Source organism: Acidimicrobiales bacterium (genome assembly GCA_035512495.1).
Taxonomy (GTDB): Bacteria; Actinomycetota; Acidimicrobiia; order Acidimicrobiales; family CADCSY01; genus DATKDW01.
The window spans coordinates 1-55,742 of the sequence record DATKDW010000025.1; the positions used below are offsets into that span (position 1 = coordinate 1).

57 protein-coding genes and 1 tRNA gene (1 of these 58 running past the window's edge) are annotated in these 55,742 nt (G+C 72.1%); 26 read left to right on the forward strand and 32 right to left on the reverse strand.

The window, feature by feature from the left end; translation table 11 throughout:
* Positions 1-194 precede the first annotated feature (194 nt).
* Positions 195-620, reverse strand: a complete 426-nt coding sequence (locus VMN58_02585; protein HUF32081.1) for a lasso peptide biosynthesis B2 protein — start codon at positions 618-620, stop codon at positions 195-197.
* Positions 617-913 carry a PqqD family protein gene (locus VMN58_02590; GenBank protein ID HUF32082.1) on the reverse strand — a complete coding sequence of 99 codons (297 nt, stop codon included), beginning with the start codon at positions 911-913 and terminating at the stop codon, positions 617-619. Before VMN58_02590 ends, VMN58_02585 begins: the two co-directional genes overlap by 4 nt.
* 42 nt (positions 914-955) lie before the next feature.
* Between VMN58_02590 and VMN58_02595 the strand changes: the two genes are divergently transcribed.
* Positions 956-2,104, forward strand: a complete 1,149-nt coding sequence (locus VMN58_02595; GenBank protein HUF32083.1) for a nucleotidyltransferase family protein — start codon at positions 956-958, stop codon at positions 2,102-2,104.
* On the opposite strand, the gene VMN58_02600 is transcribed toward VMN58_02595, so the two are convergent.
* Complete coding sequence (locus tag VMN58_02600) at positions 2,068-3,888, reverse strand: ABC transporter ATP-binding protein (GenBank protein ID HUF32084.1); 1,821 nt, start codon at positions 3,886-3,888, stop codon at positions 2,068-2,070. The genes VMN58_02595 and VMN58_02600 overlap by 37 nt on opposite strands.
* A gap of 36 nt (positions 3,889-3,924) precedes the next feature.
* Complete coding sequence (locus VMN58_02605; protein HUF32085.1) at positions 3,925-4,869, reverse strand: NAD-dependent epimerase/dehydratase family protein; 945 nt, start codon at positions 4,867-4,869, stop codon at positions 3,925-3,927.
* 41 nt (positions 4,870-4,910) lie between these two features.
* On the opposite strand from VMN58_02605, the gene VMN58_02610 reads away from it, so the two are divergent.
* Positions 4,911-6,179, forward strand: a complete 1,269-nt coding sequence (locus tag VMN58_02610; protein ID HUF32086.1) for a nucleotide sugar dehydrogenase — start codon at positions 4,911-4,913, stop codon at positions 6,177-6,179.
* Between the two features lie 18 nt (positions 6,180-6,197).
* On the opposite strand, the gene VMN58_02615 is transcribed toward VMN58_02610, so the two are convergent.
* Positions 6,198-7,085: a hypothetical protein gene (locus VMN58_02615; protein ID HUF32087.1), complete on the reverse strand. Its 888-nt coding sequence runs from the start codon at positions 7,083-7,085 to the stop codon at positions 6,198-6,200.
* A 258-nt stretch (positions 7,086-7,343) separates the two neighbouring features.
* On the opposite strand from VMN58_02615, the gene VMN58_02620 reads away from it, so the two are divergent.
* The gene (locus VMN58_02620; protein HUF32088.1) at positions 7,344-7,898 is read left to right on the forward strand and encodes a cupredoxin domain-containing protein; all 555 of its coding nucleotides are present in this window, start codon (positions 7,344-7,346) and stop codon (positions 7,896-7,898) included.
* 370 nt (positions 7,899-8,268) lie between these two features.
* On the opposite strand, the gene VMN58_02625 is transcribed toward VMN58_02620, so the two are convergent.
* From VMN58_02625 to glnII, 4 genes are all read right to left on the reverse strand, one after another.
* Complete coding sequence (locus VMN58_02625; protein ID HUF32089.1) at positions 8,269-8,787, reverse strand: type II toxin-antitoxin system VapC family toxin; 519 nt, start codon at positions 8,785-8,787, stop codon at positions 8,269-8,271.
* A complete protein-coding gene (locus VMN58_02630) occupies positions 8,784-8,960 on the reverse strand; it encodes a hypothetical protein (GenBank protein ID HUF32090.1) in 177 nt (58 codons plus the stop codon). Before VMN58_02630 ends, VMN58_02625 begins: the two co-directional genes overlap by 4 nt.
* A 139-nt stretch (positions 8,961-9,099) precedes the next feature.
* Positions 9,100-10,524, reverse strand: coding sequence for a type I glutamate--ammonia ligase (glnA, locus tag VMN58_02635; protein HUF32091.1), 1,425 nt, complete (start codon positions 10,522-10,524; stop codon positions 9,100-9,102).
* A gap of 99 nt (positions 10,525-10,623) precedes the next feature.
* Positions 10,624-11,622 (reverse strand): glutamine synthetase, encoded by a 999-nt coding sequence (gene glnII, locus VMN58_02640; GenBank protein ID HUF32092.1) that lies wholly within the window; start codon positions 11,620-11,622, stop codon positions 10,624-10,626.
* Between the two features lie 168 nt (positions 11,623-11,790).
* Between glnII and VMN58_02645 the strand changes: the two genes are divergently transcribed.
* The gene (locus VMN58_02645; protein ID HUF32093.1) at positions 11,791-13,116 is read left to right on the forward strand and encodes a glutamine synthetase family protein; all 1,326 of its coding nucleotides are present in this window, start codon (positions 11,791-11,793) and stop codon (positions 13,114-13,116) included.
* A gap of 12 nt (positions 13,117-13,128) precedes the next feature.
* A complete protein-coding gene (locus VMN58_02650; protein ID HUF32094.1) occupies positions 13,129-13,809 on the forward strand; it encodes a response regulator transcription factor in 681 nt (226 codons plus the stop codon).
* Positions 13,810-13,957: 148 nt separating this feature from the next.
* Here VMN58_02650 and VMN58_02655 read toward each other — a convergent pair whose 3' ends face one another.
* Genes VMN58_02655 through VMN58_02665 form a run of 3 tightly spaced genes read right to left on the reverse strand, consistent with a single transcriptional unit; the run spans position 13,958 to position 16,064 of the window.
* Positions 13,958-14,116 carry a hypothetical protein gene (locus VMN58_02655; GenBank protein HUF32095.1) on the reverse strand — a complete coding sequence of 53 codons (159 nt, stop codon included), beginning with the start codon at positions 14,114-14,116 and terminating at the stop codon, positions 13,958-13,960.
* A 4-nt stretch (positions 14,117-14,120) separates the two neighbouring features.
* Positions 14,121-14,492 (reverse strand): RidA family protein, encoded by a 372-nt coding sequence (locus VMN58_02660; protein ID HUF32096.1) that lies wholly within the window; start codon positions 14,490-14,492, stop codon positions 14,121-14,123.
* Positions 14,493-14,501: 9 nt separating this feature from the next.
* Entirely contained in the window at positions 14,502-16,064 is a 1,563-nt protein-coding gene (locus VMN58_02665) for a 2Fe-2S iron-sulfur cluster-binding protein (GenBank protein HUF32097.1), read from the reverse strand.
* A gap of 23 nt (positions 16,065-16,087) precedes the next feature.
* Here VMN58_02665 and VMN58_02670 point away from each other — a divergent pair, with 23 nt between their 5' ends.
* The 3 genes from VMN58_02670 to VMN58_02680 are packed head-to-tail and all read left to right on the forward strand — an operon-like array spanning position 16,088 to position 19,611.
* The gene (locus VMN58_02670) at positions 16,088-17,062 is read left to right on the forward strand and encodes a hypothetical protein (GenBank protein ID HUF32098.1); all 975 of its coding nucleotides are present in this window, start codon (positions 16,088-16,090) and stop codon (positions 17,060-17,062) included.
* A 42-nt stretch (positions 17,063-17,104) separates the two neighbouring features.
* Positions 17,105-17,782 (forward strand): TetR/AcrR family transcriptional regulator, encoded by a 678-nt coding sequence (locus tag VMN58_02675; GenBank protein ID HUF32099.1) that lies wholly within the window; start codon positions 17,105-17,107, stop codon positions 17,780-17,782.
* Positions 17,779-19,611: a hypothetical protein gene (locus VMN58_02680; GenBank protein ID HUF32100.1), complete on the forward strand. Its 1,833-nt coding sequence runs from the start codon at positions 17,779-17,781 to the stop codon at positions 19,609-19,611. The genes VMN58_02675 and VMN58_02680 overlap by 4 nt, the downstream gene beginning before the upstream one ends.
* A 20-nt stretch (positions 19,612-19,631) precedes the next feature.
* Here VMN58_02680 and erpA read toward each other — a convergent pair whose 3' ends face one another.
* Together erpA and VMN58_02690 are read right to left on the reverse strand one after the other, a co-directional pair.
* On the reverse strand, positions 19,632-19,955 hold the full coding sequence (gene erpA / locus VMN58_02685; protein HUF32101.1) for an iron-sulfur cluster insertion protein ErpA: 324 nt from the start codon (positions 19,953-19,955) through the stop codon (positions 19,632-19,634).
* A gap of 104 nt (positions 19,956-20,059) precedes the next feature.
* On the reverse strand, positions 20,060-20,758 hold the full coding sequence (locus VMN58_02690; GenBank protein HUF32102.1) for a helix-turn-helix domain-containing protein: 699 nt from the start codon (positions 20,756-20,758) through the stop codon (positions 20,060-20,062).
* A gap of 40 nt (positions 20,759-20,798) precedes the next feature.
* Between VMN58_02690 and VMN58_02695 the strand changes: the two genes are divergently transcribed.
* Entirely contained in the window at positions 20,799-21,977 is a 1,179-nt protein-coding gene (locus tag VMN58_02695) for an Mrp/NBP35 family ATP-binding protein (protein HUF32103.1), read from the forward strand.
* Between the two features lie 16 nt (positions 21,978-21,993).
* Here the strand turns inward: VMN58_02695 and VMN58_02700 are convergent, their stop codons facing one another.
* The 5 genes from VMN58_02700 to VMN58_02720 all read right to left on the reverse strand — a co-directional run bounded on the left by VMN58_02700 (position 21,994) and on the right by VMN58_02720 (position 27,925).
* Positions 21,994-24,888 (reverse strand): FtsX-like permease family protein, encoded by a 2,895-nt coding sequence (locus VMN58_02700; GenBank protein HUF32104.1) that lies wholly within the window; start codon positions 24,886-24,888, stop codon positions 21,994-21,996.
* The gene (locus VMN58_02705) at positions 24,885-25,625 is read right to left on the reverse strand and encodes an ABC transporter ATP-binding protein (protein ID HUF32105.1); all 741 of its coding nucleotides are present in this window, start codon (positions 25,623-25,625) and stop codon (positions 24,885-24,887) included. The genes VMN58_02700 and VMN58_02705 overlap by 4 nt, the downstream gene beginning before the upstream one ends.
* A gap of 130 nt (positions 25,626-25,755) precedes the next feature.
* On the reverse strand, positions 25,756-26,619 hold the full coding sequence (locus VMN58_02710) for an MBL fold metallo-hydrolase (GenBank protein ID HUF32106.1): 864 nt from the start codon (positions 26,617-26,619) through the stop codon (positions 25,756-25,758).
* Positions 26,616-27,512, reverse strand: a complete 897-nt coding sequence (locus tag VMN58_02715) for a hypothetical protein (GenBank protein ID HUF32107.1) — start codon at positions 27,510-27,512, stop codon at positions 26,616-26,618. Before VMN58_02715 ends, VMN58_02710 begins: the two co-directional genes overlap by 4 nt.
* Entirely contained in the window at positions 27,509-27,925 is a 417-nt protein-coding gene (locus tag VMN58_02720) for an FxsA family protein (protein HUF32108.1), read from the reverse strand. Before VMN58_02720 ends, VMN58_02715 begins: the two co-directional genes overlap by 4 nt.
* Positions 27,926-28,009: 84 nt before the next feature.
* Between VMN58_02720 and VMN58_02725 the strand changes: the two genes are divergently transcribed.
* Positions 28,010-28,942, forward strand: a complete 933-nt coding sequence (locus tag VMN58_02725) for a S1C family serine protease (GenBank protein ID HUF32109.1) — start codon at positions 28,010-28,012, stop codon at positions 28,940-28,942.
* A gap of 4 nt (positions 28,943-28,946) precedes the next feature.
* Here VMN58_02725 and VMN58_02730 read toward each other — a convergent pair whose 3' ends face one another.
* Positions 28,947-31,088: a transglycosylase domain-containing protein gene (locus VMN58_02730; GenBank protein ID HUF32110.1), complete on the reverse strand. Its 2,142-nt coding sequence runs from the start codon at positions 31,086-31,088 to the stop codon at positions 28,947-28,949.
* A gap of 95 nt (positions 31,089-31,183) precedes the next feature.
* Here VMN58_02730 and selA point away from each other — a divergent pair, with 95 nt between their 5' ends.
* Together selA and selB are read left to right on the forward strand one after the other, a co-directional pair.
* A complete protein-coding gene (selA, locus tag VMN58_02735) occupies positions 31,184-32,461 on the forward strand; it encodes an L-seryl-tRNA(Sec) selenium transferase (GenBank protein ID HUF32111.1) in 1,278 nt (425 codons plus the stop codon).
* Positions 32,461-34,179 (forward strand): selenocysteine-specific translation elongation factor, encoded by a 1,719-nt coding sequence (selB, locus tag VMN58_02740; GenBank protein HUF32112.1) that lies wholly within the window; start codon positions 32,461-32,463, stop codon positions 34,177-34,179. Before selA ends, selB begins: the two co-directional genes overlap by 1 nt.
* 10 nt (positions 34,180-34,189) lie before the next feature.
* Here the strand turns inward: selB and VMN58_02745 are convergent, their stop codons facing one another.
* Positions 34,190-34,444: a WhiB family transcriptional regulator gene (locus VMN58_02745; GenBank protein HUF32113.1), complete on the reverse strand. Its 255-nt coding sequence runs from the start codon at positions 34,442-34,444 to the stop codon at positions 34,190-34,192.
* Between the two features lie 95 nt (positions 34,445-34,539).
* Positions 34,540-35,736 carry an NfeD family protein gene (locus VMN58_02750; GenBank protein HUF32114.1) on the reverse strand — a complete coding sequence of 399 codons (1,197 nt, stop codon included), beginning with the start codon at positions 35,734-35,736 and terminating at the stop codon, positions 34,540-34,542.
* A gap of 146 nt (positions 35,737-35,882) precedes the next feature.
* Between VMN58_02750 and VMN58_02755 the strand changes: the two genes are divergently transcribed.
* Together VMN58_02755 and VMN58_02760 are read left to right on the forward strand one after the other, a co-directional pair.
* Positions 35,883-36,848 (forward strand): ArsA-related P-loop ATPase, encoded by a 966-nt coding sequence (locus tag VMN58_02755; GenBank protein ID HUF32115.1) that lies wholly within the window; start codon positions 35,883-35,885, stop codon positions 36,846-36,848.
* Positions 36,845-37,939, forward strand: coding sequence for an ArsA family ATPase (locus VMN58_02760; protein ID HUF32116.1), 1,095 nt, complete (start codon positions 36,845-36,847; stop codon positions 37,937-37,939). The genes VMN58_02755 and VMN58_02760 overlap by 4 nt, the downstream gene beginning before the upstream one ends.
* A 215-nt stretch (positions 37,940-38,154) precedes the next feature.
* On the opposite strand, the gene VMN58_02765 is transcribed toward VMN58_02760, so the two are convergent.
* Complete coding sequence (locus VMN58_02765) at positions 38,155-38,493, reverse strand: STAS domain-containing protein (protein HUF32117.1); 339 nt, start codon at positions 38,491-38,493, stop codon at positions 38,155-38,157.
* Positions 38,494-38,579: 86 nt separating this feature from the next.
* Here VMN58_02765 and VMN58_02770 point away from each other — a divergent pair, with 86 nt between their 5' ends.
* The 3 genes from VMN58_02770 to VMN58_02780 all read left to right on the forward strand — a co-directional run bounded on the left by VMN58_02770 (position 38,580) and on the right by VMN58_02780 (position 39,456).
* Complete coding sequence (locus VMN58_02770; protein ID HUF32118.1) at positions 38,580-39,035, forward strand: response regulator; 456 nt, start codon at positions 38,580-38,582, stop codon at positions 39,033-39,035.
* 34 nt (positions 39,036-39,069) lie between these two features.
* Positions 39,070-39,146, forward strand: a tRNA-Pro gene (locus VMN58_02775).
* Positions 39,147-39,177: 31 nt separating this feature from the next.
* Positions 39,178-39,456, forward strand: a complete 279-nt coding sequence (locus VMN58_02780) for a MazG nucleotide pyrophosphohydrolase domain-containing protein (protein HUF32119.1) — start codon at positions 39,178-39,180, stop codon at positions 39,454-39,456.
* 89 nt (positions 39,457-39,545) lie between these two features.
* Here VMN58_02780 and VMN58_02785 read toward each other — a convergent pair whose 3' ends face one another.
* Genes VMN58_02785 through VMN58_02795 form a run of 3 tightly spaced genes read right to left on the reverse strand, consistent with a single transcriptional unit; the run spans position 39,546 to position 42,413 of the window.
* Complete coding sequence (locus tag VMN58_02785) at positions 39,546-40,574, reverse strand: aspartate-semialdehyde dehydrogenase (GenBank protein ID HUF32120.1); 1,029 nt, start codon at positions 40,572-40,574, stop codon at positions 39,546-39,548.
* Between the two features lie 48 nt (positions 40,575-40,622).
* Positions 40,623-41,855, reverse strand: coding sequence for an aspartate kinase (locus tag VMN58_02790; GenBank protein ID HUF32121.1), 1,233 nt, complete (start codon positions 41,853-41,855; stop codon positions 40,623-40,625).
* 12 nt (positions 41,856-41,867) lie between these two features.
* Positions 41,868-42,413, reverse strand: coding sequence for a helix-turn-helix domain-containing protein (locus VMN58_02795; protein HUF32122.1), 546 nt, complete (start codon positions 42,411-42,413; stop codon positions 41,868-41,870).
* 114 nt (positions 42,414-42,527) lie between these two features.
* Between VMN58_02795 and VMN58_02800 the strand changes: the two genes are divergently transcribed.
* Both VMN58_02800 and VMN58_02805 read left to right on the forward strand, forming a co-directional pair.
* Entirely contained in the window at positions 42,528-43,139 is a 612-nt protein-coding gene (locus VMN58_02800; GenBank protein ID HUF32123.1) for an FKBP-type peptidyl-prolyl cis-trans isomerase, read from the forward strand.
* Between the two features lies 1 nt (position 43,140).
* Positions 43,141-43,992: a peptidylprolyl isomerase gene (locus VMN58_02805; protein ID HUF32124.1), complete on the forward strand. Its 852-nt coding sequence runs from the start codon at positions 43,141-43,143 to the stop codon at positions 43,990-43,992.
* A gap of 10 nt (positions 43,993-44,002) precedes the next feature.
* Here the strand turns inward: VMN58_02805 and VMN58_02810 are convergent, their stop codons facing one another.
* Positions 44,003-44,677, reverse strand: a complete 675-nt coding sequence (locus tag VMN58_02810) for a Type 1 glutamine amidotransferase-like domain-containing protein (GenBank protein ID HUF32125.1) — start codon at positions 44,675-44,677, stop codon at positions 44,003-44,005.
* A 174-nt stretch (positions 44,678-44,851) separates the two neighbouring features.
* Here VMN58_02810 and VMN58_02815 point away from each other — a divergent pair, with 174 nt between their 5' ends.
* The 5 genes from VMN58_02815 to VMN58_02835 all read left to right on the forward strand — a co-directional run bounded on the left by VMN58_02815 (position 44,852) and on the right by VMN58_02835 (position 50,115).
* Positions 44,852-45,703, forward strand: coding sequence for a 3-hydroxybutyryl-CoA dehydrogenase (locus VMN58_02815; GenBank protein ID HUF32126.1), 852 nt, complete (start codon positions 44,852-44,854; stop codon positions 45,701-45,703).
* 99 nt (positions 45,704-45,802) lie between these two features.
* Complete coding sequence (gene aat / locus VMN58_02820) at positions 45,803-46,444, forward strand: leucyl/phenylalanyl-tRNA--protein transferase (protein ID HUF32127.1); 642 nt, start codon at positions 45,803-45,805, stop codon at positions 46,442-46,444.
* Between the two features lie 63 nt (positions 46,445-46,507).
* The gene (locus VMN58_02825; protein ID HUF32128.1) at positions 46,508-48,454 is read left to right on the forward strand and encodes a protein meaA; all 1,947 of its coding nucleotides are present in this window, start codon (positions 46,508-46,510) and stop codon (positions 48,452-48,454) included.
* 4 nt (positions 48,455-48,458) lie between these two features.
* Positions 48,459-48,926: a hypothetical protein gene (locus tag VMN58_02830; protein ID HUF32129.1), complete on the forward strand. Its 468-nt coding sequence runs from the start codon at positions 48,459-48,461 to the stop codon at positions 48,924-48,926.
* 49 nt (positions 48,927-48,975) lie between these two features.
* A complete protein-coding gene (locus VMN58_02835; protein HUF32130.1) occupies positions 48,976-50,115 on the forward strand; it encodes a serine hydrolase domain-containing protein in 1,140 nt (379 codons plus the stop codon).
* A 56-nt stretch (positions 50,116-50,171) separates the two neighbouring features.
* On the opposite strand, the gene VMN58_02840 is transcribed toward VMN58_02835, so the two are convergent.
* The 5 genes from VMN58_02840 to VMN58_02860 all read right to left on the reverse strand — a co-directional run bounded on the left by VMN58_02840 (position 50,172) and on the right by VMN58_02860 (position 55,140).
* Positions 50,172-51,356, reverse strand: a complete 1,185-nt coding sequence (locus VMN58_02840; protein ID HUF32131.1) for a CoA transferase — start codon at positions 51,354-51,356, stop codon at positions 50,172-50,174.
* Positions 51,353-52,360, reverse strand: a complete 1,008-nt coding sequence (locus VMN58_02845; GenBank protein HUF32132.1) for a metallophosphoesterase — start codon at positions 52,358-52,360, stop codon at positions 51,353-51,355. Before VMN58_02845 ends, VMN58_02840 begins: the two co-directional genes overlap by 4 nt.
* A 110-nt stretch (positions 52,361-52,470) precedes the next feature.
* Positions 52,471-52,659 carry a hypothetical protein gene (locus tag VMN58_02850; GenBank protein HUF32133.1) on the reverse strand — a complete coding sequence of 63 codons (189 nt, stop codon included), beginning with the start codon at positions 52,657-52,659 and terminating at the stop codon, positions 52,471-52,473.
* On the reverse strand, positions 52,659-54,218 hold the full coding sequence (locus VMN58_02855) for an acyl-CoA carboxylase subunit beta (GenBank protein ID HUF32134.1): 1,560 nt from the start codon (positions 54,216-54,218) through the stop codon (positions 52,659-52,661). Before VMN58_02855 ends, VMN58_02850 begins: the two co-directional genes overlap by 1 nt.
* A gap of 49 nt (positions 54,219-54,267) precedes the next feature.
* Positions 54,268-55,140: a 5'-3' exonuclease H3TH domain-containing protein gene (locus tag VMN58_02860; GenBank protein ID HUF32135.1), complete on the reverse strand. Its 873-nt coding sequence runs from the start codon at positions 55,138-55,140 to the stop codon at positions 54,268-54,270.
* Between VMN58_02860 and VMN58_02865 the strand changes: the two genes are divergently transcribed.
* Together VMN58_02865 and VMN58_02870 are read left to right on the forward strand one after the other, a co-directional pair.
* Positions 55,139-55,642, forward strand: coding sequence for a RelA/SpoT domain-containing protein (locus tag VMN58_02865; protein HUF32136.1), 504 nt, complete (start codon positions 55,139-55,141; stop codon positions 55,640-55,642). The genes VMN58_02860 and VMN58_02865 overlap by 2 nt on opposite strands.
* Positions 55,639-55,742 carry the beginning of a hypothetical protein gene (locus VMN58_02870; GenBank protein HUF32137.1) on the forward strand. Its footprint extends 154 nt past the window's final position, so 104 of the gene's 258 nt are visible here — the first part of the coding sequence; it begins with the start codon at positions 55,639-55,641; the stop codon falls past the right edge of the window. The genes VMN58_02865 and VMN58_02870 overlap by 4 nt, the downstream gene beginning before the upstream one ends.

The following is a 55,742-nucleotide window of genomic DNA, read 5'->3' on the forward strand; positions in this document are numbered from 1 at the left end:
GGCGCAGGCCAACGACGGAGATGGTGGTGACGATCAAGCCGTACGAGCAGGACAGCAGCGGTGCAGCCGAGCGGCGGACGTGGTCGCCGCCTGAGCGGCGAACCCTGGGCGAGCTGGCTGATGCCGCAGCGAATATAGGAACTGGGACGGACGGCGGGTTATTGAACTCTCATAGTTAGCCCCCTCACCAACCCTCATCGCAACCCGCCCGCTCGTAGCTCGACCGTCCGCGCGTAGGCGACGTCGTGCTGGTGGCCGAGGACCGCTGCTCCCTCGTGCTCGAGCCAGGCGTGGTTGAGCAGGGCGCCGTCCTGGCGGGCCAGCCCGAACACCACGGTGCCGGCGAGGCCGCGGCGGCGCAGCATGAGCTGGCCGGCGATCGCCCGCGGCAGGCACGCGGTGGCGAAGGGCAGCCGCCGCGCCGCGGCCTCGACGGCCCTGCCGCACCGCCAGGCCGCCGGCGGGAGCGGGCCGAACGTCTCGTCGCCCGCCGGCGAGTGCTGGCCCAGCACCCGGCGCAGCAGGCGGAACGGCACCACTGCCACCGCCACCTTGGCCACGGTGAGCAGCACGGCCGCCTCCACCACGGCGGCCCGGTGCGCGAGCCGCCGACGGCTCACCGACGAGCCCCGGGAGCGACCTCGATCAGGTCGTTGGCGGCGAGGTCGTCGAGGAAGGTGGTCACGTCGCGCAGGCACGCCTCGGTCGTCACGTCGAACTCGCCGACCAGCTGCTCGCAGATCTGTTCCACGGTGCGCTCGCCGTCGAGCAGCTGCCACACTCGGGCTCCGACCGGGTCGAGCCCGTGGTAGGCGCCGTCGGCCTCGCCGAGGATCACCACCTCGTCGTCGACGACGGCGTCGAGCACCGCTGGGCGGCGGACCGGCCGGCTCGACGAGGCGATGGCTCCCACGGCCCCCAGGCTACGTGACGACACCCCCGCTACGTTGAGGCGATGACCGGCCCGGCGGCGCAGGACCCCACCGGTGGCGCCGCGCTCGCTCGAGTCCTCCGGGCCTGCCTGGCCTGGGAGAGAGACGAGCCAGCCGCGGGCGCGTCGTGGCCAGCCGGCATCTCCCTGCAAGACGCGGTCGAGGCGCACCGCGTCGGCCCCGTGCTGGCACCGTGGCGCGACCGGCTCGGCCTCACGGCGAGCGACGAGGCCTGGCTCGAGGCCAAGCAGCGACGCAACACGACCGTGGCCCTCGCCGCGAGCCGCCAGCTCGTCGAGCTGGTCGCGGCACTCGATGCTGCCGGCATCCGGGTCCTGACCCTCAAGGGCATCCCGCTCGCCCTGCGCACCACCGGTAACCTCGCCGGCCGCCATTGCGGTGACATCGACCTCCTGGTCGATACCGCCGACCTGGCAGCCGCCGACGGCGTCATGCGAGACCTCGGGTACCACACGAGCGTCGGACCGGCCGCCTCTCCGCTCGCCGACCCCTGTCGGCGATTGGTCCTGACCATGAACAACCAGCTGGTCTTCAGCGCACCGGGTCGGCAGCCGGTGGAGATCCACTGGCGACTCACCAAGCACGAGCTGCTGCCCCTGCCGTTCGACGAGGCATGGGCCGCGCGCACCAGCATGGCGGTGGCCGGTGCCGACGTGGCGATCCTCGGTGACGAGCACGAGCGCTTGTTCGTCACCGTCCACGCCGCCAAGCACCACTTCATGCGGATGAAGTGGCTGGTCGACGTGACGCGCCTGCTCACTGACGTGGACGCGGCGTCGTGGGTGGCGACGTGTGCCCTCGCGCACCGCCTCGGCCTGGCGGTCACCGTCGAGGGATCACGGGCCATGGCCGCCCGGCTGGCTCCACGACGGGTTCAGAGGGTCGTGGGCCTGAGCTCCAGCGAGCGCCGGAGGGCTGCCCGGCTCACCACGTTGATGTGGTCGACGTGCCTCCGGGGGGAGGAGGGTCGGCTCGACCGCCGATTCCATGCGCTACGGATGCGGCGGGGACTCCGCTACCGGGCCGGTGTCGTCGGCAGCGCTTTTCCTTTGCGTCTGCTCGACACCGGAGCGAGCTCGCTCCTGCTCCCGTTCCGGAGGGTTCCCGGGTGGGCTCAGCGGATGGTGGAGAGGGCCACCACCTCCCGGTAGTAGGCGCTCGTCTGGGCCAGCTCGGCGGCCGGGCCCGAAGCCACGAGCGCCCCTTCGTCGAGGACGACCACCCGGTCGCAGGCGTCGAGGGTGGAGAGCCGGTGGGCGATCACCACCACCGTGGTGGTCGCTCGCAGCGCTGCGAGCGCCTGGCGCACGGCAGCTTCGGTGTGGGCGTCGAGGGCGCTGGTCGGCTCGTCGAGCACCAGGAGGCGAGGGCTGCCGGCCAGGGCCCGGGCCAGCGCCACCCGCTGGCGCTGCCCCCCCGACAACGACGAGCCCCCAGGGCCGGCGTGGTGGCCGATGCCGTCGGGCCACGCCGCCAGCTCGGGCGTCAGGCCGGCGTGCTCGGCGGCGTCGAGCACAGCAGCGTCGTCCAGCTCGTGGCGGAGGAAGCGGATGTTCTCGGCGATGGTGCCGGTGAGCAGCTGGGGGTCCTGGGGCACCCACGCCGTGAGGCGCCGCCACGACACTGGGTTGAGGTCGCCGAGGGGCACCCCGTCGACCTCGAGGCGGCCGGTGCCGGCTTCGAGGACGCCGAGGAGCAGGCCGGCGAGGGTGGTCTTGCCCGCCCCGGTGCGGCCGATGATCCCGACCTGCTCGTGGCGGCCGATGCGAAGGTCGACCTCCCGCAGCGCCGGCCGGCTGGCTCCCGGGTAGGTGTAGCCGACGCCTTCGAGCACCACCTCGCCGACATCGTCGACCGGCAGCGACCCCCGCACCGCGGGCCGCAGCGTGCGCCAGGCCGCGAGCTGGCGCCGGATCCGCTCCAGGTTGGAGGTGCGCTCCGCGAGGCGGTGGCTCACCCCGGCGATGGTCTGGGCATGGGAGAGCGCCCGCAGCAGCAGGACCACGGTGGCGCCGAGCACGGTGAGGGGGACGTCGACGGTGCCCACCACCACGACCAGCCCGACGACCAGGACGGCCACGGTCACGTCGCGGGTGAGGGCGGGGACGGCCGTTGCCGACGTGCGCACCGCTTCGATCTGGTGGGCGGCGACGGCGACGAGGTCGGCCACGCGGGCGCGGGCGGCGTCGCGCCCACCGAACACGGCGACCTCCCTCGCCAGCTGCGCGGTCTCGGCCACCTCGGCGGCCAGCATGGCGGTGGTCGACGCCGCCCGGTGGGCGACCCGCTGGGTGCGGGACCGGAAGGGGCGGGCCACGCCGACGGCGAGGGCGGCGATGACGACCACGCCGGCGGTCGACCACACGCTGATGGCGGCCGCGGCGACCACGACCACCACGAGGTTGACCCCGGCGGCCACCGCGGTGGCGGCCTGCTGCGCCCCGTGGCCCACCAGGCTGGCGTTGCGCAGCACCAGGTCCTGGAGCTGGCCGAGCCGATCGGCCGACTGGGCGGCCCACGGCGCGGCCAGGTAGGTGTCGAGCAGCTCGAGGCGCACGTGGTGCTCGGCCTCGGCTCCCACCCGCGCCGTCAGCACCGCCGAGGCCAGGTGAGCGGCGGCCAGCACGGCCAGCACCCCGAGGGCCAGGCCACCGAGCACCACCGTCCCGCTCGGCAGGGCGTCGGCGCCCGGCAGGCTGTCGAGGCCGGTCCCCCCGGCGGCCAGGCGGACGACGAGGACGACCACCGCCGATTCGCCCAGTCCGGCGACCACGCCGAGCCCCGCCAGCGCCGCCACGCGCCGCCCCGGGTGGCGGGCGCCGTAGGTCAGGTCGTGCCAGGAGCGGGAGATGCGGTGTCCGATCCCGCCACTCTGCTCGATCACGAGCGCATCTCCCAGGTCTTCCTGGAGCGCCGGCCCGAGGTGGTGTTCCACGCGGCGGCCCGATCGAGGAGCAAACGTGAGCTCAGCTCAGCTCAGGGAGCTGAACCAGTCGACGGTGTGGCGGAGCCCCTCCTCGAAGGGCACCGGCTCCACGTCGGGCACCAGGGAACGTAGGCGGGTCTGGTCGGCCTGCGAGTCGCGCACGTCGCCGGAGCGGGGCGCTTCGTGCCGGCGCTCGAGGGGATGGCCGAGGATGCCCTCCAGCACCTCGATGGCCTCCAACAGCGTGAACCGGCCGCCAAAGGCCAGGTTCACCGGTGTGGAGCTGGCGACACGGCGCAGGAGGGCGTCGGTCATCACGTCCACCAGCGATCCGATGTAGGTGAAGTCGCGCGTCTGGCGGCCGTCGCCGTGCACCGGCAGCGCCTCGCCCGCCAACGCGGCGGCCACGAACGCCGGGACCACTGCGGCGTAGGCGTGGCCGGCGGGCTGCAGCGGACCGAACACGTTGAAGAACCGGAAGGCCAGCACGTCGAGCCCGAACGAATGGCCGTGGGCCAGGGCGTAGGCCTCGGTGGCCAGCTTGGAGGCGGCGTAAGGGGAGAGCGGGGCGGTGAGGAGGTCTTCGGTCTTGGGCAGCGTGGGGTTGGCCCCGTAGACCGACGACGACGACGCCACGATCAGGTGCGGCCCGCCGGCCCGGCGCACCGCCTCCAGCACCTGCATGGTGCCCGTAGCGTTGGCTTCGTGGCTCGCCATGGGGTCGGCGATCGAGCGAGACACACTGGGCCGGGCCGCAAGGTGCACCACCGCGCTCGCCCCGCCCACCGCGTCGTCGAGCGCGGCGGCGTCGAGGATATCGGCCTCCACCAGCTGCACCTCGAACCCGTCGAGGTTGGCGGGGTTGCCGGTCGAGAGGTTGTCGTAGGCGACCACCTCCCCGAAGCGGTCGTCGGTGGCGAACGCACGGCACAGGTTGGCGCCGATGAAGCCCGCACCACCCGTCACGACGACCTTGCTCAGCTCAGGCACGGCGGCGACCATAACCGGAACGACCCGAGGAGCCCGCTGACATGACCAAGCCAGACAAGGTGATCGTCGTCGCCCAGGGCTACGTGGGTTTGCCCGTCGCCATGCGGGCCGTCGACGCTGGCTTCGACGTGGTCGGCTTCGATGTCGATGCCAACAAGATCAAGCAGCTCGCCGCCGGTGAGTCGTTCGTCGAAGACATCCCCAACGAGCGCCTTGCCGCCGCGCTGGCCACCGGCCGCTACACCCCCACCGACACCATCGAGACCTGCGCCGGGTTCGACTACGCCGTCATCTCCGTCCCAACGCCCCTGGCCGAGGGCACCCCCGACCTCAGCTACATCGAGGAAGCCAGCCGGGTAGTTGGACGGCTCCTCACCGCCGGCGCCACCGTCATCCTCGAGTCGACGACGTATCCGGGCACCACCGAGGACTTGGTGGCGCCCCTCCTCGAGAAGGCATCGGGCCTCATCGCCGGTCGGGACTTCCACCTCGGCTACAGCCCCGAACGCATCGACCCCGGCAACCCCACCTGGACCTTCGAGAACACCCCCAAGGTGGTCTCCGGCATCGACGCCGCGTCGCTAGCCAAGGTGCAGGGCTTCTTTGACCAGCTGGTGGAGACGACGGTGGCGGTCTCCTCCCCCAAGGAGGCCGAGCTCACCAAGCTGCTGGAGAACACCTTCCGCCACGTCAACATCGCCCTGGTCAACGAACTCGCCATGTTCGCCGGCGACCTCGGCATCGACGTGTGGGCCGCCATCGACGCCGCCAGCACCAAGCCCTTCGGCTACATGCGCTTCACCCCCGGCCCCGGCGTCGGCGGCCACTGCCTGCCCATCGACCCCTCCTACCTCTCCTGGCAGGTCAAGCGCACCCTCGGTCAGTCGTTCCGCTTCGTCGAGCTGGCCAACGACATCAACGACCACATGCCCGACTACGTGGTGCGGCGCCTCACCGTCGCCCTCAACCGCCAGCAGAAGGCCGTCAACGGCAGCCGCATCCTCCTCCTCGGCCTGTCGTACAAGAAGAACACCGGCGACGCCCGTGAATCCCCCTCCCACGACATCGCCCGACAGCTCCACGCCCTCGGCGCCGACCTGCGAGCAGCCGACCCCCACGTGCTCGAGGTCCACGCTCCCCCAGGCGTTCGACGGGTCGAGGCCACCGCCGAGGAAGTCGGTGCCGCCGACGCCGTGGTGCTCCTCGTCGACCACGACGACTTCGACTATCAGACGGTCATCACCAATGCCACCTACGTGCTCGACTGCCGACGGCGGCTTCCCGCCAGCGACAACGTCGAGCACCTCTGACCGCCCAACCCCGACCCCCTATCCCCCCGCCACCAGGGTCTCGATGGTGTTGACCACCTCGGTCACCGACCAGCCCTCCTCGGGGCGGCGGACCACGTGAACAGCCACCACGGTGGGCAGCCAGGTGGTCCAGCGGAACAGCTCGGCCGGCCACAGCCGGCTGATCACCTCAACCCGGTAGGCGTTGGCACCCACCATGGTCACCGCCTCGGCACCGGTGACCCGGATGGACCCCACCTCGGCCACGCCGGCGGCGGGGTCGAGGACGACCACGTGGGTCAGCTCTGCGCCCTCTTCGGTGGTGACCGGCACCGACAGCTTGGCGCTGGCCGCCGCCACCGGCGGCGCGTCGCCGACATCGACGCCGAGGCGCTCGGCGGTCTCGGGCCACACGTGCAGGGCCCGCCCGAAGGGGACCACCATTGGCCGCCCCCCGGCCACGGGGTCGACGGGGCTCACGTCGTCGGTCACCAGCCGGTGGCCCCGGCGTCGGAGCTCGAGGGCGGTGGTCGACTTCCCTGCGTCCCGACGCCCGGCGATGGCAACAGCCCCCTCTCCGACGGCCACGGTGCTGGCGTGGAGAGCGGTGCGCCCCTGCTGGCCGAGCACGAGGGCGGCCACCGTCCCGTGCAGCCACATGGCGACCTCGGCATCGTCGGTCCCGGGGGCGGCGGCGACCACCACTCTCGAGCCGTCGTCCACCTGGAAGCCGAGCCGGCCGGCCACGTCGAGCTGGGCGGTACGCCGGTCGGCCACCAGGCGCACGAGCCGCTCCGAGTCCCGCTCGTCGACGAGCGGGTCTCCTGGTGGCTCCCCGAGGGCGCCGGCCCGGACGTCCGCACCGAGCAGCCCGTACCCGCCGAGGGGTCCAGCAGCCTCTGGTGCCGCATCGCGGGGCAGTGACACGGCCGCGAAACGTAGCCGCACCCGAGGCATGCAACCCCGTTCTCAGATGTCGTAGGTCAGAACCGGCGGTTTCGTGACCAGGGCCGATGAGCCCGAGCCGTCGACCTGCGCGTCCGTTCTCGCGATGTGCCGCGCGCGAAGGGGAGCGTTCTCCGGCGACTGTTGAATCCAGTACGCCGTGAGTTGGGACCTATGGCCCTCCGATGTGTGACACATGCCCGTTCCCGATCCGCGTGTTGAGCACCGATCATGTGGAATATGCGCTCGCTTCTCCGCCGTTTCATCCTCGTCGGAGTCCTTGTCCTCGTGCTGGGGGCCTGTGGCTCCGACAGCACCGACGTCGCCCAGACCGGGACCGCCACCTCCGAGGACACCCCGACCACGACGACCGCCACGACCGTCGACGATGGCTCCGGCTCGGACACCACCACGAATACCTCCTCCCCCGACACCGCCAGCGAGGGCGCTGACGAGATGACCGTCGTCGAAGTCGAGATGCAGGACTTCGGCTACGAACCTTCCGAGCTCATGGTCCGGGCCGGCGAGCCGGTGCGCTTCGTCTTCACGAACACCGGCAAGGTCGAGCACGAAGCGATGATCGCCACTGCCCGCCAACAAGAGGAGCTGGCCAGCGGCGGCCACGGCGACCATCACCACGGCGAAGGAGACGGTGAGATACCCAGCATCACCCTGGCACCGGGCGAGTCGGGCACGCTCGAAGTCACCTTCGACGAGCCGGGCGAGCTGCTGCTTGGCTGCCATCTCCCGGGTCACTGGGAGGCCGGCATGAGGTCTTCGCTCACCGTCACCTGACGACCAGTCGGCGAGAGACGACGGCAGCCGGGAAAGGTGTTGGGGATGACGACTGGCCACCAGCTGCTGCCAAACGGCACCGAGATGCGCTGGTTGCGGCACGCTGATCATCGTGATGGCCGAGCTGTGGGCGGAGGAGTCGGTGCTGTATGCCGGCGCGATGACGGCAAGATCCCTCATGGCAGTGGAACGTGGGCCGTCGGCGGTTGTTGCGGAGTTCCCTGGCGGCGGTCGAGGGCACGACGAGGCACCGGCCGACGCAGTTCGGCGTGAGTTGGCAGAAGAGGTCGGCGCGACTGTCCGGGCTAACACCCTGCGATCTCTGGTTTGGGCGCGTCGCTGCACCGCTCCCCGGGGGAATGCCCCTTCCTTATGGGCAGCATCCGGCCGGTGAGAACGGGCCTACGAGGGTGCCTCCATCGGAGCCGTCACCGTCTCTCACCCACCAGTTCGGAACGGAGAGCGACGTGGAGATCTCGCCTTCGAGGAACTCGACGCCCTCTCTCGTCGCCACCGGCAGCCCGGGTGCGTTCGCCAGCCTCAGGTCGGTGGTGACGAGCTCTGCGCCGAGATGTTGTGCGACGACCACGTACAGGGCGTCCGCGATCGTCAGGTTGTGCCTCAGCCGCCAGGCCTCAGGCATGAGCGGCTTGACCGCGAACCTGTGCGCAGGGACGGCGAGCAGCCGGTCGAGCGCCGCCTGAACACGTCTCGGCGCGAGTCGACCGCTGAGCTCTTCGCGGCGAAGCACCGCCGTGGCTTCGGCGTAGTAGTGCTCCGGCACCCATGTTGTGGCGCCTGTCGGTAACCGGCGGCGGAGCTGACGGCCCACTGGCGTGCGGAGCGCGAGCTCGACGCCAGCCGAAGCATCGAGGACGATGTCGGTCAACGCTCGCCGTGTTCGCGGATGTCCCTGAGGATCTCCGCGGCGTTGGCGTCGACGTCGGTGGGCTCGTCCCCGTCGAGGAGCGCGAGCCAATCGTCGAACGTCCCTACCGGCTCGTGCTCGTCGATGACGACGAGCACCGGGTCGTCAGACAGATCCTCGAGGCGGCGCGCCATAGGCAAATCCTACGACGCCCATCACGCGGATCGCCCGTCATTGCCCACTCGGCACCGTCCCCGACCACCGCTCCCACGGAACACAGACGGAACGAGCGGCCTCAAGACCCGCGAAACCCCTGGTCAGCGTCCTTCCGGCTCAGATGTCGTAGTAGAGGGTGAACTCGTAGGGGTGAGGGCGGAGTCGCAGGGCGTCGACCTCGTTGATCCGCTTGTACTGGACCCAGGTGTCGATGATGTCGTCGGTGAAGACGCCGCCGGCCTTCAGGAAGTCGTTGTCGGCCTCGAGGGCGTCGAGCGCCTCCTCGAGCGAGCCGGGGACCTGCGGGACCTCGGCGAGCTCCTCGGGCGGCAGGTCGTAGAGGTCCTTGTCGACCGGGTCGGGCGGCTCGATGCGGTTCTGGATCCCGTCGATGCCGGCCATGAGCATGGCCGAGAACGCCAGGTACGGGTTGGCAGTGGAGTCGGGGCAGCGGAACTCGACACGCTTGGCCTTGGGGCTCTTCTGGCCGAGGGGGATCCGGCACGACGCCGAGCGGTTGCGCTGGCTGTAGACGAGGTTGACCGGCGCCTCGTAGCCCGGCACCAGCCGCTTGAAGCTGTTGGTGGTCGGGTTGGTGAAGGCGATCAGGGCGTGGGCGTGCGACAGCAGGCCCCCGATGTACCAGCGGGCGATGTCGGAGAGCCCGGCGTAGCCGGTCTCGGCGAAGAAGAGCGGCTCGCCGCCCTTCCAGAGCGACTGGTGGGTGTGCATGCCCGAACCGTTGTCCTGGAAGATCGGCTTGGGCATGAAGGTGAGTGACTTGCCGGCCGCCCACGCCACGTTCTTGCACACGTACTTGAAGGTCATGAGCTTGTCGCCCATGTTGAGCAGGGTGTCGAAGCGGATGCCGATCTCGCCCTGGCCGCCGCTGGCCACCTCGTGGTGGTGCAGCTCGGTGGGGATGCCCACCTGGTGGAGGGTGGCTGCCATCTCCGAGCGCAGGTCCTGGTAGTGGTCCATCGGCGGCGCCGGGAAGTAGCCCTGCTTGGTGCGGGGCTTGTAGGAGAGGTTCGGGCCCTCGTCCTTGCCGGTGTTCCACTGGCCCTCGATGGAGTCGACCATGTAGAACGCCGAGTTGCCCTTGGTCTCGAAGCGCACGTCGTCGAAGACGAAGAACTCGGGCTCGGGGCCGAAGTAGGCGGTGTCGGCGACGCCGGTGGAGTACAGGTACGACTCCGCCTTGGATGCCACGTAGCGCGGGTCGCGCGTGTAGCTCTCGCCCGTGACCGGGTCGGCAACGAAGCAGTGCAGGATCAGCGTCTTGCGGGCCCGGAACGGGTCGAGGTAGGCGGTGTTCGGGTCCGCCACCAGGACCATGTCGGACTCCTGGATCTCCTGGAAGCCCCGCACGGACGAGCCGTCGAAGCCGTGCCCGTCCTCGAACTGGGTCTCACTCAGCTGGGAGGCGGGGATCGAGACGTGCTGCATGACACCGGGAAGGTCGCAGAACCGGAGGTCGACGAACTCGACCTCCTCGTCGCGCACCAGGGCCAGGACCTCGTCCGGCGTACGTTGCTCCACAGCGCTCTCCTCCGGGGGATGTTCGGGGCGCGCACACCTTAGGGGCCTCCGGCGCCCGACCCGAGGGGCAGGCACCGAGAGGACCCGTGTGGGGCATCGCTACGCCAGAGCGCTGCAGCAGGTGTCGGTGATGAGGCGGGTCACCACGTAGGGGTCGACGTTGGCGTTGGGGCGACGGTCCTCGATGTAGCCCTTGCCGTCCTTCTCGACCTGCCACGGGATGCGCACCGATGCGCCCCGATCGGACACGCCGTAGCTGAACTCGGTCCAGGGGGCGGTCTCGTGGAGGCCGGTCAGGCGCTTGTCGACGCCCTCGCCGTACTGCTCGATGTGCTCGCGCGCCTTCTTCCCGAGCGCCTCGGCGGCGGTGATGATCGGCTCGTACGACTCCCGCATGGCCTTGGTGGAGAAGTTGGTGTGGGCACCGGCGCCGTTCCAGTCGCCGGGGATCGGCTTGGGGTCGAGGGTGGCGGCGATGTCGTGGTCCTCGCCGAGGCGGTAGAGCAGCCAGCGGGCGACCCACATCTGGTCGGCGACCTCAAGGGGGCCGACGGGGCCGATCTGGAACTCCCACTGGCCCATCATCACCTCGGCGTTGGTGCCCGAGAGGGCGAGCCCGGCGGCCAGGCAGGCGTCGGTGTGCTCCTCGACCAGCTCTCGACCCCAGATCTCGTCGGAGCCGACGCCGCAGTAGTACGGGCCCTGGGGGCCGGGGTAGCCGTTGCTCGGCCAGCCGAGCGGGCGCCCGTCCTTCAGGAGGGTGTACTCCTGCTCGATGCCGAAGAGCGGCTCCTGGTCGGCGTAGCGCTCGGCCACCTCCACCAGGGCGGCCCGCGTGTTGGTCGCGTGGGGGGTCATGTCGGTGAGGAGCACCTCGCACATCACCAGAACGTTGTCGCCGCCACGGATGGGGTCGGGGCAGGTGAAGACGGGCCGGAGGACGCAGTCGGAGGCCTTGCCCGGCGCCTGGTTGGTGCTCGAGCCGTCGAAGCCCCAGATCGGCAGGTCGGTCACGTCGTCGACGATCTTGGTCTTGGACCGGAGCTTGGCCGTGGGCTCGGTGCCGTCGATCCAGATGTACTCAGCCTTGTGGGGCACGGGGTTCCTTTGCGAGAGGCGTCGAGGGACGGCTGAGAGCCTTCTAGGCCTGGGTTTCTCGGCCGTTGCACGTTTGTGAACGGCTCGTGAACAGCGCCTGGCGACAGGGGCGCCAGGGCGGCGCGGCGCGATGATGGGGCCCCTGTCCCGATGCAGCCCGGAGGACCCGTGGAACGCCAGCAGGACTACGTCATGCGGACCGTCGAGGAGCGAGGGGTGCGCTACGTCCAGCTCTGGTTCACCGACGTGCTCGGCACGCCCAAAGCGTTCTCCATCACCCCGGCCGAGCTCGAGAACGCCCTGGACGAGGGCATGACCTTCGACGGCTCCGCCATCGACGGCTTCAGCCGGGTGCAGGAGAGCGACGTCCTCGCCAAGCCCGACCCCAAGACGTTCCAGATCCTGCCCTACGGGACCGACGAGGACCCGGTGGCGCGGGTGGTGTGCGACATCATCAACCTCGACGGCTCACCGTTCCAGGGCGACCCCCGCAACGTGTTGCGCCGCACCCTCGAGAAGGCGCGCGAGCAGGGGTTCTCCTTCTACGCCGCCCCGGAGATCGAGTACTTCTACTTCGCGGCCGACGACGACCCCGAGCCGCTCGACCGGGGCTCGTACTTCGAGCTCACCGCCTCGGACATCACCAGCCGCCTCCGCAAGGAGACGGTGCTGACCATCGAGGAGATGGGCATCCCGGTCGAGTACGCCCAGCACGAGGACAGCCCCAGCCAGCACGAGATCGACCTCCGCCACACCGACGGCCTCACGATGGCCGACACGGTGATGAGCGTGCGCCTGGTCGTCAAGGAGCTGGCCCAGAAGGCCGGTGTGTACGCCACGTTCATGCCCAAGCCCATCGCCGGGATGCAGGGGTCCGGGATGCACACGCACTTCTCGCTCTTCGAGGGCGACTCCAACGCCTTCCACGACCCCGGCGACGAGCACGGCCTCTCCAAGGTGGCAAAGGGGTTCATCGCCGGGCTGTTGCACCACGCCCCGGAGATCACCGCGGTCACCAACCAGTGGGTGAACTCCTACAAGCGCCTGGTGGTCGGCTTCGAGGCGCCGGTCTACGTCTCGTGGGCTCGCAACAACCGCTCGGTGATCGTCAACGTGCCCCACTCCAAGCGCGGCAAGGCGGAGTCGACCCGCATCGAGTTCCGGTCGCCCGACCCCGCCTGCAACCCCTACCTCGCCTTCTCCCTGGTGCTCGCCGCCGGGCTCAAGGGCATCGAGGAGCGCTACGAGCTGCCGCCCGAGGCCGGGACCAACCTCTACGCCCTCACCCCCGAGGAGCTCCTCGCCGAGGGCATCGAACCGCTGCCCGGCAACCTCCACGAGGCCATCGAGGCCATGGAGCGCTCGGAGCTCGTCGCCGAGACCCTCGGCGAGCACGTCTTCGAGTTCTTCATCCGCAACAAGCGGGCGGAGTGGCTCGACTACAAGACCCAGGTCAGCCAGTTCGAGATCGACCGCTACCTGCCTCGCCTCTGATCGGGAGACTCGATGGAACCGATCCTGCTCTTCCCCGACCCGGCGCCCCCCGAGGTGGCTCAGGCCCTCGACCTCGGTGGCCACCCGTGGAAGGCCGTCGCCGACGCCGGCGCGGCCGTCGAGCTCGAGCCGGAGAGCGGGTGGGCCGGGGCGCTGGTCTGTGCCGACGTCGACCCCGAGGGCGCCTTCGCCCTGTGCCGCAACCTGCGCAAGCGCGATGAGCCGTTCGAGCCGCTGCTGCTGCTCGTGACCGGCGCCCAGCTCGGCGAGCTCGAGCTGCGCGACGACCTCTTCGACGACTTCTGCCTCGCCCCCGTACGCCAGGCCGAGCTCGAGGCTCGCCTCAAGCACCTCTTCTGGCGCGCCGGCCGCCAGACCCGTCCCGACCTCATCGAATACGGCGCCCTCGCCCTCAACCTCGAGACCTACCAGGCCGCCATCTCCGGCCGGCCCCTCGACCTGACCTACATGGAGTACGAGCTGCTCAAGTTCCTCGCCCAGCACCCGGGCCGGGTGTTCACCCGCGAGACCCTGCTCAGCCGGGTGTGGGGCTACGACTACTACGGCGGCGCCCGCACCGTGGACGTCCACGTGCGGCGACTGCGCGCCAAGCTCGGCGAGGAGGAGGCCCACCTGATCTCCACCGTCCGCTCGGTCGGCTACCGCTTCGGTGAAGCCCGCTGGGGGATGTAACGGGGCCCGTCGTCGACGGAACCCTCCCACCCTCCGCAAGCTCCGGGCGGGGCCCTTCCGTCGACGCCACCCGTTCCATGGCCGTTCTGCGGTCTCGGCCTTCGCCCGAGGCGCTTTCTCGGGGCCCGTTGGCCTTCGGCCGAGGCTCCTACTTGTTTAGGTCGATGAGCTCGCTTCCCTTGTGGCGGCGCTCGGCGTCGTCGACGAGGAAGAACCCGAGGAGGGCGGCCCCCGCGGCACCGCTCATGACGACGGCCATGGGGATGGCGACGATCAGGACGACGGCGATGATGATCCCGGCGAGCACGGGATCAGTCTGCCCCAGACGTAGACCCGTCGCCCACCCAGGCCCAGGCCTCGATCTCGACGAGAGCGCCGACGGGCAGCTCGGCCACTCCGATGGCCGAGCGGGCCGGCCGGTGGTCGCCGAAGGCCTCGGTGTAGGTCTCGTTCATGAGCGAGTAGTCGTTCATGTGGCGCAGGAAGACCGTGGTCTTGACCACGTCGGCGAGCGACGCCCCCTCTGAGACGAGCAGGCCCTCGAGGTTGGCGATCGCCTGGCGCAGCTGGCCGGCGGTGCCACCGCCGGTGAGCTTGCCGTCGGCCAGGCCGACCTGGCCGGACACGATGAGCCAGTCACCGGCACGGACGATGGGGGTGTAGGGACCGACGGGCGGGGCCATGGCCACAACCTACGCGCCCCGGACGCCGCCGGTCCCGACGTGGGGCCACGCACCGGGACAGCCCTGGCGGACCCACTCGGCGCCCGCCACCGCGGCGAAGACGGCGTCGGACCCGTTCACCGGGGGCCCGTCGCCGGCGACGACCTCGACGTGGATGGGCGGTGTCTCGGACGCCCGCAGCACGCCGAACGATCGGATCGTCAGGTCGTGGACCACCCCGTCGACGTCGACGGCGATGCCCTCCGACCGGGCCCACCCGAGCGCCATGTGGGCGGCGCCGACGCAGTAGGAGCGCAGCACCACCTCGTCGAGCACGGCGCCGGCGTCCACCTGCACGTGGACGTCGCCGTCGTCGGCCACCCGCGCCGTCGCCCGGGCCCCGCTCGGGGCGACGACGGTCACGTCGCGCTCCCCCGCCAGCCCGGCACGCAGGACCGCCACCTCGGCCCACCCCACTGCCCGCAGGGCCGTGGAGGTTGGCGGGCCGGCGACGTCGACCTCCTCGACCGTCCAGCCCGGGGCCGCCTCGGCCAGGGCGGCGGCGACACCAGGGGTGCGCACGACCCGCACCGCGCCCGATCCGTCCGCCCGGACGCCCAGCGCCATCGGTGGTCGCTTGTCCCCGAGGCGGACGGTGTCCTCGCGCGACAGCACGACCCGCACCGCCCGCCCGTGCTCCGCGGCGAGGCGGGCGGCGGCCTCCGGCGCCACCGACGCCGCCTTCCCCCCGAAGGCGCCACCGTTGGCCAGCGGGCTCGCCGGCGCCCCGCCCGGCTCGCACCACGATGCATCGACCTCGAGGTAGGCCGGCTCCACCCAGGTGGTCCGAAGCGTGGCAGCCCAGTCGCCCGCAGGCACCTCCAGCGGATGGACGAGGTCGATGGGGGAACGGCGCCCCTGCACCTTGCCCGCCGCCAGGCGCGCCTCGGCGAGCGACTCGCCGACGGCCCAACCGCCCCCGACGCCGGGCACAGCCACCAGGCACCCGTCAGGCGCGGTGTCGTCGGCGAAGCCGCCACCGCCCAGCGCCACCTCGGGCCCGACGTCCTGGGGGGCGCCACCCTCGATCCCCGCCCGGACGGCAGCAGCCACGAGATCGCGGCCCCCGGTTCCCGCGACCCCGGCAGCGCGGGCGTCCCAGGCCTCCAGGATCGTCCGCCACCCGGTGCACCGGCACAGGTGGGCGGCGAGTGCCCGCTCCACCGCGGGGGCGTCGGCGCCGGCACCGGTTCGGGCGGCCAGCGCCGCCAGGCGGACGATGATCCCGGGGGTGCAGAACCCGCACTGGCTGGCGCCGGTGGCCACGAAGGCCTCGGCCCACGAGCGCCGCTCGACCTCGGGCAACCCGTCGAGGGTGGTGATGCGACGACCGGCCACGCGCCGAACCGGCGTCACGCACGCCACCCTCGGCGACCCGTCGACCAGCACGGTGCAGCAGCCGCACTGCCCCTGCGGGCTGCACCCGTCCTTCACCGAGCGCTCGCCGAGGCGATCCCGAAGGACGTCGAGCAACGAGGCACCGTCGTCGGCGACCTCCACGGCCCGGCCGTTCACCTCGATGCCGATGGCCACGGGCCCACGATAGGTTTGTCGCCGTGGCCTTCGACCGCGGTGACGTCCCCGACCGAGTCGGGCCGGACGGGGACGGGCCCACGCTGACCCGCCGACACCTCCTACTGGCCGGCGCCGGCACCCTCGCCCTCGCCGCGTGCGGCGGCGGGACGACCGACGAGGACACCACCGAGGCTGACGCCGTCACCACCACCAGCGAAGGTGAGCCGGTCGACGCGGAGGCACCAGAGGAGACGGGCGCCGAGGGCGGCCTGATCCTGGCGCGCGTCTTCCTTGCGCAGCAGCCCGTCGGACACGAGATCCGGCTCCCACTCGCCCTCGCCGACGCCGAAGGGGCGTTGCTGAGCGACCCGCCGCGGTCGATCTCGGTGCGGGTGGGGCCCGCCGACGGCGAGCTCGGCGAGGCCGTCACCATCGAGCGACACGACCGGGGCATCCCCCGCCCGTACTTCCCGCTGCGGACCACCCTGACCGCCACCGGCGCATGGCGGATCGTGGCCGACGCCGAGGGCACGCTGGCCGAGACCGTGGTCAACGCCATGCCGCCCGGCGAGCTCCCTGCCGTGCCCCGCCCCGGCGACCCCCTGGTCGCCATAGAGACCCCCACGCGGTCCAACCCCCGGGGCGTCGATCCCATCTGCACCGCCGACCCGCCCTGCCCGCTCCATGCCGAGAGCCTCCGCGACGTCATCGGCGGTGACCGGTCCATCGTGCTGCTCGTCTCCACGCCGGCGTTCTGCCAGACGGCGATCTGCGGCCCGGTGCTCGACCTCGTCGTGAGCCGGCACGAGGCGTACGCCGACCGGGTGGCGATGATCCACGCCGAGGTGTTCACCGACACCACCGCCACCACCTACACCGACGTGGTGCGCGCCTACGGACTCCCCTTCGAGCCGGTGCTGTTCCTGGCCCGACCCGACGGCACCGTCGTCGACCGCCTCGACTACACCTTCGACTCCACCGAGCTCGAGCAGAGCCTGCGCGCGCTCACCTCCTGACGGGGTTGACGTGTTACCGCCCGTAACAGTACCGTCCGGTCCATGGGAGAGCGCCGCCGGGACCGCAAGGACGACGATGGGACAGCCGACAAGGAGGCCCGACGCGCCCTGCGCCGCGAGGAGCTGCTCGACGCCGCCAGCGAGGCCATCCGCCGGGACGGGCCGGCCATCTCGATGGAGGCGATGGCCGCCGCCGCCGGGGTGACCAAGCCGATCCTGTACCGCCACTTCGGTGACCGCGACGGCTTGGTCCTCGCGCTCGCAGGCCGCTTCTCCACCAACCTCATGGCCGAGCTCCAGCGCTCACTGGCCACCGCCGCCGAGCCGCGCGACCTGCTGGCCTCCACGATCGACACCTTCGTCGCCTTCATCGAGGCCGACCCCGAGCTGTACCGGTTCCTCGTGCACCGGGCCGCCCGGGAAGAGCCAGGCGCCGCCGACGAGCTCCAGGGGTTCATCCGCCAGGTCAGCCAGCAGGTGACGCTCGTGCTGGGTGAGCAGATGCGCCTCGCCGGGCACGACTCGGGGGGAGCCGAGCCCATCGCCCACGGCATCGTCGGCATGGTCCACGCCGCCGGCGACTGGTGGGTCGACCGGCGGACCATGCCCCGCTCCCGACTCGTCGAGTACCTCACCACCGTCCTCTGGGACGGCATGGTGTCACTGAGGCTGCCGGCCATGCCCGCCGAGCCCGTCACCGCTGAGGAGACCAGCCGATGACCCACCTCGTCACCTTCGCCCTCGCCGCCGACCTCGGGCCCGGCGGCGACGCCAGCGGCAGCGCCCTGGCCAGCTGGCAACCTCTCACCGTCCTCCTCGTGATCTTCGGGCTCGTCGTCACCGCCCTGCTCATCGGCGGCCGGGCCCCGGCAACCTCCACCGGGATCCTCGACCGCACGCTGCTCCGGATCCCCGACGCCCTCGAGCGCGTCGCCAAGATCCCGGGGTGGGCGGCGGCGACGGTGGGCACCGGCCTCTTCGGCCTCCTCGTGGCCGGGCAGGGCTTCTACAGCGACGTCGCCTGGCACATCGCCCTCGGCCGCGACGACGAGCTGTTCACCGCCCCCCACATGTCGATCCTCATCGGCCTGGTGCTCATCGCCTCGGCGGCCGCCCTCGGCATCCTCTTCGCCACCCTCGGCCGGGTCGACGTCGGCCTGCGCTGGGGCGGCCTGCGCATCCCCTGGTCGACCATCCCGCTCGGCGCCCTCGGCGTGGCGGCGGTGTCGGGCTTCCCCATCGACGAGGTGTGGCACGGCGCCTACGGCATCGACGTGACCATGTGGAGCCCGCCCCACATGGTCATGATCCTCGGCGCCTCCTTCACCGGCCTGGCCGCCTGGCTGGTCCTGGCCGAAGCGGGCGTCCCCCTCCGCGGGGGCAGCTCACGGTGGCACCGGGGCATCCACGTCGTCGGGGCTTGGCTCACCCTCCAGGGCCTCTCCGCCGCCCAGGGCGAGTTCGCCTTCGGCGTGCCGCAGTTCCAACAGCTCTTCCTCCCGATCCTCCTCTGCCTCGCCGCGGGCATCGGCCTCACCGCCATCCGCCTGATCCTCGGCCGGGGCTGGGCCATCGGCGTCGCCGTCGGGTCGTTGCTCCTCTCCTACTCGGGCCTGCTCAGCTTCGGCGCCGAGAGCGAGGGCGGCGGGCCCGTCCCCACCCGCGACGGCGGGCTCTACGTCGCCGCCGCGCTGGCCGTCGAGCTCGCCGCCTGGCTGGTCGGCACCGAGCGCCGCCTCCGCTTCGCCCTGGTGTCGGGGCTCGGTGTCGGCACCATCGGCCTCGCCGGCGAATGGGCGTGGAACGCCGACTGGGCGCTGTCCGACGGCGGCTACCAGCCCTGGAACACCTCCCTCCTGCCCGAGGCAGCCATCTACGGGCTGGTGGCTGCGCTGGCTGGCGCCGTCATCGGCGCCGCCCTCGCCGGCGCCGTGCGCCGCGAGGGGCGGGCCGGGCGCGTGCCCACCCCCGCCCTCGTGCTCGCCGGGCTGGCCGCCCTGGCCACCATCGCCCTCCCCATGCCCCGCCCCGTCGGCGACGTGGTGGCCGACCTGCGCCTCACCGACGCGGGCGACGGCGAGGCCAGCATCGAGGTCATCCTCACCCCGGCCGACGCCGCCGACGACGCCCGCTGGTTCCAGGCCATCAACTGGCAGGGCGGTGAGCTGGTCATCGCCGAGATGGAGCGGAAGGGCGAGGGCCGCTACGTGTCCGAGCGCCCGATCACGGTCGAGGGCCGGGGCAAGACCCTCCTTCGCCTGCACCGGGGCAGCGAGATGATGGCGGTGCCCGTCCGCCTCCCCGCCGACCCCGAGATCGGTGAGCCCGAGATCCCCGCCGTCGACCGCGTCGCCCCCTTCGTCTCCGAGCAGCAGTACCTGCTGCGGGAACAGACCGACGGCGTCGCCTGGGTCTCGTGGGCGGTCCACGGCCTCGCTGCCCTCGCCGCCATGGCATGGGTCACCGCCTTCGTCGTCGCCGCCAAACGCATCGGAGACCTGCCCCCAGGCCCCGTGCACCAGCGCGAGCCGGCCGCCAGCGACGCCTAATCGTCGACGCGGCTAAGCGTTCAAGAGAAGGACTGGCCGCAGCCGCAGGTGCGCTGGGCGTTGGGGTTGTTGATGGCGAAGCCACCACCTTGCAGCGCGTCCTTGTAGTCGAGGGTGGCGCCGTGCAGGAGCTGGGCACTCGACGGGTCGGATACGACCCGGATGCCGTCGGGGAGGTCGGCCTTGATGTCGTCGGCCGCGATGTCGGTGTCGAAGAACATCTCGTAGCTGAAGCCGGAGCACCCGCCGGGGCGCACGGCGACGCGCAGGGACAACTCGGCGTTGCCCTCGGCCTCGATCAGCTGCTTGACCTTGCTGGCGGCGGACTCGGTGACGGTGATCACGGCTGCTCCTCGGTGTACAAGCGGTTGCGCGACCTCCAGGGTACTGGCCCGACGGCACTCCCCGACAGGCGGCGGCACCAGGTCGCGAACCCGAGCTCCTCGGCTTAGGTGGGGACGAGCTCCACACGGCAGGGCATCCGGTCGACCAGGGTGGAGAACCCCGCCACCCGCACCCCGCCCAACGTCGAGACGAAGCCGTCCACCATCCCCCGGTGGAGGTGGCACACGATCTCGGGGTGGGCCTCGGCCAGCGCGGCGAAGGGGCACCGGGTGAAGGCCACCTCGGTGGCGGCCCCGGTACCACTCACGGCAGGGTCGAACCCCATCTGCTGCAGCTCGGTGGTGAGCGCCTCGAGGCAGGCGGCGCCGTCGTCTCCGAGGTCGGCCAGACGATCGAGCTCGGCGGTGGGCAGCGCCGCAGCCGCCGCCCGGCCCTGGGCCCGGCCGATCTCCGCGGCGTCCTCGGGTCCTGCCCCCGTGCTGGCCGCCAGCCCTGCCAAGAGCCGGGCGAGGAGGGGCATCGGCCGGGCCTCGAGCCCCAGCCACGGAGCGTCCTCGGCGAGGGAGTACCGGTGCTGCGGGCGGCCCACCCCGCCGCGACCCTCGGTCTCGACCGCCAGCAGGCCCACCTCGCGCATCCGCTCGAGGTGGGGCCGGACGGTGTTGGGGTGGAGGTCGAGCGCCTCGGCCACCTCCGCCGTCGAGCACGGGGCCGGAGCCCCCGCCAGCTGTCGGTAGACGGCGTACCGCGTGTCGTCGCCGAGTGCCTTCAGCAGCTCGAGGCGGGACGGGGACACGGCCACCACCCGAGTTTACACGGGTGGTCCCGGTAGAATGAAGGCCGTGCCCGGCTCCTCCACCACCGCCCCCCCGACCAGGGACGACGTTGTCGGTCTCCTCCGCGGCGTGGTCGACCCCGAGCTCGGCAGCGACATCGTCGACCTCGGCATGGCCCGCGAGGTCAGCGTCGGCGACGACGGCCACGTGCGCATCACCGTGGCCCTCACCACCGCCGGATGCCCGCTCAAGGGCCAGATCCAAAAAGACGTCCGCGCTCGCGTCGGCGACGCCCCGGGGGTCAGCGACGTGACGATCGACTGGGCGGTGATGACCGACGAGGAGAAGTCGGCGTGCATGGCCACCGCCCGCTGGAACGCCAAGGAGCGTGCCGGCGAGACCATGGTGCCGCTCGCCACCAAGGTCGTCGCCGTCGCGTCGGGCAAGGGCGGTGTCGGCAAGTCGTCGGTCACCGTGAACCTGGCGGCCGGCCTCGCCGCCCAGGGGTTCACCGTGGGGGTGCTCGACGCCGACATCGGTGGCTTCTCCATCCCCCGGATGCTCGGCCTCGAGGGGCGACTCCAGGGCGCCGACGACGAGAAGAAGATCGTCCCGCTCACCCGGTCGATCGGCGCGGGGATGCTCAAGGTCGTCTCCATGGGGTTCCTCGTCGAGGACGAGGAGTCGGCCCTGCTCTGGCGTGGCCAGATGCTCAACCGGGCCGTCCAACACTTCCTGGAGGACGTCCGGTGGGGCGACATGGACTACCTCCTCATCGACATGCCCCCCGGCACCGGCGACATCCAGATGGGCCTGGCCCGCATGCTCCCGCGTGCCGAGATGCTCATCGTCACCACGCCGGCGGAGGGCGCACAGAAGGTGGCGGCCCGGGCCGCCGACCTCGCCCGCAAGACCTACGTCCGCGTCGCCGGGGTGATCGAGAACATGTCGGCGTTCACCTGCGACCACGGTGACACCTACGCCCTGTTCGGCTCCGGAGGCGGCCAGGCGCTCGCAGATGCCATCGGGGCCCCGCTGATCGGCCAGGTGCCGATCGAGCCGTCGGTCGAGACCGGTGGCGCCACCGGCGCGCCGGTGGCCCTCGGTGAGGGCCCGGCAGCCGAGGCGTTCGCGGCGATCGTCGACCGCCTCGTCACCGACGTGGTGCCCCCCACCGACATGGCCGGGTGCACCGCACGGATGATGGCCAGCGTCGAGGCAGCACTCGGTCCAAAGGAGGAGTAGGCCAGCCCGCGGGTGCTCAGTCGGCGATGCGCAGGGCGACCGCCGGGGTCGTCTTGGCAGCCTTCGATGCCGGGACGGCGGCGGCGAGGAGCGAGGCCAGGAACGGGACGACGATGATCACGGCCAGGGCTCCCCACGGGACGGCGAAGGAGAGCTGCAGGTCGCCGAAGGCCGACGACTGGGTGAGCAGGCTGTAGCTGGCAACGAGGCCGAGGGCCACCCCGATGAGGATCCCCTGGGCGGCGATGAAGGCGGCCTCGAAGAGGAAGGCGGCGCGGACTACCCGCCGGGAGAAGCCCATTGCCCGCAGCATCCCGATCTGACGGCGACGCTCTCGGACGGCGCGCACCATCACCACGCCGAGGCCGGCGATGCCGATGATCAGGCCGAGGCTCAGGTAGCCCTCGAAGAGCCGGAAGAACCCTGCCTGCTCGTCAAGCTGGCGGTCGACGATCTGGCGGAAGGTCCGAGCGTCGGCACCGTTGGCCAGCAGGGAGGCGTTGAGTCGATCTGCCACCTCGACGGCGTCCGCCCCCTCGGTGACGGCGACGTAGCGCCGGATGGTGACAGCGCGCGGTCCGAACAGGTCGGTGAGGGCGTCGGCCCGCACGAGGGCGCCGTTGAAGTGGAAGTCGGAGCCCACGGTGCCGACCACGGTGAGCTCGGTGGATCCCCCGGACGCCGGGTCGAACATGGTGACGACGTCGCCGATGCGGACCAGGCTCTCGGGCGGTCCACCACCACCCTGCTGGAGGAAGAACTCAGAGACGACGAGGAGGGACGGGTCGGCGAGCAGGGCGGCGAAGACCTCCTCGTCGGTGGCGCCGACCTCGGGGTCACGGGCCGAGAGGGTCGGTGCCCCCCGGTCGAGCAGGCGTTCGTCGAAGCCGCCGATGACGAACTCGCGCCTCTCGCCCTCGGGCATGCGGTTGGTGGAGAACTCGGTGGACGTCCGCACGATGGGAGCCTGGCCGACCACCCCGGGCTGGGCCAGGAGCTGCTCCTCCCCCACCGGGTTGGCGGGGTTGGAGTCGATCAAGAGGTCGTAGCCGGCCCGCGCCTCCTCGGCGAAGGTGGGCCCCTGCTGCTCGAAGATGGAGGAGACCACCGAGAGGAAGGTGAGGGTGAAGACCACCAGAGCGAACATCCCGAGGAGCAGGGCGGTGCGGAAGCGCTTGGCCAGGGGGTAGGCGAGGCCCAGGCGGGCAGCCAGCCCCCGACCCGAGGCCGCCAGCACGTCGGCCAGGCGCGCCGAGATGTCGGCGTTGGTCGTCACGATGGCCACGGCGGCGGCCACCAGGATGATGCCCTGCAGGACGAACAGCGGGATCTCGGCTCCCCGGAACACGTCGGGGAGGAGCACGAAGGCGGCCATGGCCCACACCAGGGCGGCGGCGCAGGGGACCGTGGTGGCGACCCGGCGGGGCAGCAGCCGGGCGAGCAGGGGGACGGAGGAGAACAGGGCGATGGCCGGGCCGGCCAGGGCGGGGAAAGCCTCCTCTCGGGACGCCCCGCTGGCGAAGATGAGGCCACCGACCACGACGCCGAGGGCGGAGAGGACCAGCGTCCGCATCCGATGGTGCACGGCGGTGGGCTCCGGGAGGTCGCGGATGGCCCGGATCACGTTGAGCCGCCCGATGCGGATGCTGGTGCCCCACACCGTCACCAGACCGATCACCAGCCCGACGAGTGCGCCGGTGACGAGGCTCTGGCGGTCGGCGGCGAAGCGCAGCGACAGCTCGAGGTCGCTTCCCGCGAAGAGGCCGGCGGTCACCGCCACGATGACGCGGCCCACGCCCACACCCATGAGGGCCCCGGCGACGGCCGCCACCACGGCGTAGATGGCGCCCTCGAGGCCGAAGGAGCGAACCAGGTGCACGCGCTTGAGGCCGACGGCACGGAGCATCCCGAGCTCGGTCTTCCGCTCCTCGGCGAGCATCACGAAGATGTTGACGAGCAACAGGATCCCGGCGATGACGCTGAAGGCCCCGAAGCCGACGAAGAGCTGGCTGAACTGGTCGCCCTGGGCCACCGCCGCCTCGACCACGTCGGCCTTGGATGCCCGGACCTCGACACCGGGCAGGTCGGCCACGCGCGCCTCGAGGGCCTCGGTGACCGCGGCGCTGGTGTCGAGCCCGCCGAAGATGCCCTCGCCGGTGGTGACTGCCACGACCCCCGTCGGTGGGGAGGAGCCGGGAGGCGCGCCCTCTGCGAGGGCGGCGAGGGTGCCGGGGGCGACGAACGCCGTGTACGAGCGCGATCCGAGGCTCGGGTAGTAGCCGGCGACCCCGAGCCGGGGCAGCACGTGCACCACCTCGTAGGTGGTGCTCGACCCGTAGGCGAAGACCTCGACCGCTTCGCCGGTGGCCACCTCGAGGTGATCGGCCAGGTCCTCGCCGAGCAGCACCTGGCCAGGCCCCGGCGCTGGGATGTCGCCGTCGAACCCGGTCTCCGACGGGTCGGCGCCGAAGGTCCGGGCGGCCTCGATGTCGACCTCGAGCAGCGTGGCCTGCGGCTGCGCCCGCTGGTCGGGGCCGGGCGGGGAGGCCACTGTGGCCGGCGACCGCACGATGGTGAGCGTGCCCGTCGTCCCCTCGACCGGATCAGCGACCGCCGCCTCCGCCGCCGGGAGGGCGGCGAGGTCGGTGGTGACGAGCACGTGGTCGACGGGCCCGAGCTGGGTTCGGGCCTGGTCGCGGATGGACGCGTCGAGGGTGTCGCCGACCACGAACGACGCGGTGATGATCGCGGTGCCGAGCAGCGACCCGAGCACCACCAGCACGGCCTCGCCCTTGCGCCGGGCGATGTTGCGCAGCGCCAGCCGGCGGAACGTGGGCCGGGCGGCGAGGTCGAACAGGCTGATGCCGGCGATGGCGGCCACCGGGGCCACCAGCAGGGCGAGGACGATCATCGCTCGGCAGCGACGATCGGCACGCGGCGCCGGCGCGGCGCCGACGACGGCGCCGGCTGGGGCAGCCCGTCGTAGGTGACCCGGCCGTCGGTGACCTGCACGAGGCGCTGCCCCGAGCGCCCGATGGTCTGGTCGTGGGTCACCACCACCAGCGTCTGCCCGGTGGCGTGCACCTCGTGGAGCAGCTCGAGCACCGACCCTGCCGTCTCCGAGTCGAGGTTGCCGGTGGGCTCGTCGGCCCAGATGATCGCCGGCTCGTGCACGAGGGCACGCGCGACCGCCACTCGTTGCTGCTCACCGCCGGAGAGCTCGGTCGGACGGTTGCGGAGCCGGTCGGCGAGGCCGACCCGAGCCAGCATCTCCTCGGCGCGGGCACGGGCATCCCGGGCCCGCACGCCGGTCACGAGCAGGGGCAGCTCGACGTTCTCGGTCGCCGACAGCACCGGGATGAGGTTGAAGCTCTGGAAGATGAACCCCATCCGGTTGGCGCGGTGCTCAGTGCGGCGACCGTCGGCCATGGCGTGGATGTCCTCGCCGTCGACCATCACCGTGCCGGCATCGATGTCGTCGAGGCCAGACAAGCAGTTGAGGAGCGTGGTCTTGCCGTTGCCGGAGGGACCCATCACCGCCACCATCTCGCCGGCTTTGACGGTCAGGTCGATCCCCTTGAGGGCCTCGACCGCGACGATGCCGGTTCGGTAGACCTTGCGGACCCCGGACGCGACGAGGATCGGCAACTCAGACACATCGGACCTTTCGGATGCTGACAGTGTCAGGATCATACGGGGCGGCTGCCACGTGAAGCCAAGAGACACCTGTCACACCCTCACCTGTCACATTGGCGCTGCCGGGCCCACCCGGGCAGGGTCAGGCTGCCTGCCAGGTGGCGTCGAGCCCCGACCCCCGCGCCCGACCCTCCCCCGCCAGCTTCTCCAGGGTGGCCCACACCGAGTACCGGGCCATGCCGTGGAGGTGCTCGGGCACGTCGGTGTAGATCGTGGCCACCAGCTCGGCGATGGTCGCCTCACCGGCCTCGCCCAGGGCCGCGAGCACCATCTCCTCCCGCGCCCGCCGGTGCGCCAGGTACTCGTCGATCTTGGCCCGGGGGTCGTCGATGCGCTGGCCATGCCCGGGGGCGATGGCCTTGAGGCGCATGCCCCGGAGGCGCTGCAGCTGGGCGATGTAGGCGGCCATGTCGCCGTCGGGCGGCGCGATCACCACGGTGGACCCGTCCATGATGTGGTCGCCCGAGAACAGCATCGCCTCCTGGTCGAGGAGGAAGCACAGGTGGTTCGAGGCGTGCCCGGGCGTGTGCAACGTGGTCAGCCGGAACTCGGTGGCCTCGACCTGGTCGCCATCGGCCAGGCGGCGGTCGACGACGAGGTCGTCCCGGCTGTCGAAGGCGAGCACCTCGGCGCCGGTGCGCTCCTTGAGGGAGGAGGCCCCCGGGGAGTGGTCGCTGTGGGTGTGGGTGCAGAGGATCCAGCGGATGCGGTCGCCCCCGCAGCCGACGATGGCGTCGAGGTGGGATGCGTCGTCGGGACCTGGGTCGATCACGGCGACCTCGTCGATCCCCACCAGGTAGGTGTTGGTCCCGGGGCCGGTCATCATCGACGGGTTCGGGGCCACGACCCGGCGCACCAGCGGGCTGAGGGCGGCGGCCACCCCGGGGATGAGCTCGGGCACCCGCCGCTCGGTCGCCTCGGTCTGCTCGCCGCGCTGCTCGGTCATGGCTCTCTCCTCGTCGGGCCGCCTGGGCGGCCGGGCATGGGCGTTCCCTGGGGGATCCCGCCGGCGTCGTCGTACCCGAGGTCGCCAGGCAGCAGGATCCTCATCCCGTCACCGTCGGCGACGATCCGAGGGAGGATCGCCGGCACCGACTCGATCGCCGCCGCCGCCGCCATCAGCTCGTCGGCGCACTCGAAGCGGCCGATCGCCTCCAGGCTGCGGATGGTCGGGAAGATCATGTCGAACTCGCCGGCGCGGTGGCGGGCCAGGGCGTCGGCGGGGCGGACCCAGGCGCTGGCCACCGTCTCTCGGTCGTCGTGGAGGGGTTGTTGCCACTCGGGGGCGTGGCCCACGAAGAACCGGGTGTCGTAGCGCCGGGTCGGCCCCTCCGGGGTGATCCAGTGGCTGAAGTAGTGCATCCCGTCGACGGCGAGGCGCAAGCCCTCCTCGGCGCACACCTCGATGAGACGGCGCGCCCCCGAGTCGACCGCCTGACGGTGCACGGCGAAGCGCGCTGCGCCCCCCGGGTCGCGCAGGTCGACCAGGGCGCCGTGGCGGTCGTAGGCGAGCAGCACACCCGCCTCCTCGAACGACTCCCGGACCGCTGCCACCCAGTAGGCGAGGCCGCCGCTGGGCGGGTCGAGGCCGAGCAGGCGGCTGCACTCCTCGTCGCTCCGACCCTCGCAGAGGTCCTCGAGGTCGACGTGGCGGTCGGCGTCGTCGACGCCGCCACCGGGGAAGACGTAGGCCCCACCGACGAAGTCGGACCGGAGGTTCCGCCTGAGCATGAACACCTCGAGCCGGCTCTCGCCGGGAGGTCCCTCGCCGTCGCGGACGAGCATGACGGTGGCCGCGTCGCGGATCGGGACCGTGGCCACCTGCGCTCCGTCGCTCATACGTCGATCACCCCGCCCGGGCCGCCCGTGCCCTCCCCCCGGCGGTTGCCGAGAGCCACGACCCTGATGCGGCCGGCGGCCACCCGACGAACGACGGCCCGCACGGGTGGGAGGAGCAGGGAGAGACCGATCGCGTCGGTGAGGAAGCCCGGCGTCAGCATGAGGGCGCCCCCGAGGAGGACCAGGAACCCGTCGACCAGCGCGCTGCCGGGCACCTGGCCCGCCTGCACCTGACCCTGCACCCGGCGGACCACCCCGAGGCCCTCGCGCTTCATCAGCCAGCCGCCCGCCACGCTCATGAACAGCAGGAGGGCAATGGTGTTGAGCGTCCCGATGGCGGCGCCGACCTGGATGATGATCGCCAGCTCCACGAGGGGCACCACGAGGAACAGCAGTGCGAGCAGGACGGCCACTGGGCCAGCCTACCGACGCCTCCGTGCCGAGCCCCGGGGCCAGGCGAACCGTCGACCCCGGAGCGGGCACGTACCCTGTGCCCCATGGCCACGGAGGCAGCCCACAGACCCGCTGCCGCCGGCACCAGGCGATCGGAGTGGCAGGGCCGGCTCCTGCCCCGATCGGTGATCGGGCTCAGTGTCCTGCTGCTCGCCACCGCACTCGGCGCAGCGTTCAGCGGTGCCGTCCTCTACGCCTACTACGAGTACCGCCTCGACCGCTCCGAGAACCTCGCCGCCGACTACGCCGAAGCCTTCGACGTGCGCCTCCAGACCGCCCTCGAGACGGTCGAGGCCCAGGAGGCCACCGGCGTCAATGCCATCCGGGCAGAGATCGAGCCGCTGCAACGCCTGACCGCCAGCGGCGAGACGGTGGCCGCCCTCGTCGAGCAGCTGGCTCCCTCGGTGTTCTTCCTCGACACGCTGGGCGAGGACGGCGCCCCCTCCGTCGGCACCGCCTTCGTGGTCTTCCGCGACGCCGAGCAGAGCTTCCTGCTCACCTCCTTCGAGGCGGTGCGGGCCGTCACCGCCGACCCGGGACCGCCCATCGTGCTGCGACGGGGTGACGAGGAGCTTGGGGCGCGCCTGGTCACGTGGGACGACCGGCGCGACCTCGCCCTGCTGGTGGTCAACCGGGGCAACATCGAGCCCCTCACGTGGGCCAGCGGCAGCCCGACCGTCGGCGTGGGCGACCGCATCTTCGCCGTGTCCGGCCTCGGGTCCGCCGGTGGGTCAGCCACCCAGGGCTTCGTCTCCGACGTCAGCGGGGCCGGGATCCAGCACGACGCCACGGTTGGCGTGCACTTCCGGGGCGGTCCCCTCGTGAACTCCGAGGGTGAGGTCGTGGCCGTGGCATCCAGGTCGTACGCACCGCTCGGCTTCGCACCCGACGACGTGTTCTTCGCCCCCCACGTGCGCCTCGCCTGCGAGTCGGTGCTGCGCTGCCCGGGTGGCGACGCCGGCGGCGTCGGGGGCTAGCGAGCTACGGGTCGTCGTCGGTCGAGGGCCTGCGACCGAGGAAGCCCGGCGGCGTGGTGGTCGTGGTGGTGGTGGTGGTGCTCGTGGTGGTGGTGGGAGCCTCGACGCTGGCCGGCGGGAGGTCCTCGGCGTAGGGCCCGCCGTCGGGGGTCGCCCGAGCGGTTCGGCGCCCGCCGATGTCGAAGCCCCGGCGGGCCTCCCGGCGGGCCTGGTTCACGACCGGTTCGATCGGGGCGGGCTCGTTGAAGTCGGGGGCCTCGCGGTTCACGAGAGCCTTGGTCATGAAGTCCTGCCAGGTCCGGGCCGGGAAGCTTCCGCCGGTGACGGCCCGCACCCCCTTGATGTTCCTCAGCGCCTTGTTGCTGTCCCGGTACCCCATCCAGACGGCGGTGGAGAGCGTGGGGGTGTAGCCGACGAACCAGGCGTTGCCGCTGTCCTGGCTGGTGCCCGTCTTGCCCGCCGCCGGCCGGCCGATGCCGCGCCCGACGGCGGTGCCGGGCCGCTGGAAGACCCCCCGCATGATGTCGTTCATGGTGTCGGCGGTGACCTCCTTGATCACCCGTCGACGGCGCTGCTCGACCTCGAAGTTCTCCTCGAGCACGTTGTCGTCCCGGTCGAGCACGGCCAGCACGGGGGTGGGGTCGGCCCGCTCCCCCCGGGCGGCGAACACGCCGTAGGCCGAGGCCATGTCGAGCGGTGACACCTCGGCGGCGCCGAGGGAGACGGAGAGGCCGTGGAAGCCCTCCTGGTAGACCGAGGTGGTGACCCCGAGCTCGCGGGCGAGGTCCATCGTCTCCTCCACCCCCACGTCGTTCATGAGCTGGACGAAGACGGTGTTGATCGAGGCCCGCGTCGCCGTGCGCAGGTCGACGGTGCCGAAGTTGGACCCGCCGAAGTTCTGGAACGGATGCCCGCTGATGACCACCGGGCTGCGACCGGAGTAGGTCTTGGACGGCGGGATGCCCGCCTCGAGCGCGGCTGCGACCACGAAGGGCTTGTACGTGGAGCCGGGCTGGCGACCGGTGCCACCCCCGTCCTTGCCCAGCGCCAGGTTCACGCTGCCACCGGGCGCGTTGAAGTCGCGGCCGCCCACCAGCGCCTTCACGTAGCCACTGCCCGGCTCGACGGAGGCCAGCGCCATCTCCAGGGGCGGGTCGGTCCCGCTGAGCGTTGCCCGCACCGCCTCCTCGGCCACCAGCTGCATGCCCGGGTCGAGGGTCGTGTAGATCTCGAAGCCCCGCTCGTAGACGGCGCCCTCGCCGTAGTGGACATCCATGTACCGCCGCACGTAGTCGACGAAGTACGGGAAGGCCGTCTCCACCCGCCTGCGGGGGTGGATGAACGTGATCGGCTGGCCCTCGGGCGGGAAGCCGGAGACGTCGAAGGACCAGACCTCCTGGGCGAGCGCCTCGGCGTGCTCAGCCTCGGTGATGTAGTCCTCGCGGAGCATCTGGCCCAGCACCTGCGTGCGTCGCACCTCGGCGACCTCGGGGTGGGCCCGGGGCTGGAAGCGGCTGGGGGCAGGGATGAGCCCGGCCAGGAGGGCCGCTTCCGAGATGCTCAGGTCGTTGACCGCCTTGTCGAAGTACGTCTCGGCGGCCGCCCCGACCCCGTAGGCACCATCACCGAAGAAGACCGACGACAGGTAGCGGAAGAGGATCTCCTCCTTGTCGACCTGGCGGTCGAGCTGGCTGGCCACGACCGCCTCGCGCACCTTGCGAGACAGGCTGCGCTCGTTGCCCACGTAGGTGTTCTTGACGTACTGCTGGGTGATCGTGGACCCGCCCTCGACGACCTGGCCGGCGCGGATGTCGGACCACAGCGCCCGCAGCGTGCCCTGCACGTCGACCCCGCTGTGGGAGTAGAAGCGACGGTCCTCGGCGGAGACGACCGCCTCCTTGAGGACGTCGGGGATGTCCTCGCGCGCAACCGGGCGGACGGTGTCGAAGCGCTCGAAGGTCCCGATGAGGTCGCCGTGGACGTCGTAGATGCGGGAGACCTGGGCGGTGACGCCCTCGCGAGCCTCGGGGAGGGAAGCGGGCAGCGGCAGGAACAGGAACGCGGCGAGCACCGCCACCGCCGACGCGACCGGCACAACGGCGCTGGCGACGATGAAGAGCGCGACGGCGCGGGCGGTTCGACGCATGCTGCTCCGAGCGTACCGGGGAGGTTCGGCGCAAACGGCTCGCCCCCTGGCACCGACCGCCGACCGGGAGCGGCCGGAGGCGGCAGGATGGGACGGTGACCAACGCCCCCGAGCGACCCCCGTCGGTCGACGCCCTCGCCCGCTCGCTGCACGAGACCGGGCTCCCCCACCCGCTGCTCGTCCGGGTGGCGCGCCAAGCGATCGCCGCCGGCGAGCCGGCGTCGGCGCCTGCGAGGGCGGCGGCCGCGGCCCGGGCGCTCCTGCAACCGGTGGTCAACGGCACGGGGGTGCTGCTCCACACCAACCTGGGGCGCGCCCCGGCGGTGGCCACCTCTGCCGGCACCGCCTACAGCAACCTCGAGCTCGATCTCGGGTCCGGCCGGCGAGGCTCGCGACAGGACTCGGTCGGCCCCCTCCTCGCCACCGCGTGCGGCGCCGAGTCCGCCATGGTCGTCAACAACTGCGCCGCAGCGGTGGTGCTCGTCCTCGCCACGCTCGCCGGCGGGCGGGGCGTCACCGTCAGCCGGGGTGAGCTGGTCGAGATCGGGGGCGGCTTCCGCATCCCCGAGGTCCTCGCCTCCTCCGGTGCCACCCTCGTGGAGGTCGGGACCACCAACCGGACCCGCATCGACGACCACCGCCGCGCCATCGCCGACCCCGCACACGACGTGGCCGTCGCCCTCAAGGTGCACACGTCCAACTACCGGATCACCGGGTTCACCGAAGACGTGCCCCTGTCCGAGATGGCCGGCCTGCCCGTGCCGGTGGTCGCCGACATCGGCTCGGGGCTCCTCGATGCCGCCACCCCGTGGCTCCCCGGCGGACCGCCGTCGTGGCTGGCCGGCGAGCCGGCTGCCCGACAGTCGATCGAGGCCGGCGCCGCCCTCGTCACCTTCTCGGGCGACAAGCTCTTCGGCGGACCGCAGGCCGGCGTCATCGCCGGGCGCGCCGACCTGGTGGCGGCCTGCGCCCGGCACCCCCTGGCCCGGGCGCTGCGGCCCGGCGGCCTCGTGCTCCAGGCCCTGCAGGAGACGACGCTCGCCTACCTCCGCAGAGACGGGTCGGCCATCCCGCTGTGGCGCATGGCCGCCCTGCCCGTCGCCGAGCTCCGGGACCGGGCCGACGCGGTGGCCGCCGGTGCCGGCGGGCAGTGGGCGGCGGTCGGGTGCTCCTCGGTCACCGGGGGCGGGACGCTGCCCGGCGTGGAGATCCCCTCTGCCGGCGTGGCCCGCCCCGGCGACGTCACCGCCGCGCTGCGCGCCGCCTCGCCACCGGTGGTCGCCCGCGTCGTCGACGGATCGACCGTGTGCGATCTGCGCACCGTCGACCCGGGTCACGACACCGGCCTGGCCGCCGCCCTCGCCACCGTCTGATGCACGTCGTCGCCACCGCCGGCCACGTCGACCACGGCAAGTCCACCCTGGTCCTGAGCCTCACGGGCATCGACCCCGACCGCCTCGCCGAGGAGAAGGCACGGGGCCTGACCATCGACCTCGGCTTCGCCTGGGCCTCGCTGCCCTCGGGCCGGGGGGTGGGCTTCGTCGACGTCCCCGGCCACGTCCGCTTCCTCAAGAACATGCTCGCGGGCGTCGGTGTCGTCGACGCTTGCGTGTTCGTGGTCGCCGCCACCGAGGGCTGGAAGCCGCAGTCCGAGGAGCACCTCCGGATCCTCGAGCTGCTCGGGATCGACCGCGGCCTGGTGGCCCTCACGAAGGTGGGCCTGGTGGATGACGACCACCGGGCGCTGGCCCGCATGGACGTGGCCGACCACGTTGCCGGCACCTTCCTCGCCGAGGCCGAGGTCGTCGAGGTCGACGCGCCCTCGGGCCAAGGCGTCGACGACCTGCGGGACGCGCTCGACCGGCTGCTCGCCGACACGCCCACCGCCCTCGACCGCGGCAAGCCCCGACTCTGGATCGACCGGAGCTTCGCCGCACGCGGCGCCGGCACCGTCGTGACCGGCACGCTCACCGGTGGCGGCCTGGCGGTCGACGACGAGCTGGTGCTCCTGCCCGACGCCCGCCCGGTGCGGGTCCGGGGCCTCCAGAGCCACCGCGACGCCGTCACCTCGGTGGGACCCGGCCGTCGGGTGGCGGTCAACGTCGTCGGCGTCGGCCACGGCGACGTGGCGCGGGGCGACGCCCTGGTCCGGCCCGCCCAGTGGCACGTGACCAGCCGCATCGACGCCACCCTGGCCGTGCTCGCCTCGCTCGACCACGAGGTGTCCCGCCGGGGCGCCTACGTGGCCTACCTCGGCTCGGGCGAGCGCCACGTCCGCCTCCGCGTCCTGGGCGACGACGCCATCGAGCCCGGCCGGTCAGGCCTCGTGCGGCTCCACCTCGACACCGCCCTCCCACTCCTCCCCGGTGACCGCTACGTCCTGCGGGAGACGGGCCGCCAGGAGACGGTGGGCGGCGGCGAGGTCCTCGACGTCGACCCGGTCCTCCCCGCCGCCGCCGCCCGGCCCGACCGGAGCCCGGGGCGGGTGGTGGCCGAGCGCGGGTGGGTCGAGGCGACCACGCTCGAGCGGCTCACCGGCGAGCAGGTCGCCCCCACGCTCGACCGGTGGGTGGTCGACCCCGCCGCCCTCGACGCAGCCCGGACCCGCCTGGCCGCCGCCGTGGTCGAGGCCGGCCCCCTCGGCCTCGACATCGCCGCCCTCGGCGAGCGGGATCGGGCCGTCCTCACCACCCTCGACGACGTGGCCGTCGACGCCGGTCGGGCCCGGCGCGAGGAGGCGGCCGACCCGCTCGCCGGCCACCCCTTCGTCGCCGCCCTCGAGGCGGCGCCGTTCACGCCGCCGCCACCCGACGGCATCGATCGCGGTGAGCTGCGCGAGCTGGTGCGTCGGGGCCACGTGGTCGAGCGCGACGGCATCTGGTTCGCCCCCACCGCCGTCGATGCCGCGGCGCGGACCGTGGCCCGCCTGCTGGCGGCGTCCCCCGACGGGGTGACGGTCGCCGAGGTGCGAGACGCCCTCGCGACCTCGCGCCGGTACCTGTTGCCGCTGCTCGCGGTGCTCGACGGCTCCGGCGTGACCAGGCGCAGGGGCGACCTGCGCGTCGGCGGCCCCCGCCTGCCGAACCCGTAGGGCCGTCGGGTCAGGTGTCGAGCAGCGCCTTGCGCTCCAACTCGTTGTGGCCGCCCCAGATGCCGTGCGGCTCACGGATCCTCAGGGCGAACTCGAGGCACGGCTCCTGGACGGAGCACTGGGAGCAGATGGCCTTGGCCCGCTCCTCCCGCTCCGCCTTCTCGTCCTTGCGCTCGAAGTGCGACGGCGGGAAGAACACCGCCGCCTGCGGCCCCCGGCAGGCGGCCTTTGCCTGCCACAGCTCATCGGTCCGAAGTGCACTCACAGATCAGGCCCCCCTCGTCTGAGAGGCGACCCTACCGAGGGCCTCCGGCCCCGACAAGGGTCAACTTTTGCAAGCGCGGAGGAGAGAGGCCCTGGTCAGGAGGGCGGACGGCGCTCGCGGTAGTCGCGCGCGCCGCCTTCCTCGGGCTCCACCTCGAGCACCGTGCCCTCGATGGCCACCACCCGGACGCCGCCACCGGCGTCGATGGGGGTGGCACGGTTGGTGCGGGCCGGCCACAGGGCGTCGCGGACGCGCACCGTGCCCTCGGGCGCCACGGCGACGGTTGCCTCCCCGAGCTCGCCCACCATCGACTCTCGACCGATGGTGGGAGTCGAGAAGCGGCTCCGGACGGTGGCGGGCAGGCCGGCGAGCATCATCAGCACCACCCCGACGAGGCCGCCGACGAGCGCCAGCCACCCCACCGACACGCCCTCACCGAACAACAAGACGGAGCCGGCGGTGTAGGACACGACTCCGACGCCGGTCCAGAAGCGCGGCACGCCCGTCTGGACGTCGATGCTGAAGCCGAGGATGCCGAGGAGGCAGAGGGCCAGACCGAGCGGCCGGGTGGGCAGCACGGCCAGCCCGTAGCCGGCGAGGGCGAGGCTCACCGCTCCCACCACGCCGGCGATGCCCACCCCCGCCGTGAAGAGCTCGAAGACGAGCAGCGCCAGGCCGGCGGTGAGGAGCAGGTAGGCGACGGGCGGGCTGGCCACCGTGTGGAGCAGCTGGGACCCGAGGGGCAGCCGCGAGAGCCGGGCCTGGACCGTCAGGGTGGCCTCGTCGGGCCCGTCGGGGACCTCGCGGAAGTCGGCGGTGCGCAGCTGGCGCCCCTTGGCCTCGTGGCCGTCGAGGGCTGCGATGAAGCTGCCGAGGACGGCCGCCTCCTCCTCGTTGAGCTGGGTGAGCCCCAGCTCGTGTGCCTCGCCGGGCCCGATTCGGCCGCGCCGCAGCGCCTCCGGCACCTCGGCGAAGGCCGTCTTCGGGGCGTCGCCGATGCGGGCGCCGGGGGCGAGGCCGGCGAGGTCGGCCGCCACCACCAGGTGAGCGGCGCCGCCGAGGGCCGAAGCGCCGCTGTCGCCGACCCAGACGGCAACGGGGACGTCGACCTCGGCGATGAGGGAGAGCAGCCGCTCGAGGCGGACCGTGTCGACGAGGGCACCGGGGCTGTCGAGCTGGATGATCAGCGCCTCGACACCTTCGCGCTCGGCCGACCGGAGGGCGCCGTCGAGGAAGTCCACGACGATGGGGTCGAGATAGCCCGAGACCTGCACCACGTCGACCACCCGCATGTCGTCGGGCTGGGCGTCGGCAGGCGACCAGAGCGCCCCGCCGATCCCGAGGGTCAGGCACGCCGCCAGTAGGATCCGGACGCGGGCCCGCCGCCGGAACCCTCGGTTCCGGCGTGGTGACGCCTCCCCCCCGGTGAGAGGAAGCTGTGGATCCGGCCGAGTTCCTGCGTGCATCGCGAGTCGTCATCGTGGCCGGGAAGGGCGGCGTGGGCAAGACGACCGTCACCGCCGCTCTCTCGCGCACCGCGGCAGCCGCCGGCCTGTCGACCCTCGTCGTGGAGGTGGAGGGGAAGTCGGGCATCGCCGCGCTCTTCGATCGACCGCCCCTCGCCTACGACGAGGCCGTCCTCCTGCCCGCCGCCGGGGTCGCCGGCGAGGTGCGGGGGCGGACCCTCACGCCCGACGACGCCCTGCTCGACTACCTCCACGACCACGGCCTGCGCCGGATCTCGAAGCGGCTGGTCTCGACCGGCGCCATGGACGTCATCGCCACCGCCGCCCCGGGCATCAAGGACATCCTCATCCTGGGCAAGGTCAAGCAGCTGGAGCGGTCGGGCGCAGCCGACCTCATCATCGTCGACGCCCCCGCCGCCGGCCACGCCATCACCTTCCTCCAGTCCGCGCGCGCCCTGCTCGACGCCGTGCGGGTCGGTCCCATCAACGCCCAGGCGCGCGACGTCCTCGAGCTGCTCACCGACCCGGCGCGCTGCACCGTGATGCTGGTGGCCCTGCCCGAGGAGACGCCGGTGAACGAGCTGGTCCAGACCGCCTTCGCCCTCGAGGACCGGGTGGGCGTGGCGCTGGCGCCGGTCGTCGTCAACGGCGTCTACCCGACCCTCGAGGTCGGCCCCGACCTCGACCTCGACGCCCTGGCGGCCGAGGCGGGCACGTCGCTCCGCCCCGGTGAGGCCGACTCGCTGCGGGCCGCCGCCGAGTTCCGCCGCCGCCGCCAGGCGCTCCAGACCACCCAGCTGGAGCGCCTCGCCTCGGCGCTCCCCCTCCCGCAGCTGCATCTGCCGTTCCTCTTCGAAGCCGACCTCGGTGGCGCGCACGTCGCTCGCCTAGCCGAGGCCCTCACCGGCGAGATCACCGGCCTGGGGGCCGCCGCATGAGCGCCGACGAACCGGCGCCGAGCGTCAGTCGCCTGGTCGCCGAGCGCAGCATCATCGTGTGCTGCGGGTCCGGCGGGGTCGGCAAGACGACCACGGCGGCCGTGCTGGCGGTGGAGGCCGCCCGCCAGGGCCGGCGCGCCGTGGTGGTCACCATCGACCCGGCCAAGCGCCTGGCCGACACCCTGGGCCTCGGTGAGCTCACCAACGTCCCCAGCCCCATCACCGGCGAGTGGAGCGGCGGACTGTGGGCTCTCATGCTCGACACCAAGTCGACCTTCGACGCCCTGGTGGAGACCTACGCCGAGGACCCGGGCCAGGCCCGTCGCATCCTCGACAACCGCTTCTACCGCAACATCTCCGGCGCCCTCTCCGGCACCCAGGAGTACATGGCCGGGGAGAAGCTCTACGAGCTCCACGAGAGCGGCGACTTCGACCTGGTGGTGGTCGACACCCCGCCGACGCGCAACGCCCTCGACTTCATCGACGCCTCGCGCCGCCTCACGTCGTTCCTCGACCACCGGATCTACCGGATGCTCATGGCACCCACGCGCGCCTACATGAAGGCGGTCAACGTCGCCGCCCAGGCCTTCGTCCGCACGGCCTCGAAGGTGGTCGGCGGGGAGGTGCTCGACGACGCCCTGGCGTTCTTCAACGCCTTCGAGGGCATGGAGGCGGGGTTCCGCCAGCGTGCCGAGCGGGTCCAGGAGCTCCTCGCCGACCCCGGCACCGCCTTCGTCCTGGTCGCCTCTCCCCGCGCCGACACCGTGGCCGAGGCCCGGTGGTTCGCCGACCGGCTCCGGACGTGGCACATCGCCGTCGACGCCCTGATCGTCAACCGGATGCACCCCCGCTTCGGCGAGGGCAACGCCGAGGCCGATCGGGCCCGGTCCGACACGCTCTCGGACACCGCCCTCGGGGCGCTCTACGCCAACCTCGCCGACTTCCGCACCATCGCCGACGGCGAGGAGGCCCACCTCGCCGGCCTCACCGCTCAGGTCGCCCCGGCCCCGGTGGTGCGGGTGCCCTTCCTCGCCGAAGACGTGCACGACCTCGCCTCTCTGGCCGAGGTCGCTTCGTTCTTGCGCTCGTGAGGGGGCCGGCGGGACCTGTCAGCGAGCTGGGCCCTCCCACCGCCCTCCGCAGGCTCCGGGCGGCGGGTCCCTCCCCTCGCTGCCACCCGCCGGCCTCGTGGGCGGCGGGACGACTCCTCGAATCTTTCCGGGCGGGTCGTTGATTGGGATGGACTGCAACGGTGTCGGCCTTCGGCCGACGCGTTCCCTCAGGGTTCCGCCGGTGACGGGCCCCGCTATGCCTCTTGGAGGGCCTTGGCGGCTTCTTCCTGGGTCTCGGAGACGTTGGCGACGCGGTCGAAGCCGGTGGTGTGGAGCAGGCGGGCAACCGCAGGGCGAGCGCCGTAGACGGCAACATCGCCCCCGGCCTCCCGGGCCCGGCGAACGCCGCCGATGAGAGCGCCGAGGCCAGCGGAGTCGAGGAAGGGGACGCCAGACAGGTCGATCAGCAGCGGCTGGCCGGAGCCAAGCTCCGTGAGGGACTCCCGGAACTTGCCGACCGTGAAGGCGTCGAGCTCACCGGTCGGCCGACAGATCGTGTAGTCACCGTTCTGTTCGACGTTGATCTCGAGCACAGAGGACCTCCAGGGCAAAGGGGGTGGCGCGGTGCGCCGGCGCGCGGGATCGTACCCGAGGCTCGAGCGACGCTACCCTCCCCGCCGTGGCCGACGTCCTCATCGCCAGCGACGCCCCGTGGGTGGTCGATGCCATCCGCGCCTGCCTCGACGAGGCCAGCACCGTCCGCGTGGTGCACGCGGGGGTCGACGTCCGCCCGGCGGTGGCCGCCCGCACGCCCGACCTCGTCGTCGTCGACCTCCAGGTGGGCAACATGGGCGGCATGGCGGTCTGCATGGACCTGCGCCTCGAGGAGAGCGCCGGCCGGCTCGACGACGTGCCCGTGCTGATGCTCCTCGACCGCCGTCCCGACGTCTTCATGGCGAAGCGGGCTGGCGCCGACGGGTGGCTCCTCAAGCCCGTCGACCCGATCCGGATGCGCCGGGCGGTTCAGGCCCTCCTCGCCGGCGGCGTCTACCACGACGACACCGGCACGCCGGCCACCTCCCCGGCGGCCGAGGCGCTCGCCGCGGCGGGCGGCGGCGACACCGAGGTCGAGTAACCTGGCCGCCTCCCCCCGGGGAGCCGGTACTTCACGGGCTGTAGCGCAGCTTGGTAGCGCGCCTCGTTCGGGACGAGGAGGTCGTCGGTTCAAATCCGGCCAGCCCGACCACCCCGCGCCGTCCTCGCCGTAGCCTCGGCCGGTGGACCTCGTAGCGTTCCAGGACCTGATGGCCCGCACCTACGGGGTGCGCGACCGCCAGCGGGGCACCGCCGCCTCGGTGGCGTGGCTGGTCGAGGAGGTCGGCGAGCTGGCCCAGGCCATCCGCAAGGGCGACGACGAGGCCCGCCTCCACGAGCTGGGCGACGTGCTCGCCTGGCTGGCCTCGATCGCCGACCAGCTGGGCCTCAGCCTCGACGAGGCCGCCGCCCGCTACGCCGCCGGCTGCCCCCGCTGTGCGGCCTTGCCCTGCACCTGCTGAGGACCGCCCCCAACCCGAGATGTGCGCGCTCGGCGCTCGCAGCGGACGCGCGACGCACACAACCCGGCGCCGAGGACCGCCCATGAGCCTCAGCGGCGGGCGAGGAGGGCTTCGGCGATCTGGACGGCGTTGAGGGCGGCACCCTTGCGCAGGTTGTCGCCCGACAGGAACAGCGCAAGGCCGTTGGCCACGCCGGGGTCACGTCGGATGCGGCCCACGTAGGTGGGGTCGACGCCGGCGGCTGCCAGCGGGGTGGGCACGTCGGCCAGCTCCACCGCCGGCGCCGCGGCGAGGACCTGGCGCGCCCGCTCAGGGGTGATGGGCCGGTCGAACTCGGCGTTGATCGACAGGGAGTGACCGGTGAAGACCGGAACGCGCACGCATGTGCCGGACACCGCCAGATCGGGCAGGCCGAGGATCTTGCGGCTCTCATCGCGGAGCTTGTGCTCCTCGTCGGTCTCCTCCGCCCCGTCGTCGACCAGGCTGCCGGCGAAGGGGATCACGTTGAACGCGATGGGCGCGACGAAGTTCGGCCCCACCGGCAGGGCCACGGCATCGCCCGACCACGCCAGCGACGACGACTCGCCGGCGCCCTTGGTGAGCTGCTCCTCGAGCTCCCCGATGCCGGACAGCCCGGCACCGGAGACCGCCTGGTAGGTGCTCACCACGAGCCGACGCAGCCCCGCCTCGTCGTGGAGCGCCTTGAGCACCGGCATCGCCACCATGGTCGTGCAGTTCGGGTTGGCGACGATCCCCTTCGGGATGCGGTCGAGGGCGTCGGCGTTGACCTCAGGGACCACGAGCGGGACGTCGGGGTCCATGCGCCACGCCGAGGAGTTGTCGACGACGGTGGCCCCGGCGGCCGCGTAGCGGGGCGCCTGCGCCTTGGAGGTGCCCCCACCGGCGCTGAAGATGGCGATGTCGATGCCCGAGGGGTCGGCCACCTCGGCGTCCTCCACCTCGATCTCTATGCCCTGCCACTCGAGGCGGCGTCCCGCCGAGCGGGCCGACGCCAGGAGCCGCAGGCGGTCCACGGGGAAGCCCCGCTCGGCGAGCACCGAGCGCACCACCCCCCCGACCAGCCCGGTCGCACCGACGATCCCGACGTTCACCGACATGGCCACGAGGGTACCGGCCGACCGGTTCGGGAACAGAGCCGGTATGCGCTAGGAGGTCGTGGGGACCGGGCCCGACAGCTCGAAGGCGTCGTGGAGGACGAGCAGAGCCTCCTCTGCCCGGTCCGAGCGCACCACGCAGGTGACGCGGATCGGTGACGTCGAGATCATCTCGATGTTGATGTCGGCAGCGGCGAGGACCTCGAACATGGTGGCGGTGACGCCGGGGTGGCTCTTCATCCCGGCACCGATGATCGACACCTTGGCGATGCCGGGGTCGGTCACCACCGACTGGGCACCGATCTCGGCGCTGAGCGCCTCGCACACCTCGCGGGCCGTGTCGAGGTTGGCGTGGGGCACGGTGAAGGAGATGTCGGTGGCGCCGTGCTCCGACACGTTCTGCACGACCATGTCGATGTTGACGTCGCAGTCGGCGAGTGACCGGAACAGCCGAGCGGCGACGCCGGGGCGGTCGGGGGCATCGAGCACCGTGACCTTCGCTTCGGAGTCGTCGTAGGTGACGGCGGTGACGACGGACTGCTCCATGTCGGTGTCCTCCTCCTGGACCCGGGTGCCGGGCTCCCAGGTGAACGATGATCGGACGTGCAGGGACACGCCGTGGCGGCGGGCGAACTCGACCGAGCGCATGGCCGGCTTCGGGCAGCCCATGGCGGTCAGCTCGAGCAGCTCGTCGAACGAGATGAACGGGAGGCGACGAGCATCGTCGACCACCTGGGGATCGGCGGTGTAGACGCCGCTCACGTCGGTGTAGAGCTCACAGCTCTCGGCCCCGAGCGCCTTGGCCAGAGCAACCGCGGTGGTGTCGGAGCCGCCGCGGCCGAGGAAGGTGACGTCGAAGGCGGTGCTGACGCCCTGCGATCCGCCGACCACCGGGACCTTGCCCTCGGACAGCGCCCGGCGGACCCGGTCGCCCCGGACCTCGATGATCTTGGCGTTGGTGTGCGTGGTGTCGGTGATGAAGCCCGCCTGGCTGCCGGTGAAGCTCTCTGCGCCGACACCGATCTCGTGCAGGGCCATGCAGATCAGGGCCGACGCCTTGCGCTCCCCGGCGGTGATGAGCATGTCCATCTCCCGGCCAGCGGGGCGGCTGGTGACCTGACCGGCCAGGCGGAGGAGGTCGTCGGTCTCCTTTCCCATGGCGCTGACGACCAGCACGACCTCGGTGCCGCGACGGCGGGTGCGCGCCACGTGGTCTGCCACGGCGCGCATGCGGTCGGGATCGGAGACCGACGTGCCTCCGAACTTCATCACCACCAGGCTCATGCGAGCCCGACGCTACCCGCCGGCGGGCGGACCCCCGGCGGCTTCGAGGAAGCCGCGGACGTCGGTGATCACCACGCCGTGGCCTTCGAGCACGGTGAGGTACGCGGCCTCGTCGAGGCCCATCCCCCACGCCAGCGCCCGCACGTCGTCGGCGCGCATGGTGAGGACACGACCGTTCCAGTCACCCCGGCGCTCGACGACCAGGCGGGCGAAGGCTGCCGTCGAGCCCAGCTCCTCGGCGTCGGACGCATCCAGGGCGACGAGGTCGAGCGACACCGACGGGGCACCGGGCCGAGCCGCCCGGGAGGGCGACGACGGTTCCTCGAGAAGCACCTGGATCGGCACGCTGTAGTAGTCGGCCAGGTCACGCAGCCGCGGCAGGCTGAGGTTCCGGAAGCCCCGCTCGTAGGCGCCCACCGCCGAGGCGCTCCATCGCCCCCCTGAGGTGCGCTCGACCTCGTCGAGCGACAGGCCGCGCTGATGGCGGACCGAACGAAGACGGGCGCCGACGGCGCGCGAGGCATCGTCGATGTCGTCGTCGGGTCGCGTGTCGGTCATGTGCGCACTCCCTCTCGCATCTGCCGCCGCCGAGAGGCCAGCGTAGGACGGAAACGGCAGGAACTGGAAGCTGACGGCGGCCCGCCCTCTGGTCCCGCCTATGGTTCTTCGCCCATGGGAACCGAGAAGCGCCAGCGCAAGAAGGAAGGCCGTCAGGCCCGGCTCGAGGCCGAGCGGGCCGCTGCGGTCCGGGCGCAGCGCCGGCGCCGCCTCGTCACCGCGGCCGTGGCCACCCTCGCCGTCTTCGCCGTGCTCGTCCTCCTCGCTGGTCGCGCCGGCGACGACGAGGGCACCACCGAGGCCGGTGACGGCACCACCACCACCGAGGAGCCGGCGACGACCGACACCGTCGACCCCGCCGACAAGCCCGAGGTCCAAGTCCCCGACGGCGACCCCCCCACCGACCTGGTGGTGGAGGACCTCGAGGAGGGCGACGGCCAAGAGGCGACGGCGGGCGACACGCTCGAGGTGCACTACGTCGGGGTCTCCTTCAGCACCGGGGAGGAGTTCGACTCCTCCTGGAACCGCGGCCAGGTGTTCCCCTTCGAGCTCGGTGCCGGCCGGGTGATCCGCGGGTGGGACGAGGGCCTCGAGGGCATGCGGGTCGGCGGCCGCCGCCAGCTCATCATCCCCTCCGACCTCGCCTACGGCGCCCAGGGCAGCCCGCCGGCGATCGGGCCGGAGGAGACGCTCATCTTCGTGGTCGACCTCGTCGGAATCTCCTGAGGTGACGACCGAACCCGGCCCGATCGACGACCCCCGACGACGCCATCTGACGATCGCCGGCGCGGCGCTGGCCGCGGTGGTGATCCTCGGGCTGCTCGTGGTCCTCGTCGGAGGGGGCGACGACGACGCCGGCACCGCCGTCGACACCGACACCACGGGCACCACCGACACGACGCCCCCACCCGATGGCGACCCGGCCGGCAGCGACGGCACCACCACGGCGCAGGAGACGACGGCGCCGCCCGCCGGAGCGATGCCGTTCGCCTACGGCACCGGCGAGTGCGCCCCCGACGAGAAGCCGCCCGAGCCGGTGGTCCGCTTCGACGACGCCCCGCAGCGCTGCATCGCCGACGACGTCGGCTACGTGGCGGTGATCACCACCGACCTCGGCGAGATCACCATCGACCTCGACCAGGACGGCGCACCGGGCACGGTGAACAACTTCGTGAACCTGGCCCGCTGGGCCGCCTACGACGGCACCACGTTCCACCGCGTCATCCCCGACTTCGTCGCCCAGGGCGGAGACCCAGTGGGCGACCCGCCGGGCACCGGCGACATCGGCTACACGATCCCCGACGAGCTCCCCGAGCCAGGGACCTACGAGATCGGCTCCGTCGCCATGGCCAACCGCTACCAGGCCCAGACAGGCCAGGGCGCCGACAGCGGAAGCGCGCAGTTCTTCATCGTCACCGGCGAGCACGGCGCCACCCTCCCACCCCACTACTCGCTGTTCGGGCGGGTGATCGACGGGATGGACGTCGTCGAGGCGATCGAGGAGCGGGGCAGCGACAGCGGCACACCGACCGAGGTGGTCACCATCCGGTCCGTGGACATCCAAGCGCGCGAGGGCTGAGACCCCCTCGCTAGGGCAGGTCGTCGAGCCCGACCACCTCGCCGGCCCGAAAGATCCGCACCTCGCCAGGGTCGGCGCCGGCCGCCCGCCAGGTGCCGTCGGGGCCGCGAACCACCGCTGTGCGCTCCGGCAGCGCCACCACGCAGGTGGTGGGCTCGGCGAGCTCGAGCGTCCGGCGGTGCTCGTCGGCCACCCGGCTGTCGGCGTGGGGCAGCACCGCCAGGCCGACGACGAGGCCCAGCCCCACGGTGAAGGCGCCGCCACGGGGGTCGATCATGGGGTCGCACAGCGCCATGGCGCCGGCCGACGAACCCGCCAGGACGGCGCCGTCCTGCCAGGCCGACCGGATCGCCTCGAGGACCGGGCTGTCCTTCAGCACCGACCGGAGGTGGAGGGGGGAGCCTCCGCCTAGATAGATGAAGCGGGCGCCCGCCACCGCCGCGACGTGGTCGGGATCGAGGGCGTCGCTGCGCTGCAGCACCTCGAGGCCTCGCACCTCGGCACCGATGCCTCCGAACCACGCCCGGGCCACGGCGACGGCGCGGTCGGGATGCTCGTAGGCCGCCGCGGTCGGCAGGACCAGGACCTCAGAGGCGCCGCTCGCCTCGAGGAGCTCGGCGTCGACGGTGGATCCGTCGCGCCACTCCCCCCCTCCGACGAGCGCCAGCGGGCCGGGGCCGCTCACCTGGTCGCGCCCTCGCCGAGGGCGTCGTCCAGGGAGCCGTAGACGGTCACCACGGGAAAGCCGGCGCGCTCGGTGGACTCGATCTCCACAGCTCGGACCCCTCCAGACGGACGTCGGCGCGCCGAGGCGCCCAGGTTCGGACCTCTTCCCGCCCCCCGGGTAACGTACCTCTTCATGGCGATCGAACGCGTGGGCATCATCGGGTCGGGGATCATGGGGTCGGGCATCGCCGAGGTCGCGGCGCGTGCCGGCCACCAGGTGGTGCTCCGCTCCCGCAAGCAGGAGAGCGCTGACGACATGGTGGCCCGGCTGACGAAGTCGCTGGCCAAGCAGGTCGACAAGGGTCGTCTCGAGGCCACCGAGCGCGACGAGATCCTCGGGCGGGTCACGGCCACGTCCTCGCTGTCCGACCTCGCCGACTGCGACCTGGTGATCGAGTCGGTCGTCGAGGACCTCGCCGTCAAGACCGAGCTCTTCGCCGAGCTCGACGGCATCTGCAAGGCCGGCGCCATCATCGCCACCAACACGTCCACCCTCCCGGTGGTCGAGATGGCCGTCCAGACCGGGCGACCCGAGCAGGTGTGCGGCGTGCACTTCTTCAACCCGGCGCCCATGATGAGCCTCGTCGAGATCGTCCGGCCGCTCACCGCCTCCGACGAGACCATCGACGCCGTCCGGGCCTTCGCCGAGACCTGCGGCAAGTCACCGGTCGAGGTCAAGGACCGCGCCGGCTTCGTGGTCAACGCCTTGCTGTTCCCCTACCTGAACAACGCCGTGCGGATGCTGGAGACGGCCACCGCCAGCCGCGACGACATCGACACAGCCATGAAGGGCGGCTGCAACTTCCCGATGGGCCCGCTCGCCCTGCTCGACCTCGTCGGCCTCGACACCTCCCTCGCCATCCTCGACGCCCTCTACGACGAGTTCCGCGACCCGAACTACGCCGCCGTGCCGCTGCTGCGCCGCATGGTCGCCGCCGGCCAGCTGGGCCGGAAGTCGGGCGCCGGGTTCTACGACTACGGGTGAGCGGGCCCCGTCACCCGCTCTGGCGCGGTTGAGCGGACTCCGCCTGCGGCCGAGGCCACTTGGTCCGTGACACCGACCGAGCCGGAACCCTCCATCTGGGTGCTGCCCCCGGCGACCGAGGCCGACCCCCACGGTCTGGTGGGCATCGGCGGTGACCTCGAGCCGGGCACGATCCTGGCCGCCTACCGGTCGGGCCTCTTCCCCATGCCCGTGGACGTGGGCCGGCGCGACGAGGCGCTCGGCTGGTGGTCGCCCGACCCGCGGGCGGTCCTGCCCCTCGACGGGCTTCGCGTGAGCCGGTCGCTGCGCCGGTCGTGCCGAGACCTCGAGGTGCGGGTCGACACCGCCTTCGACGAGGTGGTCGCCGGGTGCGCCGCGCCGAACCGTGAAGGTCGATGGATCACCGACGAGGTGGCGGAGGCCTACGTGCGCCTGCACGAGCTGGGATGGGCCCACAGCGTGGAGGCGTGGCGGGGCGACGACCTGGTGGGCGGCCTCTACGGGATCGCCATCGGCGGCCTCTTCGCCGGCGAGTCGATGTTCCACCGAACGGCCGACGCCTCGAAGGTCGCGCTCGTGCGCCTGGTCTCACTCCTCCGCGAGGGTGGGGGCGTGGTCCTCGACGTGCAGTGGACGACGCCGCACCTCGAGTCCCTCGGCGCGGTCGACATCCCCCGCCCCCGCTATCTCGAGCTCCTCGCCGATGCCCTCAGCCGGCCGCTTCCAGAGGCCTTCACCTGACCCTGCGACTCGACCACGAACCCGCATGTGACAGCACCTCGTCCTGCGGGGGACGATGGTGCCATGGCCGACCGTGACCGTCCCTGGCTGATGCGCACCTACTCGGGCCACTCCTCGGCCCGGGCGTCGAACGAGCTCTACCGGATGAACTTGGCGAAAGGCCAGACCGGCCTGTCGATCGCCTTCGACCTGCCGACCCAAACCGGCTACGACCCCGACCACATCCTGGCCAAGGGCGAGGTCGGCAAGGTCGGCGTACCGGTGACCCACCTCGGCCACATGGAGCAGCTCCTCGAGGGCATCCCCGCAGGCGAGATGAACACCTCGATGACGATCAACGCCACCGCCGCGTGGCTGCTCGGCCTCTACGTGGCCAACGCCGAAGACCAAGGGGTGCAGAGCAAGGCGCTGCGGGGCACCACTCAGAACGACATCGTCAAGGAGTACCTGTCGCGGGGGACCTACATCTTCCCGCCGTTGCCGAGCCGCCGCCTGATCGTCGACATGATCGCCTTCTGCGCCGAGTGGATCCCCAAGTGGAACCCGATGAACGTGTGCAGCTACCACCTCCAGGAGGCGGGCGCCACGCCAGTGCAGGAGATCGCCTACTCCCTCGCCACCGCCATCGACGTGCTCGACGCGGTGCGGGAGTCGGGCCAGGTTGCCGAGGACCGCTTCCCGGCCGTCGTGGCGAGCATCTCGTTCTTCGTCAACGCCGGGATCCGCTTCGTGGAGGAGACCTGCAAGATGCGGGCCTTCACCCAGATGTGGGACCGGATCTGCGAGGAGCGCTACGGCGTCACCGACCCGAAGCTGCGGCGATTCCGCTACGGCGTGCAGGTGAACTCCCTCGGCCTCACCGAAGCCCAGCCCGAGAACAACGTGCAGCGGATCGTGCTCGAAGCCCTCGGCGTCACCCTCTCCAAGAGCGCCCGGGCCCGGTCGCTGCAGCTCCCCGCCTGGAATGAGGCCCTTGGCCTCCCCCGCCCATGGGACCAGCAGTGGTCGCTGCGCCTCCAGCAGGTGCTCGCCTACGAGACCGACCTGCTCGAGTACGACGACATCTTCGACGGCTCCACGGTCATCGAGGCCAAGACGGCCGAGCTCCGCGACGCCGCCCAGGCCGAGCTCGACGACGTGCTCGAGCTCGGCGGGGCCTTCGAGGCGATCGACGAGCTCAAGGGGCGGCTGGTCTCGTCCCACACCGAGCGCATGCGCCGCCTCGAGTCCGGCGACCTCCAGGTGGTGGGCGTCAACGCCTTCACCGAGACGGCTGACTCGCCCCTCGGCGGCGAGGAGAACATCCTCAAGGTCGATGCCGGGGTGCAGCAGGCCATGGTCGACGACGTGGTCGCCTGGCGCACGAAGCGCGACGCCGACGCGGTGAAGCGCTCGCTCGACGAGCTGGCTCGCGTGGCCGCCAGCGACGAGAACATCATGCCGGCCACCATTGACCTGGCCCACGCCGGGGGCACCACCGGCGAGTGGTCCGACGTGCTGCGGGAGGTCTTCGGCGAATACCGCGCCCCCACCGGCGTGGCCGCTGCCGTCGGCCACGGGATCGGCGGCCTGGCCGCAGTCGCCGAGCGGGTCAAGTCCCTGCCCGGGGGGCCACCCCGCTTCCTCGTGGCCAAGCCCGGCCTCGACGGGCACTCCAACGGCGCCGAGCAGATCGCCGTGGCCGGCCGGGACGCCGGTATGGAGGTCGTCTACCAGGGCATCCGGCTGACCCCCGAGCAGATCGCCGCGGTGGCGCGCGACGAGGACGTCGACGTGATCGGCTTGTCGATCCTCTCCGGCTCGCACCTCGAGCTGGTACCCGATGTCGTCCGCCTGGTGCGCGAAGCAGGGGTCGAGGCGCCCGTCGTAGTGGGCGGGATCATCCCCGAGGCCGACCGCCCGAGGATGCTGGCGGCCGGCGTGGCAGCGGTCTACACGCCCAAGGACTTCGAGCTCGTGAAGATCATGGACGAGATCACCTCACTCGTAGCCTCTTCGCGCCGATCGTGAGAGGGTGAACACGGCGGCGATCATCGATCCCGAGACCGGGCTGCTCGATGAGGTATTCCTCCGGGCCGCCTTCCCGACCCGCGTGGCGATGGCACGGCGGCTCCTGCGCCCGACCTCCCTCGCCCTGATCGCCGTGGCCGAGCGCGGCCGGCCGGGCCGCCCCTCCACGGCCACCGCCCAGCGGGTGACCGAGGTGCTCCTCCTCGGCCTGCGGGAGTCCGACACGGCGTGCCGGCTCGACGACGGGGGCTTCGGCCTGATCCTGGAGGAGACCCCGGAGGACGGCGCCGTGTGGACCATCGAGCGGATGCGCCGCGGCGTCAGCAGCGACGTCATCATCTGGGCGGGGGTGGCGTGCTACCCCGCCCACGGCCTAAAGGCCGCGGAGGTGGTCGCCGGCGCCGAAGCTGCCCTCACCGACGCCCGCATGTGGGCCACCTCGCGCATCGAGATCGCCCTCGCAGACAGCTAGCCCGGTCGCACTAGCGTCGCCCCTTCAGCCGCGAGCAGAGGAGACGGCGATGGCAGAGGTGCACGGGAAGTGCGACGACCGGTTCACGATGGTGCGCGATGCCTTCGCGTCCAACTTCGACCAGGGGCTCGAGGTCGGCGCCTCGGTAGCCGTCACCCTCGGCGGAGAGCTGGTGGTCGACCTCTGGGGCGGCCACACCGACGAGGCCCGCACCACGCCGTGGGAGCGCGACACGATCACCAACGTCTGGTCAACGACCAAGACCATGACCGCCCTCTGCGCGCTGATCCTGGCCGACCAGGGCGAGATCGACCTGCACGCGCCGGTCGCCACGTACTGGCCCGAGTTCGCCGCCGCCGGCAAGGAGGGCGTGACCGTCGCCCACCTGCTTGGCCACACCGCCGGCCTCCCGGGCTGGGAGGAGCCGGTCGGGCCAGAGGTCCTCTACGACTGGGAGCGCGCCACCTCGCTCCTCGCCGCCCAGGCGCCCTGGTGGGAGCCGGGGACCGCCTCCGGCTACCACGCCGTCACCCAGGGCTACCTGGTGGGCGAGGTCGTCCGACGGGTGAGCGGGCGGTCGCTCGGAACGTTCTTCGCCGAGGAGGTCGCCCGCCCCCTCGGCGCCGACTTCCACATCGGACTGCCACCCGAGCACGACGCCCGGGTGGCACGAGTGGTCCCCCAACCGAACCCGAGCCTCACCGGTGGTGCGGCCGGCGGCATGACCGCCCGCGCCCTCTCCAACCCCGCCATCGGCGCCGAGGAGTCCTGGGAGGAGGCTTGGCGGCGGGCCGAGATCCCGGCCGCCGGCGGACACGGCAATGCCCGGTCGGTGGCGCTGGTCCAGTCGGTGCTGTCCTGCGGTGGCGAGGCCCGGGGGGTGCGCCTCCTGTCCGAGGCGGGCTGTGACGCAGTGTTCGAGGTGCAGGCCGACGGCGTCGACCTCGTCCTCGGGATCCCCCTGCGGCTGGGCACCGGGTACGGGCTCAACTCCCCCCACACCCCGCTCAGCCCCAACCCCCGGACGTGCTTCTGGGGAGGCTGGGGAGGGTCGCTCGTGGTCAACGACCTCGACGCCCGCCTCACCATTGCCTACGTCATGAACCGGATGGGTGAGGGCACCACCGGCGACATGCGGGGCGTCAGCGTCGTGCTCAGCACCTTCGCCGCCCTCGCCGGCGCCGGCTGAGCCGACGGGATCACCGCGGGCGCCGGCTGGTAGATGCCGGCACACCCGGTGGGGGCTCACGTGCCCTGAGACCCCTCCGCGCCATCGTCGAGCTCGGCAAGGACATCGTCGGTGTCGGCGCCGAGGGGCCGGCCCGCCCACCGGATGCGACCGGGGGTGGCCGAGAGGCGGGCGACGAGGCCCTGCATGGGGACGCCGTCCACCTCCGCGATCGAGCCCCGCGCCCGGTAGTGGGGATCCTCGGCGATGTCGGCCATGGTCATCACCGGGGCGATGGCCGCCTCGGCCTCGGCGAAGGCGGCCATGACCTCGTCGACGGGCCGGGCGCCGACCCAGCCCCCCACGAGGGCGTCGACCTCCTCGCGGTGCTCGATCCGGCCGTCGAAGGTGGCGAAGCGATCGTCGTCGCCGGCGCCCACCAGGGCCATGACGCGGGCGGCGACCGACTCGGCCGAGGTGGAGATCGCCACCCAGTGCCCGTCGGCGGTGCGGTAGGTGCCCCGCGGGACGCTGTAGGGGATGCCCGAGCCCAGGCGCGGCTGGCGGTAACCCAGGAGGTGGTGGGCGGAGATCAGCGGCCCCATGAGCTGGAAGAGCGACTCCAGCAGGTTGACGTCGACGACCTGTCCCTGACCGGAGTGGACAGCGACCATGGTGGCGAAGGCCGCGACCAGTGCCGTGACCTCGTCGGTGAGCGCGATCGGCGGGAGGAGCGGGGAGCCCTCGGGCTCGCCGTTGATCGCGGCGAAGCCGGACATCGCCTCGGCGAGGGTGGCGAAGCCGGGCCGGGACGCGTACGGGCCGTCCTGACCGAAGCCGCTCACCCGGGTGACGACCAGGCGCGGGTTGGCGGCGATGAGGTCGTCGGGCGCCAGGCCGAGACGCTCGAGCGTGCCGGGCCTGAAGTTCTCGACGAGGACGTCGGCGCCGGCGCACAGCCGACGCATGGCGGCGAGGCCGTCGGGGTCCTTCAGGTCGAGCGTCACGGCGCGCTTGCCCCGCCCCGCGAGCTTCCACCACAGCGCTACGCCGTCGGACGGGTCGCGCCATCCCATGACGCGCGTGGTGTCACCCCCGTCGGGCCGCTCCACCTTGATGACGTCGGCCCCGAAGTCGGCCAGGTAGCGGGCACAGCCCGGACCCGCCACCACCGTCGAGCAGTCGATCACCCGCAGGTCGGCGAGCGGCAGCGGGTGGTCCGACTTGCCCGCCGTCGTCCCCGGGCCCGCCCCGGGGGTCATCGCGTGGGGAAGGCGAAGCAGCGGTCACCGAGCTCGCCGAAGGCGTACTCCGGGTAGAGGCCCTCGAACATGCCACGTGTGCGCTCCGACCACTCGAGGGCCTCGGGAGCGGAGATCCGGCGGAACACCTGGAGGATGCCGCCCTCGAAGACCCGGTACTCGGCCCACGCCCCGGGGAAGTCCTTGACGCACGCCACCTCGACCCAGGGCACCTCGCCCGTCGCCTGGAAGCGCCGCACGCGGTTGCGGTGGGTGTGACCGGCGAGGTAGCCCACGATCGAACGCCGGCGCGCCACGACCTCGACCAGCCGCTCGGAGTCGTCGGGGTTGATCCCGAAGTAGGTCGGGCTTCGGGTGCGGCTCCCCGGGTCCCACGCGTGGTGGTGGCCGAAGACGAGCACGGGCCGGTCGGCACGGCTCGCCAGCTCGTCGAGCCACTCGAGCTGGTCGTCGGAGACGCCGCCGGTGGGCAGGCGCGGGAGGCTGGTGTCGAGCACCGCAAGGGTGACGCCCGGGAGGGCAACCTCCTGGACCGAGGGCGAGCCGATCTCGACCTCGTGGTACGACTCATGGTTCCCCTGGATCCAGATGAGCTGCTCTCCGAAGGCCGACCCGTAGCAGTCGTGGAACGCTTGGACCTGGTCGAGGGTGCCGTCTGCGGTGAGGTCGCCCTTGACCACCACGACGTCGGGGTCGACGGCCGAGATCTCCGCCACCGCCGCCCGGTTCATGACCTCGGGGTAGGGGGTCTCGCCCGGCTCGACGCTGAAGGTGGGAGCGGTGGAACGGCCTCCGAGCACCCCGGCCACCTCCTCTCCGAAGTGGACGTCGTTGACCGCCGCCACGGTGGCGAGGCGCTCGCCGGGCGGCCGGTCGAGGGTGCGGAACGACAGTCCCGCCACCTCGTGGTGGCTGCCGGGCTCCAAGCCGATGACGTGGACGACCTCCACCCCGTCGAAGGCGACGGCCTCGTCATCGGCCACGGTGGTGAGCTCGAGGGTCACACCGGTGACCGTAGACGGAGCGGCGGGCATCCCGGCACCGCGGAGCCGTCCGGGGGCGGCGGCCGAACGACGGAGGACGGCTCGCCTCAGGCCCGGGTCCGGGGTTTGGACTACGCCCAGGGCCGGTCGCGGCGCACCGGGATGGGCCGGCGCCACCAGCGGCCGGAGAAGCGCCACGCGGGGGTCGCCCCCGCGGGGCCGGCGGGGTCGGCGACGATCACCGGCCGCGGCCAGCTGAGCTCGACGGCCGCCATGATGGCGGCGAGCTCCTCGTCGGTGGGGGTGGGCCGGACCGCCACTACAGCGGCACGTTCCCGTGCTTGCGCTTCGGGAGCTCTTCGCGCTTCGAGCGCAGCATGTCGAGGCCGGCGATGAGCTTGACCCGCGTCTCGGCAGGGTCGATGACGTCGTCGATGTAGCCGCGCTCGGCCGCGTTGTACGGGTTGGCGTAGCGCTCGGTGTACTCGTCGACCAGCTCGGCCCGGCGTACGACCGGGTCGGACGCCTGCTGCAGCTCGCGGCGGTACACGATGTCGACGGCGCCCGAGGGGCCCATGACGGCGAGCTCGGCGGAGGGCCAGGCGTAGGCGAGGTCGGCGCCGATCGACTTGGAGTTCATGACCACGTAGGCGCCGCCGTAGGCCTTGCGGGTGATGACCTGGATCCGGGGGACGGTCGACTCGCAGTAGGCGTAGAGCAGCTTGGCGCCGTGGCGGATGATGCCGCCGTACTCCTGGTCGACGCCGGGCAGGAAGCCGGGCACGTCGACGAAGGTCACCAGCGGGATGTTGAAGGCGTCGCAGGTCCGGACGAAGCGGGCCGCCTTCTCCGACGACTCGATGTCGAGCACGCCGGCGAGGATCTGCGGCTGGTTGCCGACGATGCCGACGACCCGCCCGTCGAGGCGGGAGAAGCCGCAGACGATGCTCTTGGCCCAGTGGGCGTAGTACTCGAAGAACTCCCCGTCATCGAAGACGGCCTCGATGACCTTCACCATGTCGTACGGCTTGTTGGGGCTGTCGGGCATGAGGTCGATCAGCTCGGGACAGCGCCGCTCGGGATCGTCGGTGGGGGCGAACGCCGGAGGCTCCTCGAGGTTGTTCGAGGGCAGGAAGCTCACGAGGTAGCGGACCTGGTCGAGGCAGGCCTTCTCGTCGGAGGCCACGTAGGTCGCCACGCCCGACTTCGAGGCATGCGTCATGGCACCGCCGAGCTCCTCGAGGGTGACGTCCTCGCCGGTGACGGTCTTCACCACGTCGGGGCCGGTGATGAACATGTGCGACGACTCGCGCACCATGAAGATGAAGTCGGTCAGCGCCGGGCTGTAGACCGCCCCGCCGGCGCAGGGGCCGAGGATCACGCTGATCTGGGGCACCACACCCGAGCTCTGCACGTTGCGGTAGAAGATCCCGCCGTAGGAGGCGAGGGAGACCACGCCCTCCTGGATGCGGGCACCGGCGCCGTCGTTGAGCCCGATGAACGGGGCACCGACCGACTGGGCCAGGTCCATCACCTTGTGGATCTTCTCGGCGAAGACCTCACCGAGGGCACCGCCGAAGACGGTGAAGTCCTGCGAGAACAGGAAGACCTTGCGCCCGTCGATCGTCCCCCACCCCGTGATCACTCCGTCGGTGTAGGGACGCTCGTCCTCGAGGCCCATGCCGTGGGCCCGGTGGCGGGCCAGCATGTCGAGCTCGTGGAACGAGCCGTCGTCGAGGAGGTACTCGATCCGCTCGCGGGCGAGCATCTTGCCCTTGGCGTGCTGCCGCTCGACGGATCGCTCGGAGCCGGCGTGGAGGGCGGCCTCCTTGCGCTTGGCCAGCTCCTCGAGGCGCTCTCTCAGGGGGTGCTCGGTCACGATCGGCAGGCTACCGGAGCCCTCCGGGAGGCCACCAAAGGGCTCGGGGTCAGCGCCGACGGGCGGCCAGGCGCCCGACCCGGTCGACGAGGCGAAGGTCGTCGAGGCGCGCCGCCACTGCGGGGAGGGCATCGGTCGGGCCGGTCCAGCGCCAGACGTCGACCGTGCCGACATCGCAGTCGGTCCGCAGGGTCGCCAGGGTGCGGAACAGCATCGCCTCGTCCCGGTGGGCGGCGAGGGTCGCGGCGAGCTTGGGCGAGCTGCGCACCGACACCTCCCACTGCCCGGGAGCGTCGGGGATGTCCTCCAGGTGGCCGTAGCGGGCCAGGACGGCGGCAGCCGACTTGGCGCCCCACCCCGGGAGCCCGGGGAAGCCATCGGCGGTGTCACCGACAAGGGCCAGGTAGTCGGGGATCGACGCCGGCGAAACACCGAACTTCTCGACGATGGCGCCGGCGTCGAGCAGGGCACCCTTGCGCCGGTCGAGCTGCACGACCTTGCCGCCCACGCACTGTCCGAGGTCCTTGTCGGGCGTGCAGATGAAGACGCGCTCCACCCGCTCGTCGTCAGCCGCCACCCGGGCGGCGGCAGCCAGGGCGTCGTCGGCCTCGTCGGCGACCATCCCCCACACCGTGAACCCCGCCGCCGCCAGAGCCTCCTCGAGGATGGGGAACTGGGCGTGGAGCTCCTCGTCGATCCCGCTGCCGTCCTTGTAGGTGGGCCACAGGTCGTTGCGCCACGACTCGATGACCGTGTCGCACGCCACCCCCAGGTGGGTGGCGCCCTCCTCCAGCATCCCGAGCACGGAGCCCAGCACACCCCGCACCCCCGCAACCTCCTCGCCGTCGGCGTTGGTGCGCGAAGGCATGGCGTAGAAGTGTCGGAACAGCTCGTAGGTCCCGTCGACGAGGTGCACCTGCATGGCATTGCTCCTGCTCAGAGGCGGTTTTCGTGTCGTCGACGGCGAGGCTGCGAGTAGCGTCTCGATGATGCCGCGACAGGAGCTGGAGTACAGCACGTCGCAGGTGAATCGGGCGGGCAAGACGCTCCGCTACTACCTCGATGGCCGCGAGAAGAACCCGGCCAAGATCCGGAACGCCATCCTGGTCATCCAGGATTTCCGGGCTGCTCACGCCTACCCGCTCACCAAGGCGGGGATGGGCGTTCGATCGATGGTGCGCACCGCCGGGTACGCGCCTCATGTGTCACAACGACTGAAGCGCCTGCCGACCATCCTTGACAAGCTCAAGCGGGAGCCCACGATGAGCCTGGCCAACATGCAGGACATCGGCGGTTGCCGTGCGGTCCTGCCTACGGTCGCAGCCGTCTACGCAGTCACGAAGAACTCCACGCTTCGGAAGCGCCAGACGTCGACCAAGGACTACATCGAGCGTCCGGCTCCGGCTACAGAGGTCTGCACGTGATCGTTCTGTACGACGACAGGCGCATCGAGGTCCAGCTGCGCACTCCGGCTCAACACGACTGGGCCGTGACGGTGGAACGGCTGGGCGGTCGGCTCGATGT

What these genes read in the sequence shown, in the direction of transcription:
- VMN58_02595 (HUF32083.1), top strand. Translation starts at nt 956, where the DNA reads ATGACCGGCCCGGCGGCGCAGGACCCCACCGGTGGCGCCGCGCTCGCT.
- VMN58_02610 (HUF32086.1), top strand. Translation starts at nt 4,911, where the DNA reads ATGACCAAGCCAGACAAGGTGATCGTCGTCGCCCAGGGCTACGTGGGT.
- VMN58_02620 (HUF32088.1), top strand. Translation starts at nt 7,344, where the DNA reads ATGCGCTCGCTTCTCCGCCGTTTCATCCTCGTCGGAGTCCTTGTCCTC.
- VMN58_02630 (HUF32090.1), bottom strand. Translation starts at nt 8,960, where the DNA reads ATGGCGCGCCGCCTCGAGGATCTGTCTGACGACCCGGTGCTCGTCGTC.
- VMN58_02650 (HUF32094.1), top strand. Translation starts at nt 13,129, where the DNA reads ATGGAACCGATCCTGCTCTTCCCCGACCCGGCGCCCCCCGAGGTGGCT.
- VMN58_02660 (HUF32096.1), bottom strand. Translation starts at nt 14,492, where the DNA reads ATGGCCCCGCCCGTCGGTCCCTACACCCCCATCGTCCGTGCCGGTGAC.
- VMN58_02675 (HUF32099.1), top strand. Translation starts at nt 17,105, where the DNA reads ATGGGAGAGCGCCGCCGGGACCGCAAGGACGACGATGGGACAGCCGAC.
- VMN58_02680 (HUF32100.1), top strand. Translation starts at nt 17,779, where the DNA reads ATGACCCACCTCGTCACCTTCGCCCTCGCCGCCGACCTCGGGCCCGGC.
- VMN58_02700 (HUF32104.1), bottom strand. Translation starts at nt 24,888, where the DNA reads ATGATCGTCCTCGCCCTGCTGGTGGCCCCGGTGGCCGCCATCGCCGGC.
- VMN58_02710 (HUF32106.1), bottom strand. Translation starts at nt 26,619, where the DNA reads ATGACCGAGCAGCGCGGCGAGCAGACCGAGGCGACCGAGCGGCGGGTG.
- VMN58_02715 (HUF32107.1), bottom strand. Translation starts at nt 27,512, where the DNA reads ATGAGCGACGGAGCGCAGGTGGCCACGGTCCCGATCCGCGACGCGGCC.
- VMN58_02725 (HUF32109.1), top strand. Translation starts at nt 28,010, where the DNA reads ATGGCCACGGAGGCAGCCCACAGACCCGCTGCCGCCGGCACCAGGCGA.
- VMN58_02730 (HUF32110.1), bottom strand. Translation starts at nt 31,088, where the DNA reads ATGCGTCGAACCGCCCGCGCCGTCGCGCTCTTCATCGTCGCCAGCGCC.
- selB (HUF32112.1), top strand. Translation starts at nt 32,461, where the DNA reads ATGCACGTCGTCGCCACCGCCGGCCACGTCGACCACGGCAAGTCCACC.
- VMN58_02750 (HUF32114.1), bottom strand. Translation starts at nt 35,736, where the DNA reads ATGCGGGTGGTCGACGTGGTGCAGGTCTCGGGCTATCTCGACCCCATC.
- VMN58_02760 (HUF32116.1), top strand. Translation starts at nt 36,845, where the DNA reads ATGAGCGCCGACGAACCGGCGCCGAGCGTCAGTCGCCTGGTCGCCGAG.
- VMN58_02785 (HUF32120.1), bottom strand. Translation starts at nt 40,574, where the DNA reads ATGTCGGTGAACGTCGGGATCGTCGGTGCGACCGGGCTGGTCGGGGGG.
- VMN58_02790 (HUF32121.1), bottom strand. Translation starts at nt 41,855, where the DNA reads ATGAGCCTGGTGGTGATGAAGTTCGGAGGCACGTCGGTCTCCGATCCC.
- VMN58_02795 (HUF32122.1), bottom strand. Translation starts at nt 42,413, where the DNA reads ATGACCGACACGCGACCCGACGACGACATCGACGATGCCTCGCGCGCC.
- VMN58_02800 (HUF32123.1), top strand. Translation starts at nt 42,528, where the DNA reads ATGGGAACCGAGAAGCGCCAGCGCAAGAAGGAAGGCCGTCAGGCCCGG.
- VMN58_02815 (HUF32126.1), top strand. Translation starts at nt 44,852, where the DNA reads ATGGCGATCGAACGCGTGGGCATCATCGGGTCGGGGATCATGGGGTCG.
- VMN58_02825 (HUF32128.1), top strand. Translation starts at nt 46,508, where the DNA reads ATGGCCGACCGTGACCGTCCCTGGCTGATGCGCACCTACTCGGGCCAC.
- VMN58_02835 (HUF32130.1), top strand. Translation starts at nt 48,976, where the DNA reads ATGGCAGAGGTGCACGGGAAGTGCGACGACCGGTTCACGATGGTGCGC.
- VMN58_02840 (HUF32131.1), bottom strand. Translation starts at nt 51,356, where the DNA reads ATGACCCCCGGGGCGGGCCCGGGGACGACGGCGGGCAAGTCGGACCAC.
- VMN58_02865 (HUF32136.1), top strand. Translation starts at nt 55,139, where the DNA reads ATGGCATTGCTCCTGCTCAGAGGCGGTTTTCGTGTCGTCGACGGCGAG.
- VMN58_02860 (HUF32135.1), bottom strand. Translation starts at nt 55,140, where the DNA reads ATGCAGGTGCACCTCGTCGACGGGACCTACGAGCTGTTCCGACACTTC.